The 43,031-nt window shown below is 67.7% G+C and carries 38 protein-coding genes and 1 tRNA gene; 19 read left to right on the plus strand and 20 right to left on the minus strand.

Annotated elements, in window-relative coordinates:
* Positions 1-281: 281 nt before the first annotated feature.
* Genes mscL through ACFE6Z_RS00140 form a run of 3 tightly spaced genes read right to left on the minus strand, consistent with a single transcriptional unit; the run spans position 282 to position 1,686 of the window.
* A complete protein-coding gene (gene mscL, locus ACFE6Z_RS00130; RefSeq protein WP_375383673.1) occupies positions 282-695 on the minus strand; it encodes a large conductance mechanosensitive channel protein MscL in 414 nt (137 codons plus the stop codon).
* A gap of 33 nt (positions 696-728) precedes the next feature.
* Positions 729-1,076, minus strand: a complete 348-nt coding sequence (locus ACFE6Z_RS00135; RefSeq protein WP_375383674.1) for an FmdB family zinc ribbon protein — start codon at positions 1,074-1,076, stop codon at positions 729-731.
* Positions 1,077-1,089: 13 nt separating this feature from the next.
* The gene (locus ACFE6Z_RS00140) at positions 1,090-1,686 is read right to left on the minus strand and encodes a 5-formyltetrahydrofolate cyclo-ligase (protein ID WP_375383675.1); all 597 of its coding nucleotides are present in this window, start codon (positions 1,684-1,686) and stop codon (positions 1,090-1,092) included.
* A gap of 101 nt (positions 1,687-1,787) precedes the next feature.
* Between ACFE6Z_RS00140 and galU the strand changes: the two genes are divergently transcribed.
* From galU to ACFE6Z_RS00160, 4 genes are all read left to right on the plus strand, one after another.
* Entirely contained in the window at positions 1,788-2,675 is an 888-nt protein-coding gene (gene galU, locus ACFE6Z_RS00145) for a UTP--glucose-1-phosphate uridylyltransferase GalU (RefSeq protein ID WP_375383676.1), read from the plus strand.
* 25 nt (positions 2,676-2,700) lie between these two features.
* Positions 2,701-3,330 carry a GNAT family N-acetyltransferase gene (locus ACFE6Z_RS00150; RefSeq protein ID WP_375383677.1) on the plus strand — a complete coding sequence of 210 codons (630 nt, stop codon included), beginning with the start codon at positions 2,701-2,703 and terminating at the stop codon, positions 3,328-3,330.
* Between the two features lie 92 nt (positions 3,331-3,422).
* A complete protein-coding gene (locus ACFE6Z_RS00155) occupies positions 3,423-4,301 on the plus strand; it encodes a large exoprotein (protein WP_375383678.1) in 879 nt (292 codons plus the stop codon).
* Between the two features lie 114 nt (positions 4,302-4,415).
* Positions 4,416-4,488 (plus strand) — tRNA-Ala (locus ACFE6Z_RS00160).
* 58 nt (positions 4,489-4,546) lie between these two features.
* Here the strand turns inward: ACFE6Z_RS00160 and ACFE6Z_RS00165 are convergent.
* Complete coding sequence (locus ACFE6Z_RS00165) at positions 4,547-6,139, minus strand: AMP-binding protein (protein WP_375383679.1); 1,593 nt, start codon at positions 6,137-6,139, stop codon at positions 4,547-4,549.
* 210 nt (positions 6,140-6,349) lie between these two features.
* Positions 6,350-7,186: a hypothetical protein gene (locus tag ACFE6Z_RS00170; RefSeq protein ID WP_375383680.1), complete on the minus strand. Its 837-nt coding sequence runs from the start codon at positions 7,184-7,186 to the stop codon at positions 6,350-6,352.
* A 259-nt stretch (positions 7,187-7,445) separates the two neighbouring features.
* Here ACFE6Z_RS00170 and ACFE6Z_RS00175 point away from each other — a divergent pair, with 259 nt between their 5' ends.
* The gene (locus ACFE6Z_RS00175; RefSeq protein WP_375383681.1) at positions 7,446-8,249 is read left to right on the plus strand and encodes a class I SAM-dependent methyltransferase; all 804 of its coding nucleotides are present in this window, start codon (positions 7,446-7,448) and stop codon (positions 8,247-8,249) included.
* A 69-nt stretch (positions 8,250-8,318) separates the two neighbouring features.
* Here ACFE6Z_RS00175 and ACFE6Z_RS00180 read toward each other — a convergent pair whose 3' ends face one another.
* A complete protein-coding gene (locus tag ACFE6Z_RS00180) occupies positions 8,319-8,759 on the minus strand; it encodes a pyridoxamine 5'-phosphate oxidase family protein (RefSeq protein ID WP_375383682.1) in 441 nt (146 codons plus the stop codon).
* A gap of 77 nt (positions 8,760-8,836) precedes the next feature.
* Between ACFE6Z_RS00180 and ACFE6Z_RS00185 the strand changes: the two genes are divergently transcribed.
* Complete coding sequence (locus ACFE6Z_RS00185) at positions 8,837-9,313, plus strand: YbaK/EbsC family protein (RefSeq protein WP_375383683.1); 477 nt, start codon at positions 8,837-8,839, stop codon at positions 9,311-9,313.
* A 7-nt stretch (positions 9,314-9,320) separates the two neighbouring features.
* On the opposite strand, the gene ACFE6Z_RS00190 is transcribed toward ACFE6Z_RS00185, so the two are convergent.
* Genes ACFE6Z_RS00190 through ACFE6Z_RS00205 form a run of 4 tightly spaced genes read right to left on the minus strand, consistent with a single transcriptional unit; the run spans position 9,321 to position 14,518 of the window.
* Positions 9,321-11,216 carry a glycogen debranching N-terminal domain-containing protein gene (locus ACFE6Z_RS00190; protein ID WP_375383684.1) on the minus strand — a complete coding sequence of 632 codons (1,896 nt, stop codon included), beginning with the start codon at positions 11,214-11,216 and terminating at the stop codon, positions 9,321-9,323.
* A complete protein-coding gene (locus tag ACFE6Z_RS00195; RefSeq protein WP_375383685.1) occupies positions 11,213-12,124 on the minus strand; it encodes a carbohydrate ABC transporter permease in 912 nt (303 codons plus the stop codon). Before ACFE6Z_RS00195 ends, ACFE6Z_RS00190 begins: the two co-directional genes overlap by 4 nt.
* Entirely contained in the window at positions 12,121-13,257 is a 1,137-nt protein-coding gene (locus tag ACFE6Z_RS00200) for a carbohydrate ABC transporter permease (protein WP_375383686.1), read from the minus strand. Before ACFE6Z_RS00200 ends, ACFE6Z_RS00195 begins: the two co-directional genes overlap by 4 nt.
* 4 nt (positions 13,258-13,261) lie before the next feature.
* Positions 13,262-14,518: an extracellular solute-binding protein gene (locus tag ACFE6Z_RS00205; protein WP_375383687.1), complete on the minus strand. Its 1,257-nt coding sequence runs from the start codon at positions 14,516-14,518 to the stop codon at positions 13,262-13,264.
* Positions 14,519-14,717: 199 nt separating this feature from the next.
* On the opposite strand from ACFE6Z_RS00205, the gene ACFE6Z_RS00210 reads away from it, so the two are divergent.
* Entirely contained in the window at positions 14,718-15,746 is a 1,029-nt protein-coding gene (locus tag ACFE6Z_RS00210; protein WP_375383688.1) for a LacI family DNA-binding transcriptional regulator, read from the plus strand.
* On the opposite strand, the gene ACFE6Z_RS00215 is transcribed toward ACFE6Z_RS00210, so the two are convergent.
* The 3 genes from ACFE6Z_RS00215 to ACFE6Z_RS00225 form a co-directional block, all read right to left on the minus strand.
* Positions 15,743-16,216 (minus strand): histidine phosphatase family protein, encoded by a 474-nt coding sequence (locus ACFE6Z_RS00215; protein ID WP_375383689.1) that lies wholly within the window; start codon positions 16,214-16,216, stop codon positions 15,743-15,745. The two genes, ACFE6Z_RS00210 and ACFE6Z_RS00215, sit on opposite strands and share 4 nt — an antisense overlap.
* Before the next feature lie 106 nt (positions 16,217-16,322).
* Complete coding sequence (locus ACFE6Z_RS00220; protein ID WP_375383690.1) at positions 16,323-20,132, minus strand: discoidin domain-containing protein; 3,810 nt, start codon at positions 20,130-20,132, stop codon at positions 16,323-16,325.
* Between the two features lie 85 nt (positions 20,133-20,217).
* Positions 20,218-23,964 carry a LamG-like jellyroll fold domain-containing protein gene (locus ACFE6Z_RS00225; RefSeq protein ID WP_375383691.1) on the minus strand — a complete coding sequence of 1,249 codons (3,747 nt, stop codon included), beginning with the start codon at positions 23,962-23,964 and terminating at the stop codon, positions 20,218-20,220.
* A gap of 321 nt (positions 23,965-24,285) precedes the next feature.
* On the opposite strand from ACFE6Z_RS00225, the gene ACFE6Z_RS00230 reads away from it, so the two are divergent.
* The 6 genes from ACFE6Z_RS00230 to ACFE6Z_RS00255 all read left to right on the plus strand — a co-directional run bounded on the left by ACFE6Z_RS00230 (position 24,286) and on the right by ACFE6Z_RS00255 (position 30,615).
* Entirely contained in the window at positions 24,286-24,945 is a 660-nt protein-coding gene (locus ACFE6Z_RS00230) for a recombinase family protein (RefSeq protein WP_375383692.1), read from the plus strand.
* Between the two features lie 82 nt (positions 24,946-25,027).
* Positions 25,028-25,786 (plus strand): DeoR/GlpR family DNA-binding transcription regulator, encoded by a 759-nt coding sequence (locus tag ACFE6Z_RS00235; protein ID WP_375383693.1) that lies wholly within the window; start codon positions 25,028-25,030, stop codon positions 25,784-25,786.
* Between the two features lie 139 nt (positions 25,787-25,925).
* Positions 25,926-27,002: an ABC transporter substrate-binding protein gene (locus ACFE6Z_RS00240; RefSeq protein ID WP_375383694.1), complete on the plus strand. Its 1,077-nt coding sequence runs from the start codon at positions 25,926-25,928 to the stop codon at positions 27,000-27,002.
* Positions 27,003-27,095: 93 nt separating this feature from the next.
* Positions 27,096-28,655, plus strand: coding sequence for a sugar ABC transporter ATP-binding protein (locus ACFE6Z_RS00245; protein WP_375383695.1), 1,560 nt, complete (start codon positions 27,096-27,098; stop codon positions 28,653-28,655).
* Entirely contained in the window at positions 28,652-29,620 is a 969-nt protein-coding gene (locus tag ACFE6Z_RS00250; RefSeq protein WP_375383696.1) for an ABC transporter permease, read from the plus strand. The genes ACFE6Z_RS00245 and ACFE6Z_RS00250 overlap by 4 nt, the downstream gene beginning before the upstream one ends.
* A complete protein-coding gene (locus ACFE6Z_RS00255) occupies positions 29,617-30,615 on the plus strand; it encodes an ABC transporter permease (RefSeq protein WP_375383697.1) in 999 nt (332 codons plus the stop codon). Before ACFE6Z_RS00250 ends, ACFE6Z_RS00255 begins: the two co-directional genes overlap by 4 nt.
* A gap of 26 nt (positions 30,616-30,641) precedes the next feature.
* Here the strand turns inward: ACFE6Z_RS00255 and ACFE6Z_RS00260 are convergent, their stop codons facing one another.
* The 4 genes from ACFE6Z_RS00260 to ACFE6Z_RS00275 form a co-directional block, all read right to left on the minus strand.
* A complete protein-coding gene (locus ACFE6Z_RS00260; RefSeq protein WP_375383698.1) occupies positions 30,642-31,004 on the minus strand; it encodes a gamma-glutamylcyclotransferase family protein in 363 nt (120 codons plus the stop codon).
* Positions 31,005-31,033: 29 nt separating this feature from the next.
* Positions 31,034-32,305 (minus strand): DUF445 domain-containing protein, encoded by a 1,272-nt coding sequence (locus ACFE6Z_RS00265; protein ID WP_375383699.1) that lies wholly within the window; start codon positions 32,303-32,305, stop codon positions 31,034-31,036.
* A gap of 59 nt (positions 32,306-32,364) precedes the next feature.
* Complete coding sequence (locus ACFE6Z_RS00270) at positions 32,365-33,534, minus strand: acyl-CoA dehydrogenase family protein (RefSeq protein WP_375383700.1); 1,170 nt, start codon at positions 33,532-33,534, stop codon at positions 32,365-32,367.
* A 65-nt stretch (positions 33,535-33,599) separates the two neighbouring features.
* Complete coding sequence (locus tag ACFE6Z_RS00275) at positions 33,600-34,361, minus strand: alpha/beta fold hydrolase (protein ID WP_375383701.1); 762 nt, start codon at positions 34,359-34,361, stop codon at positions 33,600-33,602.
* 55 nt (positions 34,362-34,416) lie between these two features.
* Between ACFE6Z_RS00275 and ACFE6Z_RS00280 the strand changes: the two genes are divergently transcribed.
* Complete coding sequence (locus ACFE6Z_RS00280; RefSeq protein ID WP_375383702.1) at positions 34,417-34,821, plus strand: pilus assembly protein CpaE; 405 nt, start codon at positions 34,417-34,419, stop codon at positions 34,819-34,821.
* A 7-nt stretch (positions 34,822-34,828) separates the two neighbouring features.
* Here the strand turns inward: ACFE6Z_RS00280 and ACFE6Z_RS00285 are convergent, their stop codons facing one another.
* Both ACFE6Z_RS00285 and ACFE6Z_RS00290 read right to left on the minus strand, forming a co-directional pair.
* Entirely contained in the window at positions 34,829-35,767 is a 939-nt protein-coding gene (locus ACFE6Z_RS00285) for a 3,4-dioxygenase subunit beta (RefSeq protein ID WP_375383703.1), read from the minus strand.
* Positions 35,768-35,879: 112 nt separating this feature from the next.
* The gene (locus ACFE6Z_RS00290) at positions 35,880-37,097 is read right to left on the minus strand and encodes an MFS transporter (protein ID WP_375383704.1); all 1,218 of its coding nucleotides are present in this window, start codon (positions 37,095-37,097) and stop codon (positions 35,880-35,882) included.
* A 358-nt stretch (positions 37,098-37,455) separates the two neighbouring features.
* Between ACFE6Z_RS00290 and nrdH the strand changes: the two genes are divergently transcribed.
* The 5 genes from nrdH to budA are packed head-to-tail and all read left to right on the plus strand — an operon-like array spanning position 37,456 to position 42,077.
* Positions 37,456-37,692, plus strand: a complete 237-nt coding sequence (nrdH, locus tag ACFE6Z_RS00295; RefSeq protein ID WP_150450322.1) for a glutaredoxin-like protein NrdH — start codon at positions 37,456-37,458, stop codon at positions 37,690-37,692.
* A 4-nt stretch (positions 37,693-37,696) separates the two neighbouring features.
* Positions 37,697-38,173: a class Ib ribonucleoside-diphosphate reductase assembly flavoprotein NrdI gene (gene nrdI / locus ACFE6Z_RS00300; protein WP_375383705.1), complete on the plus strand. Its 477-nt coding sequence runs from the start codon at positions 37,697-37,699 to the stop codon at positions 38,171-38,173.
* Complete coding sequence (nrdE, locus tag ACFE6Z_RS00305) at positions 38,155-40,335, plus strand: class 1b ribonucleoside-diphosphate reductase subunit alpha (protein ID WP_375383706.1); 2,181 nt, start codon at positions 38,155-38,157, stop codon at positions 40,333-40,335. The genes nrdI and nrdE overlap by 19 nt, the downstream gene beginning before the upstream one ends.
* A gap of 28 nt (positions 40,336-40,363) precedes the next feature.
* The gene (gene nrdF / locus ACFE6Z_RS00310) at positions 40,364-41,341 is read left to right on the plus strand and encodes a class 1b ribonucleoside-diphosphate reductase subunit beta (RefSeq protein WP_375383707.1); all 978 of its coding nucleotides are present in this window, start codon (positions 40,364-40,366) and stop codon (positions 41,339-41,341) included.
* Positions 41,342-41,348: 7 nt separating this feature from the next.
* A complete protein-coding gene (budA, locus tag ACFE6Z_RS00315; RefSeq protein ID WP_375383708.1) occupies positions 41,349-42,077 on the plus strand; it encodes an acetolactate decarboxylase in 729 nt (242 codons plus the stop codon).
* Between the two features lie 143 nt (positions 42,078-42,220).
* Here budA and ACFE6Z_RS00320 read toward each other — a convergent pair whose 3' ends face one another.
* Positions 42,221-42,976 carry an EI24 domain-containing protein gene (locus tag ACFE6Z_RS00320; RefSeq protein ID WP_375383709.1) on the minus strand — a complete coding sequence of 252 codons (756 nt, stop codon included), beginning with the start codon at positions 42,974-42,976 and terminating at the stop codon, positions 42,221-42,223.
* Positions 42,977-43,031 lie beyond the last annotated feature (55 nt).

A 43,031-nucleotide genomic window follows, 5' to 3' on the forward strand; every position in this document is an offset into this window, starting at 1 on the left:
AGCGAGCGCCAGCGAGCGCGCGCCGCGGTGATCGAGTAGCGAGCGCCAGCGAGCGCGCGCCGCGGTGATCGAGTAGCGAGCGCCAGCGAGCGTATCGAGATCCCTCGGACCTGCGTGGTACGTCGGGGGTCTCGATACGGCGCTGGCGCGCCTACTCGACCTCCGCCGGGCGGGGCGGCGCGGCGCGCCTACTCGACCTCCGCCGGGGCGGCGCTGCGCGCCTACTCGACCTCCGCAGGGGCGGCGCTGGCGCGCCTACTCGACCTCCGCAGCGGGGCGGGCTACGCCTTCGGCTGCGCGGCCAGCAGGTCGCGGATCTGGATGAGCAGCTCCTGCTCGGTGGGTAGCGCGGATGCCTCCTCCGCCGCGATGCCCGCCTTGGCCGCTGCGCGCTCCTTCCACCTGTTCATCGGGAAGACGAACACGAAGTACACGATCGCGGCGACGGCGACGAAGTTGATGATCGCGGTGATGATCGCCCCGACCTCGAAGTTCGACACGCCTCCGGACAGGGTAGGCACGACCCAGACCCAGCTGGTGAGGTCGCCGAGCTGGAAGATGACGCCGATCAGCGGATTGATGAACCCCTTGACCAGCGCGCCGATGATGGCGGTGAAAGCGGCGCCGATGACGACGGCGACGGCGAGGTCGATGACGTTTCCGCGGAGGATGAACTCCTTGAAGCCTTTGATCACGTGCAATCCCTCACTTTCGCCGGCCGTGGCCGGTCATGAACCCGTCGGAGCGGGCGAGGACTTCACCTCGGATTTCGATGATGCCCCGGATGACCCCGAGTCGCCACCCGACCCGGACGACGAACCCCCCGAAGAGCTGGAATCGCTCGAAGAGCCGGAGCCCCCAGCATCCGCCCCCGCCTTCACGGGAGCACCCTTCTCCGGAGCGCGGGAGTCGTTGCGATAGAAGCCCGAGCCGTTGAAGGTGACGCCGATCGAGCCGTACTCCTTGCGTAGCGGCCCGCCGCAGACCGGGCACTCGGTGAGGGTCGGGTCTGCGAAGGACTGCACGGCGTCGAAGCGGTGGCCGCATTCGCGGCAGGCATAGGCGTAAGTGGGCATGGGCTCTTCCGGTTCAGCGCCGCGTGGGCGCGAGGACGATGGTGCGCGTCGGCGTGACGACGCCGGTGACGGGCTGATCGTGGACATCGCGGGGAACCTCGTCGACCACTTCGGTGTCGAAGACGACCGCGTACACCGGCGGGCAGCGCTGCATAGACCCGATGGTCTTGTCGAAGAATCCGCGGCCCCAGCCCAGTCGCATGCCGGAGCGGTCGACGGCCGCCGCGGGGATGACGAGCAGGTCGACGTCGTTCACGGCGATCGGGCCGAGCAGTTCGCCGACGGGTTCGGGCAGTCCGAACATCCCCTCGGTGATGTCGATGTCGGAAGTCGCGACGCTCCAGTCGAGGAGGCCGTCGGCGCGCGAGATCGGAAGGAGGACACGGATGCCGCGGCCCACCGCCGCAGCGACGAACTCACGTGTTCCGGGCTCGGTGGTGGTCGAGAGGAAGCACGACAGCGAGCGCACCCCGAGCCTGTCGACGAGGGCATCGAGCTGCTCGTGGATGCCGTTCGCGGCGGCCTGAAGCGCCGACGGCGACAGCAGATGACGGCGCTCGCGCAGTTCCGCGCGCATTGCGCGCTTGGCGTCGGCTATGGCGTCGTGCATGGTGTCGATTCTAGGCGTCGCTCGACGGCCGAGCCGTTGGTGGGGGATCGCCCCCGATGACAGGGATAATCCGAGTCGTCATCCCTCGTTAGAGTGAACGCATGCCTCCCCTGCATTTCAAAGCCGTCATCCCCGCAGCCGGTCTCGGAACGCGATTCCTGCCTGCCACCAAGTCCGTTCCGAAAGAGATGCTGCCGGTCGTCGACAAGCCGGCCATCCAGTACGTCGTGGAAGAGGCCGTCCAGGCCGGAATCACCGACGTCCTGATCATCATCGGGCGCAACAAGAACAACCTGTCGAACCACTTCGACTCGGTGCCCGAGCTCGAGAGCAACCTGATGCGCAAGGGCGATCAGGAGAAGCTCGCGAAGGTGCAGCATTCGTCGGACATGGCCGACATCCACTTCGTCCGTCAGGGCGAGCCGAAGGGTCTCGGTCACGCCGTGCTGCGCGCGAAGGCGCACGTCGGCGACCACCCGTTCGTCGTCATGCTCGGCGATGATCTCATCGACGAGCGCGACGCGCTGCTGCCCACGATGCTCGCCGAGCACGAGCGCACCGGCGCGGCGATCGTCGCGCTCATGGAGGTCGACCCGGAGCACATCCACCTCTACGGTGTGGCGGTGGCCGAGGCGACCGATGACCCCGAGCTCGTCAAGGTCACGGGCATGGTCGAGAAGCCGAAGCAGGAGGACGCGCCGTCGAACCTCGCCATCATCGGTCGCTACGTGCTGCCGCCGTCGATCTTCGACATCCTCGAGCACACCCAGCCCGGCAAGGGTGGCGAGATCCAGCTCACCGACGCGCTCCAGGAGCTCGCGGCCGATCCTGACGGCCCCGGCGTGTACGGCGTCGTGTTCAAGGGTCGTCGCTACGACACCGGCGATAAGGTGGACTACATCAAGGCCATCGTGCGGCTCGCGGCGGATCGTGAAGATCTCGGCCCGCAGCTGCGACCCTGGTTCAAGGAGTTCGCGGCGAATCTCTGACGCCGCCCGTTCGAAGGGGTGTGCGATGGACCTCACAGCACCCCGGCTGCACGGACCGATCGGCCTGCGCCTGGTGCGCCCGCGCGACGCGCGGGTGCTGCAGAACGAGTTGCTCTCGAATCGCTCATGGCTGCGGCCGTGGGAGGCGACGAGCCCAGACGGCCCGGTGTCGTTCGACATGCGCCTGGGCATCCGGCGCCTGCTGCAGCAGTACCGTGACGGTTCGGGCGTGCCGTTAGTCATGGAGTACGAGGGTGAGGTCACCGGGCAACTGAACGTCTGGGGCATCTCGCGTGGATCGCTCGCATCGGCGACCATCGGCTACTGGGTGAGCGAGCGCTTCGCCGGGCGGGGGATCACCCCCACCGCCGTCGCGATGGCGACCGACATCACGTTCGAAGAGCTCCGGATCCATCGCATGGAGATCTGCATCCGCCCCGAGAACGTGGCGAGCCTGCGCGTCGTCGAGAAGCTCGGCTTCCGCTACGAGGGCCTCCGCAAGCGCTACATCCACATCAACGGCGACTGGCGCGACCACTACGCGTTCGCGCTCGTCCGCGAGGAGGTTCCGCAAGGGGTGCTGCAGCGCTGGCTGGAGGGACGCGCCCCGCAGGATGCTGCGACCATCCCGCCCGCCGACCGCTTGCACGCCTGACGGGCGGGCGTTGCGTCTCGGCGCGAAATCGCTCGGGGCGACACGCGACGGGATGCCTGGGGCCGAGGGCAACGTCGCATACCGTGGTGCGCATGGGCGGGCAGGTATTGGGCGGGGGAGTGGTGGCGCTGGTCGCCGTGCTCTTGTGGCTCGTCTACCTGCTGCCGTCGTGGCACAGCCGGCATCAGTACGACGCCGCCGAGCGCAACGCCGTGCGCCTCAACCAGGCGCTGCGGGTGCTCGCCGAGACGAGCGAGACCCCGACTGAGGTGCGGCTCGAGCTCAACGCCCGGACGGCCCTCGCCCAGCAGCGCCTCGCCCGCCGCACGCAGAACGAACGCGGCCTGGCCGATCTCGAGCTCGCTCGGCAGGAGCTCGCCGCCGCTCGTGCCCTCCCCGCCGCGCGTCAGGCGCGTGCGCGTCGGCGCGCGCGCCTGATCACCACGATCGTGGGCCTTGCCGCCCTCGCCGGCGCCGTATGGGGCGGCTGGCAGGTCGTGACGACCGGCTCGCAGGTCGTGCTGTGGTCGGCTGTCGCGCTCGCGGTGGTCTGCGGCATCCTGCTGAATCGGATGTCGCGGGTCAACGCCCGCGCGATCGCTCGCGAGACCGAGACCGAGACCGAGGTCGCGCCGCGGCGCGCCGTCACCGTGCAAGACCTCGCGCTCGGAGTCGAGCGCGACGTGGCCTGGACTCCGCGCGAGCTTCCGCGCCCGCTCACCGCGTCAGCGGGCTCGCGGGCAGCCGCAGTGCTCGACCAGGCCGCCGCGCGCGAAGCGCTGCGCCTCGCTGCCCAAGAGGAACGTATGCGCGAGCGGGAGGCCGAGCTCCAGCCGGCCTCGATCGACCGTGCGCGCCAGGCGCGCGAAGAGGCGGAGTCGGAGCGGTTCCGCCAGATGGGGCACGTCGACGACGCCGAGATCGAGGCGCACGTCCGTCAGCTGCTGCAGCGCCGGGCCGCCAGCGCCTGAGCCCTGCGCCGGAGGGCGACGGGGCTCGCCGACAGTGCGGCCCCGTGCGCGATGTCGGGCCGCCCGGCGGGGCCGATCCGGCCGGGAATCGCGTGATAACCTATCGGAGGTTCAGGGCCTGTGGCGCAGCTGGTAGCGCACCTCGTTCGCATCGAGGGGGTCAGGGGTTCGAGTCCCCTCAGGTCCACTGAACGTGAAAAGCCCCCGGTTTCCCGGGGGCTTTCACGTTCGCGGCGGCGCGGCGGCTAGGCCGTGACGACCTCGCGCGCCCGCAGGTCTTTGCGGAGGATCTTGCCCGACGTCGACTTCGGGATCGCGTCGATGAACTCCACCTGGCGGATCTTCTTGTGCGGTGCGACGTTCGCGGTGACGAACGCCATCACGTCGTCGGCGGTGAGGTCTGACCCCGGCGCCGCGACCACGAACGCCTTGGGGATCTCCTGCTTGTCGGCATCGTGCACACCGATGACCGCGGCATCCATGATCTGCGGATGCGAGAGCAGGAGCGCCTCGAGTTCGGCGGGAGCGATCTGGTACCCGTGGTATTTGATCAGCTCCTTGGCGCGGTCGACGATCGAGAAGTAGCCGCCCTCGTGGTAGACCGCGACGTCGCCCGTGTGCAGGAACCCGTCGGCGTCGAGGGTCTCGGCCGTGGCCGTGGGGTTGTTCAGGTAGCCGAGCATCACGTTCGGGCCCTTCACCCACAGCTCACCCGGAAGCGTCTTGCCGTCATCGCCGATCTCGGTGATCTCGGCCCCGGTCTCGGTGTCCACGAGCTTGCACACCTCGTTCGGCAGCGCCGCGCCGACCGAGCTGACCGGCTCATCGTGCCGCGCGAAGTTCATCGCGTGCGACACGGGGCTGAGCTCGCTCATCCCGTAGCCCTGCAGCATCCTGGCGTTGATCCGGCGCCCGGCGATCTCGGCGGTCTCGCCGTCGAGCGGCGCGGCGCCGGAGAAGACCGTGTGGACGCTCGAGATGTCGAACTGGTCGACGATCGGGTGCTTGGCCAGCGCCACCGCGATCGGCGGGGCGATGTAGAGGTAGGTGCACTCGTACTTCTGGATGATGGTGAGGAATTCCACCAGGTCGAACCGGGGCATCGTGACCAGGCGTGCCCGCTTGCGCAGCGCGAGGTTCAGCAGCACCGTCAGCCCGTAGATGTGGAAGAAGGGCAGCACCGCCAGTACCCGGTCGTCGGCGCCGAGGTTCATGTTGGGTACGCACTGCGCGACGTTCGCGACGAGGTTGCGGTGGCTGAGCATCACACCCTTGGGGATGCCGGTGGTTCCGCTGGAGTAGGGGAGCACCGCGACGTGCGTGGCGGGGTCGAAGCTGACGTCGGGAGCGGGGCTGCCCTCGGTGAGCAGACCGCGGAGGTTCTCGTGCCCCTCGGCGCCGTCCAAGACGATGAGGTGGTCATCGGCGATGCCGACCGCGGCAGCGGCCTGCTTCGCGCCGGGAAGGAGCGGGGTGACCGTGATGAGCCAGGTGGCTCCGGCATCCTTCAGCTGCTTCTCGATCTCGCCGGCCGTGTAGAGCGAGTTGATCGTGGTGACGGTGGCTCCGGCGCGCAGGATGCCGTGGAAGACCGTCGCGAACGCCGGGGTGTTCGGGCAGAGCAGTGCGACCACGGTGTCGGTGCCGACGCCGCGGGCGGCCAAGGCCCCGGCGAACGCGACCACCTGGGCGCGCAGCGCCGCGTAGGTCGTCTCGGCTCCGGTGGCCGGGTCGACCAGGGCCACGCGGCCCAGGTCTTCGTCGGACAGCGAGTCGAAGAGGTACTCGAAGACGCTGACCTCGGGGATCTCGACGTCGGGAAGGGGGCTGATGAACATGCGGTCTCCTTTGACTCGCCGATCCTGCATCCGAAACGGGTGCGGACCCTTTCATCCTGCCACCCGTGGGATGAGGTGTCACGTTGCGCGGTACCGCGTCTCGCCCTGCGGGATGGTGTGCCTCGTGTGCGGTGACAACTCCGGTGGATTTACGTGGATGCGCCCTCGCATTGCGCATTCCCGCGTTTCCACCAGATGTCACCGGAGTTGTCACCGCCGTTGCCATCCGCCTTCCACGATTCCGCGGATGGATGCCCGGATCATGTCGGGATTATCGAAAATGTCTGCCGCGACGGGACGGAGGGTGGCGTACCCGCGAGCTGCTGCGGCGAGGTCACGTCTGCGATCTTCCTGCTGGGCGTCCCATCCGCTGTGGAACGCGCGGCTGTCGCATTCGACGATCAGCCAGCCTTCGACGACGAAATCGACACGTCCGACCCCGTCGATCGAGACCCGCGTCTGGTACGACAATCCGAGCGATCGAAGGATCAACCGCACGAAAGTCTCTGGCCCCGATTCGGCGGTGCCGTCGACCAATGCACGCAGTGAAAGTCGTCGAGCCGGGACGTGCCGGAAGATCTCGTCGAGGTCGAACTCGTCGATCAGACCCAGGTGCAGAGCGCTGTCGAGTGTCGCCACCGCCGCCCGCGGTGTCTGACAGATGGTCGCTTGCAGGAGCGCGTCGAAGAGCTCGACGCGCAGCGCTCCGGGGTGTGTCTGCCTGCGCAGTGGCCGCCAGTGCGTCACGATCGCACGCTCCGACTTTCGTAGGCGCGTCGCGTGCGGAGCGACGTGCACGTGTAAAGCGGTGTGCGCCAGTACGAAGATGCTCGTGGCCGCCAGCGCGGAAACACACCCGAGGAGACCACCGATGCTCGCCGCGACTCGGGCATCCTCCCACGCCTCCGGGAGCACGTAGACGCCCCTGTGCGCGCGGATCAAGGTTCCGCCCTCGAGCGCCGCAGCTATTGCGCGCTGTGTCATTCCTGCGGCGCGGAGCTCTGCGCGATTCCAGGACCGTGAGTCGTCGTGAAGCTCGTCGAACATGCCGTCAGTCTCGATAACGCCGCGCGGCCGCGGTGTCCGCAGGCGACAAGGTGTGGGGAGTCGTCGGGCGCGAGCGGTTGGGGAGGGGTAGGGGGCGAGGCCGGTCCAATCCGCGGTGACAACTCCGGTCGGATTGCCGCGCGGACGGCGTGTTTGGCTCCATCCGGGTTGGCGTGCCTGTTTCTGCCGGAGTTGTGAACGCATCCCCAGTGAGACCGGGCCCGCGGAGCGCGCCCGGTGGCGGGAATACGCTCGGGGCATGGCATCCGACGACTACACCCACGGCCACCACGAGAGCGTCCTGCGCTCGCACGAGTGGCGCACCGCGCAGAACTCCGCCGCCTACCTGATCCCCGCGCTCCGCCCCGGCCTCACGGTGCTCGACGTCGGCGCCGGGCCCGGCACCATCTCGGCCGATCTCGCCGAGCTCGTCGCTCCGGGGCATGTCACGGGTCTGGATGCCGCGCCCGAGATCGTCGCGAAAGCCCAGGCGCTCGCGACCGAGCGGGGGCTGGCCAACCTGTCGTTCGAGGTCGGCGACGCCTATGACCTCGGGATGCCGGACGACAGCGTGGACGTCGTCCACGCGCACCAGGTGCTCCAGCACCTCACCCGGCCGGTGGATGCGTTGCGCGAGTTCCGGCGGGTCGTGCGGCCGGGCGGCGTCGTCGCCGCACGCGACGTCGACTACCGCGGGGTGATCTGGTATCCGCTGATCCCCGCGCTCCAGGAGTGGCTCGAGGTGTACCTCCGGGTGCACGGGGGAGTGAGCGGCGAGCCGGCCGCCGGTCGGCGACTGAAGTCGTGGGCGCTGAACGCCGGGTTCACCGACGTCGCCTCGAGCGCCTCGCTCTGGCTGTTCGAGACGCCCGAGGACAGGGCGTGGTGGGGCGGTTCGTGGGCGACCCGGGTCGTGTCATCGGCCTTCGCCGATCACGCTGTCTCGGGCGGGTTCGCCGACCGCGCGGCGCTCGAGCGGATCGCGGACGGATGGCGCGAATGGGCCGCCGCCCCGGACGGCTGGCTGCTCATGCCCCACGCCGAGGTGCTGGCCCGCGGCTGACGCGCGCCGGCGCGTCGGCCCCGGGCTGACCCGCATCACCCGACCGCCGAGAAAACGTCAGCCAGGTCGCTACCAGGCCTTGATCGCCTCGGGCGTGAACACGATCGCCGCCGAGAACGTCTCGGTGATCTTCTCGAGCGGCATGCCGTAGTCGGCGATCGCCGCCTCGTACTTCTCGACGAAGTCGTCGCGGAAACCCGCGAGCCATTCGGACGCCGGCCGCTCAGAGATCTCGGCGTGCCCGTTCAGGATCACGACGTCGCCGCCGAACGTACCGCCCGCCTGGAGGTGAACCAGCACCGGCGAGCCGGCCCGGATGTGCCTGACCTTCTGCGTGCCGGGCTCGCTGAAGACGACGACCCGCTCGCCGTGCCACATGAACCACACCGGCACCGCGTGCGGCCGACCCTGCGCGTCGATCGTCGTGATCCATGCGATGAGGTCTCGCTCCAGCATCCGCAATGCCTTCTCGTGCGCCGGAAGCGCGATGTCGAAGATCGTGCCGGTCATGTCGTCCGCCTCTCGTCAGCCCTGCCCCGCCTGCGACGCTACGACCACCCTCCGACACCCGCTCTAGGGTGGAGGGCATGACGGCAGAACTCCCCGCCCGCAGCCGCCTCGTCGCCGATCGGCTGGCCGAGGCCGGGATCGCCGGAAAGATAAAGATGCTCCCGGATGCGGCGTCCACCGCCGCCCTCGCGGCCGAGGCCCTCGGAGTCGACGTCGGCGCGATCGCGAACAGCCTCGTCTTCTGGTCGGACGACGAGCCGCTCCTGGTGATGACCAGCGGCGCGCATCGCGTCGACACCGCCGCGCTGGCCGCCCGGCTCGGCCGCGGGAAGATCGGCCGCGCGACCCCGGAGCAGGTGCGCGCCGCCACGGGCCAGGCGATCGGCGGCGTCGCACCGACCGGCCACCCCGCACCCCTGACGACCGTCGTCGACGAGGCGCTCGCCGCCTACTCCGAGCTGTGGGCTGCGGGCGGCACCCCGCACACGCTGTTCCCGCTGACGTTCGACGAGCTCGTGCGGCTCACCGGCGGGGCCGTGCACAAGGTCGACTGACGCGGGATCAGCCGAGGATCTCGGCGCAGACGACCGCCGCGGCGGCCGACCAGGCCTGCGGGCGGCAGGCGGCCGGGTAGGGGATCGGAACGCGGGTCCGCCCCGCCGGATCGCCGGCGTGCAGTTCGGGCAACCGATACCCGAAGCCCTCGGCGGCCGCGAGCATGTCTTCCACGACTGCGCGCGCCTGGTCGTCGAGGCCGGCGCGGGCCATCCCGCGCGCGGCGATCGCGGTGTCGTGGATCCAGACGCTGCCGCCGTGGTACGACAGCGGCCAGTATCCGGCCGCACCCGACGACATGGTGCGGATGCCGAACCCCGTCGACATGCTCGGCCCGAGCAACAACTCGGTGACGGCCCGTTCGTCGGCGGGGTCGAGGATGCCGGTGCCCAGGAGGTGCCCGATGTTGCTCGTCAGGGTGTCGACCGCGCGCTTGTCGCGGTCCAGCGCCACTGCCGGGTAGCGACCTTCGGGCGTCTCGACCCAGAACGAGGCGGCGAAGCGCTCCTTCAGCGCTCGCGCCCACGCGCGCAGGTCGCCCGATCTGTCGCCCGGGGCGAGGGCATCGAGCAGGTCGGCCGCCCCGACGGCGGCTTCGTGGGCGTAGCCCTGGACTTCGCACAGCGCGATCGGGCCCTCGGCGAGGCGCCCGTCGCGCCACTGGATCGAGTCTCCGGAATCCTTCCAGCCCTGGTTCGCCAGCCCGTGGCCCGTGCGGTCGATGTAATCCAGGAACCCGTCGCCGTCGTGGTCGGCGACGTCGATCATCCACTCCAGCGCGCGGCCGAGTGCGGGCAGGAGCGCGCGAACCTCGTCCTCCGGCATCCCGGCACGCCACGCGTCCACGAGCAGGCAGATCCACAGGGCGGTCGCATCCACGCTGCCGTAATAGGCCGGCGGGAGCACGAGGCCCTCCTGCGGCAGCACGAGCGTCGATGACCGCAGCTCATGCAGGATCTTGCCCGGCTCCTGGGCGGAGGCCGGGTCATCCTCCGTGCCCTGAAGTCGTGCCAGCACGCGCAGAGTGGATGCCGCCCGCTCACGGTCGACGCTCAGCGCGAGGCGCGCGGCCCACAGCGAGTCGCGGCCGAACAGGGTGAAAAACCACGGGGCGCCGGCCGCGTAGAACTCGTCGCCGGGGTGGTCCGGAAGACTGAGCCGCAGCGCATCCAGATCGCCGAGGGCCGTGTCGAGCCAGCGGGCGAGGCGCGGATCCGCAACCCCGATGCTCTCGGCGCTCGCGGCCGGCGTGCCGACGCCGGCGACCGCCAGCGTGTCGTCGTGCAGATCGATCCGCCACGTGGCGCTGAAGTCATCGCCGGGTTCGAGCGAGATCGGCCAGCTCAGGCATATGCCGCCTGCGGCATCCGTCCGGACGACGGCCCCGGGGGCGGTGACCACGAATGACGCCGAGCCAGACCGCGCGGCGGCCGAAGCATCCGCTCCGAGATCCGTCGAGAACTCCTGTGCGCGCGCGAAACCCGACTTCACATCATGGAGCGAGGCGAATTCAGGAGCGAGGTGCACGTCGATCCCGGTACGGATGCTGTGCTGCACCCTCGACGAGACTGTCAACGTCTCTTCGAGGGCACCGTCGAGCACGCGACGATCGCGCAGCACCCGAACGCGCGGATCGGGCAGCGGATCGTCGAGGCCTCGCAGCAGCCCGCCGAACACGACGCGCGACGAGCCGTGCGGCGTCACCGAGATCCACTCGACCGGCGAATCCGCGCACGTCAGCTCGAGCGAGCTCACGTGACGGACATCGCCGTGATACACCCCGTCGATCGCGGAATCGCCGATGTCGCCCCCACGACCCGACCAGATCTGCGTGGGGGCCCGGAGGACGATCACCGCGTCGTTCAAGAGCGGCTGTCGGGGAGTGGGGTGGATCGAGGTCATTCTTTGACGGCTCCTTCGTTGGCGTTCATGATGCGCCGCTGGAAGATGAAGAACATGACCGCCACCGGGATGGTCATGATGGCGGCGGCGGCCAGCTTGATCGGGTACTGACTGCCCTGACTCAGCTGTCCGCTCGCGAGCGAGGCCACACCCTTGGTGAGGGTGGTCAGGGCGGGAGACTGGGTGGACACGATGAAGTGACTCAGCTCATTCCACGACCCCTGGAACGACAGGATGATGATCGTGATCAGCGCCGGGCGGGCCATCGGCAGCACGACCGACCAGAACACCCGGAACGGGCCCGCGCCGTCGATGCGGGCCTGCTCCTCGACCGAGACCGGGATCGACTCGAAGAAGTTCTTCATGATGAAGACCCCTGCGGCATCGACGAGCAGCGGCAGGATCATGCCCATGTACGAGTCGTAGATGCCGAGCTGGTTGATCACCAGGAACTTGGGGATCAGCAGCACGACGCCGGGCACGGCCATCACCGCGACGACGGCAGCGAACACGACGCCTCGCCCGCGGAAGTTCAGTCGCGCGAGCGCGTAGCCGGCCAGCGAGCAGAAGAACACGCGCCCAAGCGTCACGAAGACGGTCACGATGGCCGAGTTGACGAACCACAGCGGGAAGTCGGAGCGGGTGAAGAGCCGCTCGTAGGCTGCCACGGTGAACACGTTCGGGATGAGCGAGATCGGATCGGCGGCGGCTTCGGCGTCGGTCTTGAACGAGGTCGCGACCTGCACGAGGAACGGGTAGATGTAGATCAGCGCGAGCACGATCAGCACCAGATAGAGCACGAGCTGCCCGACCCTCGTGCGCGTGCTGTAGTTCTTGCGACGGCGGCGGGGCGGGGCTTCGGATGCCTCGGCCACCACGGACTGCTCCTGCAGCGTCGTACCGCTCATCGCGCCGTCTCCTTCGGTCGGGGGCCTGCGGGCGTGGCGGGCTTGGGGGGTCGCACTTCGTACTGACGGATTCGCCGCCTCGATACCGGGCGGTCGCGCAGCACCCAGCGCTGGAAGATCGTGAAGAACACGATGATGAGGAACAGGATGAAGGCGATCGCGGCGCCCTGCCCCCACTCCTGCGAGATGAACGCCGACTGATACGTGAGGTACGCGGGGGTCAGCGTCGTCTTGCCCGGTCCGCCCTGAGTACCGGTGTAGATCTGATCGAAGACCTGCCAGCAGCCGATCAGCCCGAGGGTGAGCACGGTGAACAGCGTCGGCCGCAGCTGGGGGAGCGTGACCCGCCAGAATCGCTTCCAGCCGTTCGCGCCGTCCATCATCGCGGCCTCGTCGATGTCATGGCCGAGGTTCTGGAGCGCGGCGATGAACAGCAGCATGAACGTGCCGCTCGTGGTGAAGACCGCCATCAGCACGAACGCGCACATGGCGACCGACGGGCCGGCGAGCCAGTCCCACCACGACACCGAGAGGAACCCGTTCTGCGTGAGCGCATCGGGGCCGGTCGTGACGCCGACGGTGGCGAACGCGTTGTGGACGATGCCGCTCGGGTCGTTGAACCAGTTCGGCCCGTTGATCCCGACCCACGAGAGGATCTGGTTGATCACGCCGGTCGCCGAGAACAGGAAGAGCCACAACACGGTGATGGCCACTGAGCTCGTCACCGACGGGAAGTAGAACGCGGTGCGGAAGAACCCGCGACCGCGGAGGATCGCGCGATTGACCAGCACAGCCAGGAAGAGCGAGAGGGCGGTCTGCAGCGGCACGACGAGCACGACGTACCAGGCGTTGTTGCGCAGCGAGATGCCGAAGTTGCGCTCGGGGAGCCCGCCGCCGGTCGTGACGGCGGCGTAGTTGTCGAGCCCCACGAAGCCGACGTTCGACGAGAACGGGCTGCCCCGCCCCGTCCAGTCGGAGAAGCTCACCCAGAGGGCCATGAAGACCGGGATGAGCAGGAACACGCCGAGGATGATCAGCACGGGAGCCGTGAAGATCCAGCCTGCGGCGGCCTCGCCGCGCCGGATCCCCCGCGAGGGAGACCCGGAGCGGCGAGGCGTTGCCACAGCGGCCATCGCCTCAGCCGACGATCGGCTGGAGGTTGGACTGGACCGAGTCCAGGATCGCCTTCGGGTCTCCGGTCTTGAGCGACTCGAGCTGCGAGTTGAAGTCGGTGATCACGTCTGCCGCACCGGCCTCGTTCGGCGGGAACTGGGCGTAGGTGGCACCGTCCAGGAACGCGGTCAGAGTGGGGTTCGCACTCTTCCACGCGTCAGCGGCCGACTGGATCGACGGCATCGGACCGAAGGCCTTCGAGAACGCGAGCTGCTGATCGGTGGAGGTCAGGTACTCCACGAGATCGAGTGCGGCCTTCTGGTTGGGGCTGTCGGCGGCCATTCCCCAGCAGTTCGTGAACTGCAGCGTGCCCTGTCCGCCCGATCCCTCCGGCAGCTGGGCGACGGCGTACTTGACGTCCGGATAGTCGCTCGACATGGCGCCGGTGATCCAGTTGCCCTCGATCACCATCGCAGCCTTCTGCGTGCCGAACGCCTCTCCGCCCCAGCCGGCGCCCACGTCGGACGCGAAGGCGAACGAGCCGTCATTCAGATGCGTTTTGACGTACGTGAGGGCATCGACGTTCTCCTGGCTGTCTGCCACGGCCTTCCCGTCGACGACGAGGCCGCCGCCCGCCTGGGCCATGAACGTGCCGAGGCGCTGGTACTCCGCGCCGAACGCCAGACCGACGTGGCCGTTCGCGGTGAGCTTGGTCGCCACCGCCGCGAGGTCGTCCCACGTGGTCGGGATGTCAGCATCCGTCAGCCCTGCCGCCGTCCACATGTCGGTGTTGATCACGAGACCGAGGGTCGAGAAATCCTTCGGCGCGCAGTAGAACTGGTCGCCGACGGTGAAGTTCTCGACGAGCGACGGGTAGAAGTCGTCCTTGTTCCCGAGCTGGTCGCCGTAGGCCTTGAGCGACCCGTTGCCGGCGTAACCTGCGATCTGGTCGGTCGACAGGTAGAAGAGGTCGGGTGGGGATCCTGCCGCGAAGCCCTGCGACAACTGCTGCGAGAGGTCGTTGGCGACCTGCACGGTCGCCTCGACGCCGGAAGTGGCCGACCAGGCGGCGACGGCGTCTTGGACGGCTTTGGTCTCGGCGTCGCCGGACGAGCCGATCAGGATGTTGAGCGCATCGCTGGACGACGTGAGATCGCCGCCGCCGCTTGCGCTTTCCGCGGGCTGGTCGAAGCTCGAGCCCCCGCAGGCGGTGAGGGTGAGCGCTCCGGTGACGAGGAGGGCCCCCGCCGCGAGTAGCGCTCGTGTGGTGTGCCGTGTCATGTGTCTCTTCTCCTTCGATGAGGCAATAGGGCGCGGGCTTCTTGATCGTTCCAATTGTGAATGACTTGGATCGTTCAAAACCTGCGTGAGCACCACGGTAAGGAAAGCCCCGGATTGTGTCAAGGGTTTGCCGCGACCCATATGATTCGTTTTGGAACGATCAGATCGCCGGCCGTACTCGCTCGGGGGAGGACACGAAATGCCGAAAGCGCCCACCGTCGACGATGTCGCGCGGGTCGCCGGAGTCTCGCGCCAGACGGTGTCGAACGTCGTGAACTCACCGGCGATCGTGCGCGAGGCGACCCGTGAGCGCGTCGAGCGCGCCATCGCAGAGCTGGGCTACCGCCCGCATGCCGCCGCTCGGCAGTTGCGCACCCGCCGCAGCTCCACGATCGGGGTGCACCTCGACCCGTATGCCGGCGGAATCTCGGGCGTGGTGCTCGATCGTTTCGTGCACGCGCTCACCGAGCGGGCAACCGACCGCGGCATGCGCCTGCTCGTCTTCGCCGCTCGAACGCCCGGACAGGAGATCGAGCGCATGGCCGACCTGCTCGACGGCGGCGAGGTCGACGCGGTCGTGATCACCGGCACCTTCCACGGCGATCCGCGCACCGGCTGGCTCTCGGCGCGCGGAGTGCCGTTCGTGGCGTTCGGGCGTCCGTGGGGGGTCGACGACGTCGCCGATCCGGCGCACCTGTGGGTCGATGTCGATGGCGCGGCGGGAACCCGCGCAGCCACGACGCACGCGCTGCAGACGGCAGGGCGCGATGTGGCGTTCCTCGGTTGGCCGGAAGGATCGGGCACGGGAGATGACCGTGAGCGCGGGTGGCGTGAGGCGATGGCGGATGCCGGAGCCACCGGCATCCGCATCTCGGCGGAGAACAACGTGGGCGCTGCGCGCGCCGCTGTCGGTGATGCGCTCTCGGCGGCCCCGGCCGTCTCGGCGATCGTCGCCGCGAGCGACGCCCTGGCGATCGGCGCGCAACTGGCCGCCGGCGCCGTCGGTTACGCCGATCTCCCGGTATACGGCTTCGACAACACGCCGGCGGCCGAAGCACTGGGAATCAGCAGCGTCGAGCAGCTCCCGGAGCGGGTCGCGGCCGGCGTGCTCGAGCTCTTGATGGGCCCGACGGGAAACGTGGTCGCCCCTCGAGAGGCCGCCGCCGGCACCGCCCACGTGCTGGTCGAGCCGCAGCTCATCGTGCGCGGGCACTCCGGCGCGGGCTAGCGCGGGGTATCGAAGGTCCACGATGCCGGGGCGATCGCGCCCGCGACGTCCCAGTCGTCCTCGTCCCACTCGAACACTGCGACGGCGCACGTCGGCATCTGCGCGATGCCGTCGTCGGACAGCTGTGCCGCGAGCGTCGTCATGCCCGGGTCGTGGGCGACGACGAGCACCGCACCCGCTCCGGTGGCCGCCGCTTTCGCCCAGAGGGTCGGGGCCGGGGCGCCGTAGAGCTCTTCGTCGAGCGACACCGCGACGCCCAGCTCGGCGCCGAACGCCTCGGCGGTGGTCCGGGCGCGCAGCGCGGTGCTGGCGATGATCACGTCGGGGCGGAAACCGGAGTCAGCGAGGACGCGCGCCATAACCGGAGCATCCCGCATCCCGCGGTCGTTCAGCGGTCGGTCGTGGTCAGCCAGCGCGGCATCGCCCCAGTCGGACTTGGCGTGGCGGACGAGCACCAGACGAATCGTCATACCCGGGACGCTACTGCACGCGACCCGCGACGACTGCGCGACGCACGAACCGCAGCCCCGACCGAGATGGTCGGGGCTGCGATCGTTCGTGTCGTTCGTCCTCGGTTTAGAAGAGGATCAACAGTGCTCCGGTAGGGCTCTTGGCGGGTGCGACGGTGGCGGTGCCGGGGAACTCGGCCGACACCGGGTAGTAGCCGGCCTTGAGGTTGGGGAGCGTGACGCTGCCCTTGCCGCGGGCATCCACGGTCACCGGGTAGGTCTTGTTTCCCACCTTCACCGTCACCGGCCCCGCGACCGGCCCATCGGAGGAGACCGTCACGTTCACCGTGACCCGGAACCAGGAGATGCCCAACAGCGGATTGGAGACCTTCACCGTGGCCGGGAACAGCACCACGACTCCTGCCGATGCGGCCGTTCCCGGCAACCGGTTCGCGGCCGTCGCGGTCACCTTCACCGAGAGCGACTTGCCCCCATCGGCTTTGACGGTCGTGTACTTCGCCGACGTCGCACCAGCGATCGCTGCTCCATCGCGCAGCCACTGGTAGGTGAACGTCGCCCCCGAGGCATCCCACTTACCCGGATCCGCCGTCAACTGCTTACCCACCAACGCAACACCCGACACCACCGGCGGCGCCACATTGGCCACCGATCCGCCCGTGTTCGAGAAGGTGAACGACCAGGAACTGGTCGCGCCGTCGGCCAGCACGTAGCCGCTCAAGGCGCGAGCGGTGACCGTCACCGAACCCGTGCCCGGGTGGCTGCCGGCGGCGACGACCTGGTCACCGACCAGATATTCGACGCCCGCCGTGGTGGGAACCGTATAGGTGTCGGATGCCGCACCCGGACCATCGGCGAAGGTCACCGCGGCCGGAGTCACGGGCAGGAATCCGCCCTGGATGACGGTGATGCGATCGAGCGAGATCGTCCCGGCATCCAGTCGCACGTCGAGGCTCGGGAACCAGCCGGCCAACGTCGTGGGCGGGATGGCGACACTCACCGGCGCCGTGCTGATGCGGCGCCACGCGCCATCCTGTTCCACCCAGGAGCTGAGTGATCCGTCGGTGACGACGGTCGCGAGGCGTTGACCGGGCTGCAAGGTGACCGGATGCGATCCGCCACCCTCGGCGTCGCCCTTGCCCTGACCATCGACGACGACGTTCACGCCGCTCTCACTCCGCGAGTGGTTGTACCAGCTCATCGCGAAGTCCTCGTTCGATCCGGCAGCACCGAGGAACAGGCTGTTCTCGCCCGGTCGGCCGTCGATGAACGACTTCGGCTCGACGATCAGCGCGAAGCTCGAGGTCGCAGGCACCGGAATCTGCACGTGCGCACGGGCACGAGCGGTCGCTGTGACATCCAGTGTTCCGGTCGTGGTGTTCACCGTGAGCGCCGGGGCCGGCTCGCCGAGCCCTGCCGACGTCTGGTATTCGCCGAGCCGGTCGGTGGAGAAGGTGTCATCCCAGACCACGTGACCGAACGATGTCGGGTCGAACACCCACCGTGCGATACCCACGGTCGAGGCGCCGAGACCGGGAGTCGTCGAGTCGACGACGTAGCGCAGCGGCGAGTCGTCTCCGCCACCCGCGCCCGCGGGAACGGTGACGCGCCAGGTCGACGTATAGGTGCCAGGCCCGGCACCGGCGGGAATCGGGGCCGAGACCCGCTCGACCTTCCATCCGGCCGGAGCGTAGAGCTGGTCACCGGCGGGGGAGGTGCCACCGGCACCGACCACGACGGTCGTCACGACATCAGAGGTTCCGCCCGGCGTGACCGCGACCGAACCGTCGGCCCGCGTCTGGATCGACGTTGTCAGGTTGGCATCCAGCGCACGCCACGAACCGAACGCCGTGACACCGATGCCACCCGCGCCGTCCTTCTTCTGTCCGACCATGCGGATGGCGGTGGTCACGACCGGCTTGTCGAGCACGATGCGATTCACCGTGCCGCCGACGAGCGCGCCCGGCGATCGCGTCTGCCCGGGCAGGCTCACCCAGTCGCCTGCCGCGGTCAGGTATTCCACGTCGTACGAGGACGGCACTTGCACTCCGCCGCCATCGTCGTAGAAGGTCGTGCGCACGTCGCTGACGGGCGTGGCCACACCGAAGTCCACCTTCAGCCAGTCGCTCGAGTTCGGCGTGCGATAGGTGGTCCAGCGCGTCTTCGGGATGTCGAGCTGGTAGTCCTGTCCGTCGGTGGCTTCGGATGCCGGGTCGCCACCGTTGGAGTACGACGCGCTGGCCTTCGGGAAGCCGACAGCGGTCGGGTTGGCCGCGTCATCCACCTGGCCGGGGAGCGACGCGAGCACAGCGGGGCCCACCGGCACCGTGATGTCGCCGAGCGCCGCCTGATTGTGGGTCAGCACCCCGTCGACATAGACCGAGAGGCCGGCGCCGGCGTTGTAGTGCGAGCCATCGCGGTCCCACAGCACGGTGAGGTTGCGGCCGTGGTAGGGCACGTTCTCAGCGGCGAAGTGGTCCCAGCTGGGGTCGACCTGCGGAGCGATGCGCACCGTGCCGTCGTCCTCACCCTTGATGCCGATGAGGCTTCCCAGCACGATGTCGTTGAACGTGGAGTGGTTGTAGTCGTCGCTGCTGCCGACGCCGTCATAGATCCAGCGGTCCTCATCGGGGTGGTGTGCCTCGGCGACGTACGGCTTGCCGTTCTTGCGCTGCGTGAGAGCGTAGTCGTGGACGAGACCGGTGAAATCAGCGGCGTTGAGGTAGGGCTGTGCCGGGTAGTCGGCCAGCAGGTTACCGGCGGCCGTCAGGGTCTGGCTCGTGGCATAGGGCCACGAGGGTCCGTCCCAGCGGCAGCATCCGTTCAGCGCGTCGTGCATGAACCAGGGGCTGCGGCGCTCGACCGTGGTCGGGCCGAAGGGCGCTTTGAAACCCTGCGGATCCAGAAGCTGGGCCCACGCGTCGTCGTTCTCGGCGGGCGCCATGTGGAAGTACCACGGGATGAAACCGATCTCTTCCCGATCGGCGATCTTCGTGTTGGACGGGTTGCCGTCGCGCATGACGTGCTTGTAGAACTGCGCGTCCGCATCCCAGAGGTGCGCCTCTTGCGCGGCCTTGAGCCCTGTGGCTTTCGCGGCGTAGTCGTCGGCCTTCGCGTTGTCGCCGAGCAGGCGCGCCAACTCGGAGATCGCGTTCGCGTCACCGTACTGGTAGGCGTTCAGCGTCGGGCGATACCCCGCACCACCGTGGTACGGGTCATCGCTCTGGTACGAGCTCGCGGTGAACTCCATCGCATCCCACACCGGCGTCTGCCAGTAGAGGCCGAGCGCGGCGTTGTACTGCGGGGCCCATGCTTGCCACTGCTTCTCGAGCTGGGGGAGGAGTGCTTCCGCGCCGCTCAGATCGCCGTCGATCTTCGCCTTCGCGAGCACGGCATCGGCGGCCCAGAACGAGTACTGGTGAGCCCAGTCGGTGGTGTCGGAGCCCAGTCCGTCGGTGGACGGCTTGGCGCTGGAGCCCGCCCCGGTGAGCCAGTAGTCCACGTAGTCGTCGAGGTAGCGCTGATCGCGCAGCCACCGGCCCTCGTAGATGTGGTGTCCCGCCGCAGCGGAGATGGCGCCACCGGGAGCCGCATAGCCCGGCGTCCCGAGGAACTCGGTCACGACCCAGCCGTCAGCGGGCCCCGTGTACTTCAGCGCCTCCTTGTAGGTGCGCCAGCGGTAGTAGAACGTCGACTCGATGTCTTTGTCCGGCAGGTCGACGAACGGGATGTTCGCCTCGTACCACGCCGGATCAGGGAGCCCCGCGACCTTCGCGTCGTGGTCGAGGAACGACGTGCCGGCGCCGACCGCCGGATACAGCGGCGGAGCGGATGGCGATGGTGCCGCCGATGCAGTGGCGGCTCCGAGGGGTGTGATCAGTGACGCCAGCAGCACCGCCGGGGTCACAATTGCGAGCAAGGCACTTGATCGTTTCACGATGGCTTCGATTCTTTCGTCGGGTTGTAAAAACTGTCGGGCAAGGAGATGTCGTACGTCGGCGGGTTTAGAAGAGGATCAACAGTGCTCCGGTAGGGCTCTTGGCGGGTGCGACGGTGGCGGTGCCGGGGAACTCGGCCGACACCGGGTAGTAGCCGGCCTTGAGGTTGGGGAGCGTGACGCTGCCCTTGCCGCGGGCATCCACGGTCACCGGGTAGGTCTTGTTTCCCACCTTCACCGTCACCGGCCCCGCGACCGGCCCATCGGAGGAGACCGTCACGTTCACCGTGACCCGGAACCAGGAGATGCCCAACAGCGGATTGGAGACCTTCACCGTGGCCGGGAACAGCACCACGACTCCTGCCGATGCGGCCGTTCCCGGCAACCGGTTCGCGGCCGTCGCGGTCACCTTCACCGAGAGCGACTTGCCCCCATCGGCTTTGACGGTCGTGTACTTCGCCGACGTCGCACCAGCGATCGCTGCTCCATCGCGCAGCCACTGGTAGGTGAACGTCGCCCCCGAGGCATCCCACTTACCCGGATCCGCCGTCAACTGCTTACCCACCAACGCAACACCCGACACCACCGGCGGCGCCACACTCGCCACCGGCGTCTGCTGGGTGGGCGGCGTCACGAGGGCGGTGACCTCAGCATCGGTCAGCGCCTTGTCGAAGAGGTGCACGTCGTCGATCGCACCGTTGAGGAAGTCGACGGGGTTGCCGCCCCATTGGCCTCGACCGAGCGCGATCGTTCCGTCCGAGAGCGTGCCACCGCGCGTCGACTCGGTCGCCGCGAGCACGCCGTCGACGTACAGCTTGAGCTTTCCGGCCGCCGCATCGCGCACACCGACCAGGTGGTGCCAGCTGCCGAGTTCGGGGGTGGTCACCGCCACCGCACGCGGTCCGTCGGGGAAGCTGAACGCGAAGCCCTTGAGCGTGTCGCCGTACTGGAGGAAGAACGGGCTCTGGCCCGTGAGGCCGTCGGCACTGGCGATGGTGGCGTATCCGCCCCCTGAGGGCAGCGCATCCATCCGCACCCACGCAGCCACCGAGAAGTTTCCGGTGGTGTCGAGCTCCGGGACGGATGCTGTGGCCGCCTGTCGATCTCCGTTCAGCTTCAGCGATGAGCCGTCGGCGCGCGGAGTCCACGCGGCGCCGTCACCCAGTGTCAGCGTGTGAGCGTTGCCGGACGTATCGGCGCTCTGGGCGCCCGATCCTTCGTTGAGCGGCCAGAATCCGATGCCGTTGGGGCCTCCGGTCGCCGGCGGCAGCTGCCGGGGATCGGAACCGACTTCGAGCACCTTCTTGTTGATGGCGGCGACCTTCGCGCCGTCCATCTTCAATACGCGGCGATCGTAGGTCCAGATGCCGTTGACTTCGCCCTCGACATCGGTGATCTGGGTGTAGACCGAGCCGGAGAGGTACTCCTCGGCGGGGCGCACCAGAGCCGCGGTGTTCTTGACGTATGCGGCGGTCAGCTCAGCGGAGGTCGCGACCTCGCCGTACGGGTTCACCGATCCGCCCGGCCACACGTGACCCGGAACCGAGAGCGAGAATCCGCCGTGCTCGCCGTCGATCGACGCGCGGGTGGCGTCGGGATGCGGCAGTGCCGGACCCGTGTAGAGGTGCCAGTCGATCACGTCGCCCCTACCGGAGTCGCCCTTCGAGTCGCAGCAGTTCACGCCGCTGGCGGCGTTGACCAGCCGGCTGGGGTCGGCGGCCTTCACCTCGTCGGCGATCTGGCCGGAAGCGGTCTTGTCCCACTCGCCCCACCCCTCGTTGAACGGGATCCACCCGATGATCGAGGTGGTCGAATCGAGCTGGTCGATGAGGCTGAGCAGCTCGTCGTGGTACGCGGCGCGGGTGGCGTCGTCCTTGTTGCCGCCGTTGTTGGCCGGCATGTCCTGCCAGACCAGCATGCCGATCTGGTCGGCGTGGTAGTACCAGCGGGCCGGCTCCACCTTGATGTGCTTGCGGATGGTGTTGAATCCGAGGTCTTTGGTCGTCTGGATGTCCCAGGCGAGCGCCGCGTCGGTCGGCGCCGTATAGACGCCGTCGGGCCAGTAGCCCTGGTCGAGGGTGGAGAGCAGGAACGTGCGCTGGCCGTTCAGGAAGATCTTCTGCACGCCGTCGACCTCTTTGACCTCGATCGAGCGCATGCCCGAGTAGCTCAACGCGACGTCGGTCGACGCGCCGTCCGTCAACGTGACCTGCAATCCGTACAGGTACGGGTCGGCGGGCGACCACAGGTGGGCGTTCGGAATCGGGATGCTGAGCGGGGCGTTGGCAGCGCCGGTGGCCCTGCCCACCTCGGCGCCGGAAGCATCACGTGCCACCGCGGTGACGGTCGCGCCGGCGGATGCCGTGGCTGAGACCGCCTCGAGGGTCAGCGCAGAGTTGGGCAGGTCAGGGGTCAGCTCGAGCTGATCGATGCGCGCGGGCGCGACCGGCTCCATCCAGACCGTCTGCCAGATGCCGGATGCCGGTGTGTAGAAGATGCCGGCGGGATTCGGGTCCTGCTTTCCTCGAGGCTGGTTGCCCGTGGTGTCGGTGACCCGCACGATCAGCTCGTTGGGGCCAGCCACCAGCGCGTCGGTGACATCGGCGCTGAATTCCTCGTAGCCGCCGATGTGGTGAGCGACCTCGGTGCCGTTGACGTACACGGTGGCGTCGTAATCGACCGCGCCGAAGTTGAGTTGCAGGCGCTGCCCGTTGCCGACGTTCCATGCGGCTGGCACCTCGAAGGTGCGGCGGTACACGAAGTGGTCTTCGTGGCGCTTCAGGCCCGAAAGCAGCGACTCGATCGGGTACGGCACGACGACTTCTTCCGACAGGTCCGTGCCGAACGGGGTCGGGCTCTGGGCGGTGGCCGCCTCGAACTGCCACGTGCCGTTCAGGTTCTGCCAGTCCGTGCGCACCAACTGGGGGCGCGGGTACTCGGGCAGCGGGTTGTTCGGGTCGACGTCCTTCGCCCACGGCGTGGACAGCACGTAGGTCGACGCATTGTCGACGGGGATATCGAACGCGGGGACCGGCTGACCGCCGGCCGTGAGCGATCCAGCGCCATCGTAGCGCAGTCGCACCGCCACGTTCGCACCGATCGGACCACTCGGTGTGACGATGACGCTCTGCGCATCCGGTCCGGGGGCCACCGAGCCGACCGGCAGTCCTCCCTGATCCACCGAGAGCTGCAGGTGATCGGCCAGATTCGCCGTGCCTGCGACCTCACCGGGGAATGCGAGAGCGACGCTGTCGCCCGCCGTGTTCACCGAGGCCCGTGCGGGGTAGAGGGCCAGGTCTGCCGGGGGAGTCAGCGCGCTCATCGGCACGATGGACTTGTCGATTCCGGGACCGGACCAGCTCAGCTTCATGTACGCACCGCCGGTGGCCTGGAAGTTGTCCAGGCGGAAGTCGACCTTCTGGCCGGCCTGGAGCGTGACGACGCTCGATGTCTGCTCGAGGTCCCACTTGTTCTGCCAGAAATCGATGATCTGCTGCCCGGCGACCCACAGGCGGAACCCATTGTCACCGACGCCGTAGAACGTGTAGTCACCGGTGGTCGGCGCGGTGAGCGAACCGGTCCAGCGCACCGCGGCGTTATCGCCACGCCCGACGCGCTCCTGGTACACCGGAATCAGGTTCGAGTAGTTGATCGCGCCGTCGAGCACCGTGGCCTTCAGCTCGCCGAAGGGATAGTCGGCTCCGTCGCCCAGCAGGAAATACTCTCCCTTGAGACCGTTCGCCGCGGCCGGTGCGGCCGCAGCCGGCAGTGCCGGAGCCACCAGCGCCGCGGCCAGCAGAGCGCCCGCTGTCACCACCGCTCCCCAACCACGAAACCATCGTCCGCGCCCCTGGTTACGGTCGTCGCGCTTCATCGCGTACTCTCCCTCGAGTCTGGGCCGCGGCTACCGCGCCTCGGCAGGCACAAGGTAGCAGTCTCAAAACCCTGTTCGCAACTGCTGTCAAAAACGCGCAAACTGGGTCGAGACGGCGTCAGAACGATGACGAATCGCCGCAGCATCCCGCCCGCGACGGGAGAAAACCGCGCACCGAGTACGATTGCGACATCAATTCGGACATGGTTCCGGACAGAATCTCAGACCAGAGCCGCGTTAGTCGTGAGCGGGGGTGATCGCATGGCCGACGTCGGATACGTGTGGGTGGGGCCCCTCGAGCACAGCTCCGAGTACCAGCGCGATCTGCTCAAGCACGCCGGTGTCACGCGCATCTATGCCGATATCAGTTCCAATTCGGCTACACAGGCCAGGCCAGGGCTGACTGCCGCGCTCGATGAGATCAGCGCCGACGACACGCTGGTGATCTGGCGACTCGATCGCCTCGCCGCCACACTGCCCCAGGTCCTGTCGCTGCTCGAACTGCTGGGCAACCGGGGCGTCGGCGTGCGCTCTCTCGTCGAGAAGGTGGAAACGTCGGGGGAAGACGGCAGGGCGGTGCTGGCGGTGGTGCATGCGTTCACCGAACTCGAGCGCACCCTGACCCGCGAACGAACGATGGTCGGGGTCTACGCCGCGAGGGCGCGCGGACGCGTCGGAGGGCGACCGCGTGCGCTCTCGGCGACAAACATCGAGCGCGTCGCGATGCTCCGCGATCAGGGAGCGTCCGTGCGTGAGATCGCCGAGCAGCTCGGCACGTCCCGCGCCACGATCTATCGGGCGATCGAGGAGCAGAACCAGATCGACGCCGAGTCGGAGGCAGAGAAGAAGCCGATTCGCGCCATTCGATTCGTCGCTCCGGCGCCCGACGGACCTGGCCCTCAACCGCTCGACGAGGGGTGAGGGGCGCCCCTTCCTGCACCGACCGAGAACGTTTTCGATCAAAATCGATCGGAACCGTACGAGTTGCTCTTAGGATTGCCGAGTGATTGCAGCGCAGCGACGCAACCTGATCCTCGACTACGTCCGCTCAGAGGGCGCAGTGTCGATCAACGACCTCGCCGAGCGCCTGCACACCTCGTCGGTCACGATTCGGCGCGACCTCAGCCATCTCGACGAGGCGGGACTGCTCACCCGCACCCACGGTGGTGCGATCGCCGACCCGGCCACCAGTGAACGCAGCTACTCCGAGAAGACGGGCCAGGCGATGGCCGAGAAGCGGGCGATCGGGCGGTACGCGGCCGACCTCGTCCACGACGGGGATGTCATCGTGATCGGCCCGGGTACCACCACCGAAGCGTTCGCTCGCAATCTGGTCGATCGAATCGGACTCACCATCATCACCAACTCGCTTCCCGTGGCCGAAACCTTCGTATCCACGCCGCAGAACCAGCTGATCATGACCGGCGGCACCCTGCGCGGATCGATCCGCGCCCTGGTGGGCGAAGCCACCAACCGCACGCTCCGCGGCATCCACGCCGACAAGACCTTCCTGTCCGGAAACGGACTCGTCGCCGATTTCGGACTCTCCACGCCGAGCATGCTCGTCGCCGATGCAGACTCTGCGATGGCCGCCGCTGCGCACGAGACGATCGTGCTGGCCGATTACACCAAATTCGGCCTCCGATCAGCGATTCAGACCCTGGCGACTGAGGCCATCGGTCAGATCGTCACCGATTCTCTGGCGAGCGCCGACGAAATCTCGTCCCTGCGCCGCGCAGGCGTCAGCGTCGCCGTCGCATAAACCTCGTCTGGACTTTTGGACACGTTTTAGCAACAATGCTCACGTAGCGGTTTCAGGAGTGACCGAAATTGCTACGTTCTGAACGCAGGCGTTCCAGAACGTCCCGCATCCACATCAACAAGGAAGTTGGAGCATTGCAATGAGTTCCACCACGAAGTCCCGCTACCTACTCGGAGCGGCAGCAGCAATCGCGGTCCTGACCCTGGGCCTGGCCGGCTGCACGAACACCGGCACCACCGCGGCATCCTCCGCTCCTGCCGCTGACACGCAGCAGACCGCCCAGGCCTCCGACGGCCCCACCTGCTCGCTCGCCGACTACAAGGGCGAAGCGATCGATCTGAAGGATGCCACGGTCGGCTTCTCGCAGTCGGAGAAGGAAGACAACCCCTTCCGCATCGCCGAGACCCAGTCGATCAAGGACGAGGCGCAGAAGGTCGGCGTCAAGAAGCTCATCACCACGAACGCGCAGTCGACGCTGTCCAAGCAGATCTCCGACATCCAGGACCTCATCGCACAGGGCGCGCAGATCCTGATCGTCGCGCCGCTGAACTCCGACGGACTCGAGCCCGCGCTCGAAGCCGCTCGTGAGAAGAACATCCCCGTCATCACCATCGACCGCAAGCTCAACGCAGGAGCCTGCAGCGACTATGTGTCCTTCCTCGGCTCCAACTTCGTCGAGCAGGGCAAGCGCGCCGCCGATCAGCTGATCGCGGGCACCGGCGGCAAGGGCAACGTCGCAATCCTGCTCGGCTCTTCGGGTAACGGTGTCACCACCGACCGCACCTCGGGCTTCGTCGACCAGATCGCTGCAGAAGCGCCCGACATCAAGATCGTCGCGCAGCAGACCGGTGAGTTCGCTCGCGACAAGGGCCAGGCCGTCACCGAGCAGCTGCTGCAGTCCAACCCCGAGATCACGGCGATCTACGCCGAGAACGACGAGATGGGCCTCGGCGCGCAGGCTGCGATCATCGCGGCGGGCAAGGTGCCCGGCAAGGACATCCAGATCTACTCGATCGACGGCACGAAGAACGCTGTCGAGCAGCTGGCTGCCGGCGCCTACAACGGTGTCATCGAGTCGAACCCTCGCTTCGGACCCCTCGCCTTCAAGACGATCGCGTCCTTCCTCGGCGGCGACGCCGTGGGGCAGGCCATCGTGATCGAAGACGGCGAGTACACCGCGGACAATGCGGCCGAGAAGGTCAACTCCGCATACTGAGTCGTGACAAGTGGGCCGGCGACGATCCCGTCGCCGGCACACTGCCGACTCCGACTCAGCGAAGAATCACAAGAAGGACAGAAGAACGTGACGATGGAGCACACTTCCGACAACACCGTTCCCGTGCTCGAGGCGCGGGGGGTGTCGAAACGGTTCGCGGGAGTCACAGCGCTCGACTCGGTCGACTTCACGGTGCGGCCCGGCGAGAGCATCGCGCTCATGGGCGAGAACGGTGCCGGCAAATCAACACTGATCAAAGTGCTGACCGGTGTGTACCAACCGGATGACGGTGAACTCGTCCTGAACGGCACGCCGACCGCATTCGCACGTCCGCTGGATGCGCAGAAGGCCGGCGTGAGCACGATCTATCAAGAGGTCAACCTGGTGCCGCTGATGTCGGTGGCGCAGAACATCTACCTCGGTCGTGAGCCCCGCACGGCGATCGGCCTCATCAATTTCCGTCGCATGTACCAGGATGCGCGGGCGCTCCTGCAGGAGTACGGCATCCAGGTGGATGTGCGACGACCGCTGCGAAGCCTCGCTCTCGGCGTGCAGCAGATGGTCGCGCTCGCCCGCGCCGTCAGCATCAACGCGAGCGTCGTCATCATGGACGAGCCCACCTCCTCGCTCGAGGCACGTGAGGTCGAGACGCTGTTCCGGGTGATCGGGATGCTGCGCAAGCGCGGAATCGCCATCATCTACGTCTCACACCGCATGGACGAGATTTACCGCGTCTGCGACAAGGTCACGGTGCTCCGCGACGGCAAGGTCGTGCACGTCGGTGATCTGCACGAACTGCCGCGTTTCGAGCTCATCGCGAAGATGCTCGGTCGGTCGGTCGAGATGGTCGAGCGCGGCGGAATGACCGCGTTCCACGCGCTCAGCACGAGTGATGCGCCCCCCGTGCTGGTGGGCAAGGACCTCAGTCGGAAGCACCAGATCGACGGCATCGACATCACGATCCGGCCGGGCGAAGTGGTGGGGCTCGGCGGACTGCTCGGCTCCGGTCGCTCCGAGACGCTCAAAGCTCTCTCCGGGGTCATGCAGCTCGATCGCGGGTCGGTCACGATCGACGGCAAGACGGTGCGCAGCGGGTCGGTGCCGGCCGCCATCCGGGCAGGGATCGTCATGCTGCCCGAAGACCGCAAGAGCGAGGGGATCGTTCCGAACCTCTCGGTGCGCGACAACATCGTGCTGGCAGCACTGCCGAAGCTCTCCCGAGCCGGATTCACGTCGCGGCGCAAGCAGGACGCGGTCGTGGATGTCTTCATCCGGCGGCTGCACATCAAAGTCTCCAATCCCGATCAGATCGTGTCCGAGCTCTCGGGCGGCAATCAGCAGAAGGTCATGATCGCCCGCTGGCTGGCGATGACGCCGAAGGTGCTGCTGCTGGACGAGCCCACGCGAGGTATCGACGTCGGAGCCAAGGCCGAAGTTCAGGCGCTCATCGACGAACTCGCCCACGAGGGGCTTGCCATCGTGCTCGTCTCCTCCGAGGTCGAAGAGGTCGTCGAAGGCTCGGGGCGCGTGATCGTGCTCCGCGACGGATCAATCGAAACCGAGCTGACCGGAGAAGACGTCGACGAGGGCTCGCTGCTGGCCGCGCTCGCCGGCGAGAAGACAGACCGATCGATCACGAAGGCAGAAGCATGACTCAGGCAACGGTGACGCTCGCCAGACCCAGTCGGGCGGCGATGCTCGGCATCCTCCAGACATACGGCGTGTACATCGCCATCGTCCTTCTGCTCGTGTACAACCTGATCTTCACCCCGAACTTCTTCGCGCTCGACAACTTCCGCACGCAGTTCGTGCAGGTGGTGCCGGTGCTCATCGTGGCGCTGGGTATGGCACTGGTGATCGGCACGGAAGGCATCGACCTCTCGGTGGGCGCCGTCATGGCCTTGGCCGCGGCCTTCATTCCGCTCTACATCGGCTATGGACTCCTGCCGGCGGTGATCATCGCCGTGGCGGCCGGAGCGTTCATCGGCCTGATCAACGGATCGATGGTGGCCCTGATCGGGGTGCAGCCCATCGTGGCGACCCTCTCTGTCATGGTCGCCGGTCGCGGCATCGCATTGCTGATCGCCAACGAGCAGCTGAAGTCAGTGACCGACCCCGCCGTTCTGGCGATCGGCCGCGAATCGCTCTTCGGCATCCCCTACAGCGTGATCATCGCTGCCGTCCTGGTGGCGGCGGTGGCACTGCTGGTGAACAAGACGACCTTCGGCAAACAGCTGATCGCGATCGGCGGCAGCCGACGGGCTGCCGAACTGTCCGGGCTCCCAGTGAAGCGAATCCTGCTGCTCACCTACGTGATCTGCGCGGCCCTGGCCGCAGTGGCCGGAGTGATCGGCACCGCGCGCCTGGGCGCATCGGTTCCCTCCACGCTCGGCAACCTGATCGAACTCTCCGCCATCACCGCCGTCGTGGTCGGTGGAACCCCGCTGAGCGGCGGCCAGGTGAAGGTCATCGGCACGGTTGCCGGCGCCGTGCTGCTGCAGTTCATCGGCGCGACCCTGATCAAGCACAACATTCCGGATGCGTATTCGCAGATCGTCCAGGCGGTCATCATCCTGCTCGCCGTGTACATCCAGCGCGGAAAGGTCTTCGTCCGATGACAACCACGATCGAACCCGAGGCCGGTCCCGCGACGTCGACCCAGCTGAATCGCGAGCGGATCGCCGGGCTCACGCAGACCTATGGCGCCGCGCTGGTGCTGGTCATCCTGCTCGTGGTCGGCAGCATCGCGTTTCCGACCTTCGCCACGCCGACGAACTTCGCCAACATCGCCACCCAGTCCTCGTTCCTGATGATCGTGGCCGCGGGCATGACGTTCGTCATCCTCACCGGCGGCATCGACCTCTCGGTGGGGTCGGTCTTCGCTCTGGGTGGAGTGCTCGCCGCGTACGGCTCGACCTGGGGGCCCCTCGGCGCCATCGCCCTGCCGCTGATCGTGTGCGGCGCGATCGGCGCTCTGCAGGGCACACTCGTGGCCTATGTCAACATGCCGCCGTTCATCGTGACCCTGGCCGGGCTCCTGGGCGTGCGCGGGCTCGTTCTCGCCATCACCGAGGGCGGCTCGAACACTCCGCTCATCACCGACGAGGTCGTGATCGGCATCGGGCAGGACGGTGTCTTCGGGCTCAAGTGGCCGGTGTTCATCGCGCTCGCGGTGATCGTGATCGGCACGCTGCTGCTCGCGCGCACCACCGGCGGTCAGTCCGTGCTCGCCGTCGGCGGCTCAGAGAGCGCGGCGACCCTGATGGGCCTGCCCGTCGCGCGGGTCAAGTTCAGCGTCTACGTGATCAGCGGACTGTGCGCGGGGCTCGCCGGTGCGCTCAACGCCGCCTATTCGTCGTCGGGAGTGCCCACGGTCGGCGTCGGCCTCGAGCTCAACGCGATCTCAGCCGTGGTGATCGGCGGAACGCTGCTGGTCGGCGGTCGCGGCAACCTGATCGGAACCGTCGCGGGCGTGCTGCTGCTGAGCGTCATCCAGAACCTCATCAACCAGGTCGGCTCGTTGAGCTCGTCGGTCCAGTCAGTGGTCTCGGGAGCATTCCTCGCGGTGGTCGTGATCATCCAGACGGTGCTCTCGCGCACCCAGCGGCTGTAGCGGACGAGCCCGCGGCCCCACCGCCCTTACGGACGCGCGGGCCCCGCGGTGACATACGCGAACGCGTGCGTGCCGCTGGCGAGCACGACGGTGACGCGGCGATAGTGCGCCACCTCGTACTCGTCTGCGGCCTCCAGTTCGTCTTCGGTGAGCCGGAGCACCCTCCCCGTCACCTTGTCGCGGGGATCGCCGGTCTCGCGGACGATCGGATGCGCCGCCAGGCCCGAGACCTCGACGACGCGGGGATCGCCGACGCCCACGTAGTCGACGGTGTACCCGGGCAGGACGTCGTCGTCGCACGGCACGAGGTGCCCGAAGGTGTCGAGCTGGACGGCGGGATCCTGGAGCGTCCCATAGCTGAAGACCAGCTGATCGGCGAGGGTGGCCACGGCTTCAGGGTAGCGGCGTAGTTGTTGGATCACCCCAGGAACGCGTGGGCGATGCTGAAGATCGCGAGCCCCGCGAGCGCGCCGACGATCGTGCCGTTCAGGCGGATGTACTGCAGGTCGCGGCCGACCATCAGCTCGATCTTCTCGGTCGTCTCGGCCGGGTCCCACCGCTCGACGGTGTCGGTCACGATCGACGCGATGTCGTGGCGGTAACGGTCGACGAGGAACACGGCGGCCTGCGTCACCCAGCCGTCGACGCGGCGCTGAAGCGCAGCATCCGTCGCCAGTCGTCCGCCGATCTCGGCGAGCGCAGTGGTCGCGCGGGTGCGCAGGCTGCTCTGCGGATCGGCGAGCGAGTCGAGCAGGCCGTTCTTGGTCGTATTCCACGCCGTAGCCGCCAGCTCGCGCACGCGCGGGCTGTCGAAGATCGCGATCTTCGCGTCTTCGAGGCGCCCGATCGTCGCCGGATCGTGCTCGAGCCCGTCGGCGAGCCGGGCGAGGTAGGCATCGATCGCGTGGCGGGCGGGATGCTGCGGGTCGGCGCGCACCGCGACGACGAACTTCACGGCTTCGTTGTAGATCGTGTCATCGACGAGCCGATGCGCGATGGACGGCACCCATGACGGCAGCCGGCGCGAGACGAGTCCTGCGAACGCGTCGTGGTTGTTCGCGAGCCAGACCGAGATGTTGTCTGCGGCGAGGTCGACCGCGGCGTGATGAGCGCCCGAATCGACGATCTTGCCCAGCCACGACCCCACGGGCGGACCCCATTCGGGAAGGATGAGGTGCTCGCGGGCGAGGTCTTCGATCACGTCGCGCACGTCGTCGTCACTGAGGGCGCGCAGCACGCCGGCGGCCATGGTCGACGCCTCGGCCGCGACCCGCGACGCGTGGGCCGGCTCGCGCAGCCACTCGCCGAGCCGGGCTGAGATCGCGGTGGCCTCGAGCTTGGTCTGCACGACGTCGGCCGACAGGAAGTTCGTCTCGATGAACTCGCCCAGCGTGCGGCCGATCTCGTCCTTGCGGTTCGGGATGATCGCGGTGTGCGGGATCGGCAGACCGAGCGGACGCCGGAACAGCGCCGTCACCGCGAACCAGTCGGCGAGCGCTCCGACCATGCCGCCTTCGGCGAACGCGCGGACGTACGCGAGCCAGGGGTACTGCCCCTGCAGGGCGAAGGAGATGACGAAGAGCACCGCCATGACGACCAGCCCGCCGAGCGCGACGCCCTTCATCACCCGGAGGCCGCGCCGCCGTTCCTGATCGGCTGCGCTCAGCAGAGCCGTGGGAGTGTGCACCATCCGGTCATCCTCGCACGCGGGTCTGCGGGCAGGTTCAGGGTTGCGGATGCCGGGTTGGGTCAGGGTTGGAGTGGGCCGAGCCACGCCGACGCGACGGTCGAGTGCGCCGACTCGGGGTCGGACGGGTGGAACATGCCGGCCAGCACGTCGCGGTAGAGGCGCCCGATCTCGCTCGAAGTGAAGTACGACGAGCCGCCGGAGACGAGCACGGCTTGGTCGACGACCTCTTTCGCCATCGTCACCGCGCGGTGCTTGATGCCCGACAGCAGCGAGAACCAGCGCGCGCCGTGGTCGGCGCGCGTGTCGACGTCGGTGGCGAGCGACTGGAGCTGCGGGGGGAGCGCGTCGTACGCGAGCGCCATGTCGGCGATCCGCCAGCGGATGTCGGGGTCTTGGCCGTACGCCTTGCCGGTGCGCTTGGACGTGCGCGTCCCCGCCGTCTGGACGGCCAGGTCGAGCGCACGCCGGGCGATGCCCGTGTAGACCGACGCGAGCAGGATCTCGAAGACGCTGAAGATTCCGAACACGATCGGGTCGGGGTTCGGGCCGGGGGCGATCCGGCGCACCACCCGATCGGCGGGGGCGACCGCGCCGTGCAACTCCGTCGTGCGGCTCTGGGTGCCGCGCATGCCCACGGTGTCCCAATCGTCGCGGGCGACGACGGTGTCGCCCGCGCCGGTGCGGGGGACGAAGGCGTAGACCATCCTCGGCGCGTCCTCCGAGGTGGTGTCCAGGCCGTGCAGACCCAGCTGCGTCCAGACCGGAGCGAGCGAGGTGAAGATCTTCGTGCCGGTGAACGCGTACGAACCGTCGGGCCGGGGCGCAGCATCCGTGTCGCTCCCGAACAGCACGAGGTCGTTGCCTGCCTCGCTGATGCCGAAGGCGAACACCTCGCCGGCTGCGGCGCCGGTCTGCACGAATGCGAGGTCGTCGATGCCGCGATCCTGCAGCACCTTGGCGACGCCGGTCCAGACCAGGTGCATGTTGATCGCGAGCGCGGTGGCCGGGGCGGCGCCGGCGAGGCGCTGCTGCAGGACGGATGCCTCGGCCAGGCCCAGGCCCGCACCGCCACGGTCTTCGGGCACCAGGATCGCGAGGTAGTCCGCCGCTCTCAGCTCGTCCAGGTCGGCGTCGGGGAAGGTGTTGTCGCGGTCGTGCTCGGCCGCACGCGAGCGGATGCGCTCGAGCAGGTCATCGGGCAGGTACGCGGTCGGGTCGAAGTCGGTCACCCTCCCATTCTCGCGCCCGGCGCGGGCGCTCGGCCGGGTTCTGCGCCGTCCTTCCCGATGTTCGGTCAGCCCCCAACGACGCGGAGGAACTCGGCGACCGTCGCCTCGGGCTGGTCGCGGTGCGGCGAGTGGCCGGCCCCGGCGATGTACGAATAGCGGATCGCCGCGTTGGCCGCCTGGAGGGCAGCGAGGCGCTCGCCCCAGTAGATGCTGTAGACCGCGGGATCAGACCCGAGGATGTGCGTGGGCACTGTGAGGGCCGCGGCGGAGGCGGTCACATCCCACGCCTGGTTCTGCGCACTGGACTGCTCCACCGCCCACCGGCTCACCTGGTGGGCGGCGACCGCCTTCAGCTCGATGTCGTGCTCGTGCCAGCCGGGGTGCGCGGCCCGTACCGCGGCCTCGCTCGGGTCGGCGAACGTCTCCTCCTGGCTCGCCCGAACGATCACGAGGTCTTGATCGGTCGGCTTGATCGCCGGATCCACGAGTACGAGGCGCGCGGTCCACGACGGATGATCGGCCGCGGCGAGCACCGCGGCGGCTCCACCGAGCGAGTGGCCCACCACCAGGTCCCATGCGCCGCCACCGCCCGGGAGCGTGGCCGCGACGTCGGCCGCATACGCGGCGAGCGAGTAGTCGAGAGCCCGCGGGGCGACGCCGTGGCCGCGCAGGTCGACGGCTGAGGCGTGCCAGCCGGCATCCGCCAGCGCCGTCCCGAACCGCCACATGAGCGGGCCGTTCGAGCCCAGTCCGTGGATGAGGAGCGCGCGGCGCGTAGCGGACGGATCGCCCCACGACAGGCGGGGGAGCGTGAGGGGTGCGGGCATGCCTTCAGCCTACGAGTGGCCCCGGGGGCCCAGCATCCGGGTGATGATGGTTGGCATGATCTCGACGGAATCGGCACTCGCACTGCGCACAGCGGGCCTCGTGTGGCACCCGCGCTCCGGAGACCGGTTCCAGCTGAACGAACCCGAATTCGACGCGGACGTCTTCACGGTGAGCGAGATGACGATCGAGCCGCGGGATTATTCGACCGGCACGATCCTCTCGTTCAACGGCACCACCGAGTGGGCGCTGGATTCGGTCGCGCTCGAGGACGCGCTGTGGCTCCCGCACGAGAGCCAGCTGCGCGAGCTGCTGCGATCGACCTTCCGGTCGCTGCGGCGCCTGGCCGACACCTTCCAGGTCGAGGTGGAGGTGCGGGGCGAGACGTTGGTCTTCGAGCATCCCGAACCCGCCGACGCGTACGCGCTCGCCGTGCAGGAACTGCTGCGCCGGATCGCCTGACCGACCCTCACACGCCGATCGTGAGGGCCGCCGTGTAACCGGAGGCGACGGAGCCCGACATCGTCGCGATCTGGTGGATGCCGCCGTCATCACCGAACACGTTGTCGCTCTGCAGCGAGATCTGCGAGAGGTTCCGCACGCTCTGCTCGTAGCCGCTGGTCGCATAGACCGTGTCGTCGACCTCGGCGGGCAGGGCGATCTGCGACGTCTTGACGATGGGGCCGGATGCGACGGCGGTCGCGACATCGTCGTACACCTCGAAGTGGATGTGCGGCCAGCGCCCCGAATAGCACGCGGGGTAGATCGATGTGAACGTCACCGTGCCGCTGGCGTCGGTGGCCTGGACGCCGCGGAGGTAGTTCTCGTTCTCGAGCCCCTGGCCGTAGAGCGAATAGTCGCCGTTCTGGTCGCAGTGCCAGAGGTAGACACCCTTGCCGGCGAGGGCGGCGCCGGTCGCGGCATCACGCACCGTCAGGGCGATCGTGAGCGGGACGCCGGCCGCCACGGTCGTCGACGATCCGAAGCTCGCCCGGATGTCGCTGCGCACGATGCCCGAGTCGTCGAGGACGTTCACGCCGTTCGAGCCGTCGGCCGGGTAGGGGCCGCCGGTCTCATCGGGCACGGCGGGGAGGGGTTCGGATGCTGCGGCCGCCGTCGTCGGAGTGGCCGAGGGCGACGGAGTCGGCGTGGGCGTGGGCGCGCTGGGTGTCGCGCTGGGCGTGGTCTCGGCCGTCGCGGTGGCACCGCAGGCGGCCAGAAGCGAGGTGAGGGCGATACCGCCGAAGATGCCCAGCGCGCGGCGGCGGTTCACGAGCGTCTGGACGTCATAGACGAGACCGCGGTGGTCTTCGTCGATCGGCGAGCCGTGCGCATCGAGCCAGCGGGCGTCGGCGGTCGTGCGCGCAGAGGTGTCGCGCGGCGTCGTGGTCTGTGGTTCGCGTGTCATGGAGCCAGCTGACCAATGCCGGCTATGCGGCGGCTATCCGGCGACCATGCGGCGGCCATCCGGTGGCTATTCAGTGACGGTGCAAGTGATCGTGCCGCGCCTGCCCGCTCGGTCAGGAGGTCAGGGTGCCGATCGGGGCCGTGTCGGGGATCGGGCTGGCGTCGCGGTGACGCAGATCGGGGAACCCGCGCACGAACAGCACGGCGACCGCGACGCCGACGAACGCGAATCCGGTCGCGGCCCAGTAGGCGCCCTGCGGCCCTACGCCGTCGATGAGGAACCCTGCGATGGCCGAACCGGCGGCGGCGCCGATGAGCTGGCCCGTCCCGATCCAGCCGAAGGCCTCGGCGGTCTCGCTGAACTTGACGCTCGCCGAGGTCATCGCGAAGATCACCGCGAGCGCCGGTGCGATGCCGATACCCGCGACGACGAGCGTGCCGCCGACCCACCAGACGTTCAGCGAGAGCATCGTGAACGACAGGCCCACCGTCACGACGGCCAGGCGCCGGGCCATCGCCCATCGCCCGATCGGGATGTGCCCGAACGTCAGTCCGCCGGCGAGACTGCCGATCGAGAACACGGCGAGCACGATGCCGGCTTCCAGTCCGCCGTGGCCGAACGTCGCCACGACGCCTGCCTCCACGGCCGCGCATGCCCCGATCAGGAGAAATCCGATCACGGTCGCCAGCAGCACGGGCGCCTTCGTCAGCACTTTGCCGATGCTCCGGCGGCTCCGGGGGATGCGGACGCGCCCGACTTCGGGCGACAGGATGAACCACGATCCGCCGCCGATCAGGATCACCACGATCAGCAGGAGCGCCTGCACGGTGCCGACCTGCGTGGCCACCAGGGTGATCACGACGGGCGCGACGATCCAGATGATCTCCTGCAGCGACGCGTCGAGCGAGAACAGCGGCGTGAGCTGGCGCGAATTCACCATCTTCGGGTAGATGGTGCGGACCGCGGACTGCACCGGCGGTGTCGAAAGTCCCGCCACGACCCCCAGTGCCATGTAGCCCGGCACCCCCATCGGCACGAGCGCGATCGTCGTGATCGACAGCGCGCAGATCACGAGCGTGATCGTGAGCACGCGGCGCATGCCCCAGACACCCATCCAACGGCTGGTCACGGGGCCCGCGATCGCCTGCCCGATCGATGTCGCGGCGAGCACCAGGCCGGCTGCTCCGTACGAGCCGGTGACGTTCTCCACGAAGAGCAGGAGCGCGAGGCTCGTCATGCCGTTCGGAAAGCGCGCGGTCAGCTGGGCGGCAATGATGCGGGCGACTCCGGGAGTGCGCAGCAGATCCCGATACCCCGCCGATGCCGCCACCTCTCCACGCTATCGGCATGGAGGCGACACCGCGACACGCCGGACGCGCACGGAACGGCAGTTTCCACAGGCGCTGCGTGTCGGTGGGTCGCTCTAGCGTGTGAGCCTGTGGAGGGATGCTGTCAGAGCATCCGTAATCCCGGTGATTCAGGGATTTTCCAGGTTCGAACCGATCGCCCCGCCTGTGGATGAAACGGTGGACAACCTGTGTTGTATCTGGGGAGAGCGGTGCAAAATGACATCGATGTAACTACTAGCCCTTGTGGTGCTTTCCAATGTCGGTACCCATATGTAGTATTGCTATCCCGGCAGGGGGTTCGCCGGGAACATGAGGATTCGAGGGGACAGAAGGGTCGATATGGCTACCATCACCGTTTATACAAAGCCTTCTTGCGTGCAGTGCACCGCGACGTACCGGGCGCTGGATTCCAAGGGCATCGAGTACGAGATCCACGATCTGTCGCAGGACGCGGACGCGCTCGAGCAGGTCAAGGCGCTCGGCTACCTGCAGGCGCCGGTCGTCATCACGGATGAAGACCACTGGTCGGGCTTTCGCCCCGACAAGATCGACGAGCTCGCCGCGCGACTGGCCTGATCCCATGGCGACCGTGGTGACTGAGCGTCACGCGGTTGCCGAGGGGGAGACCGCGACGCCGCTGATCGTCTACTTCTCGAGCGTGTCAGGCAACACCGCACGCTTCGTCGAGAAGCTTCAGCGCCAGGTGGACTCGCCGGCGCTGCGGATCCCGCTTCATGCGGGGGATGCTCCGCTCCGCGTGGATCAGCCGTTCGTGCTCGTCACCCCGACCTACGGCGGGGGACAGGGCAGGGGCGAGGAGCACGGGGCCGTTCCCAAGCAGGTCATCCGCTTCCTCAACGACGAGGGCAACCGCACCCTGCTGCGGGGAGTCATCTCCGCAGGCAATACCAATTTCGGCGAGGCGTTCTGCCTCGCCGGCGAGATCATCAGCCGCAAGTGCCACGTGCCGCACCTGTACCGGCTCGAGCTGTTCGGCACGCCAGAAGACGTGGATCGCGTCAGCGAAGGATTGGAACGATGGTGGAAGCTGCAGTGAAAGAGACCGCAACAGTGCGTGCGGGCACAGAGGACTTCGCGCACGAGGCTCGGTTCGAGGGCATGGATTACCACGCCCTCAACGCGATGCTCAACCTGTACGACGCGAACGGCAAGATCCAGTTCGATGCCGACAAGCGAGCGGCGCGGGAGTACTTCCTGCAGCACGTGAACCAGAACACCGTGTTCTTCCACTCGCTCAAGGAGCGCCTCGACTACCTGGTCGAGAAGCAGTACTACGAAGGCGCGGTCCTGGAGAAGTACTCGTTCGAGTTCATCCAGCGCCTCAACGACCTCGCGTACTCGAAGAAGTTCCGCTTCGAGACGTTCCTCGGGGCGTTCAAGTACTACACGAGCTACACGCTGAAGACCTTCGACGGCAAGCGCTACCTCGAGCGCTTCGAGGACCGCGTCGTCATGACGGCCCTGGGCCTCGCCGACGGCGACGAGAAGCTCGCCACCGACCTGGTGGAGGAGATCATCTCCGGTCGCTTCCAGCCGGCGACCCCGACGTTCCTCAACTCGGGCAAGGCGCAGCGCGGCGAGCTCGTCTCGTGCTTCCTGCTGCGCATCGAAGACAACATGGAGTCGATCTCGCGCGGCATCAACTCGTCGCTGCAGCTGAGCAAGCGCGGCGGCGGGGTGGCTCTCCTCCTCTCGAACATCCGCGAGGCCGGCGCGCCGATCAAGCAGATCGAGAACCAATCCAGCGGCATCATCCCGGTGATGAAGCTGCTCGAAGACAGCTTCAGCTACGCCAACCAGCTCGGTGCGCGTCAGGGTGCCGGCGCGGTGTACCTCAACGCCCACCATCCCGACATCATGCGGTTCCTCGACACGAAGCGCGAGAACGCCGACGAGAAGATCCGCATCAAGACGCTGTCGCTGGGCGTCGTCGTACCCGACATCACGTTCGAACTCGCCAAGAACGGCGAAGACATGTACCTCTTCTCGCCCTACGACGTCGAGAAGGTCTACGGAGTGCCGTTCGGCGACATCTCGGTGACCGAGAAGTACCGCGAGATGGTCGATGACGCGCGCATCAAGAAGACCAAGATCAACGCCCGCGAGTTCTTCCAGACGCTCGCCGAGATCCAGTTCGAGTCGGGCTACCCGTACATCATGTTCGAAGACACGGTGAACAAGGCCAACCCGATCAAGGGCCGGATCAACATGTCCAACCTCTGCAGCGAGATCCTGCAGGTGAACACGCCGACCACGTACAACGAAGACCTCTCGTACAACCAGGTCGGCAAAGACATCTCGTGCAACCTCGGCTCGATGAACATCGCGCTGTCGATGGATGCCGATGACCTGGGTCAGACCGTCGAGACGGCGATCCGCGCACTCAGCGCGGTGAGCGAGCAGAGCCACATCGCATCGGTGCGCTCGATCGAAGACGGCAACGACCGGTCGCACGCGATCGGCCTCGGTCAGATGAACCTCCACGGCTACCTCGCCCGCGAGCACGTGTTCTACGGGTCGGAAGAGGGCCTGGACTTCACGAACATCTACTTCTACACGGTGCTGTACCACGCGCTGCGCGCGTCGAACAACCTCGCGATCGAGAAGGGCGAGGCCTTCGACGGGTTCGAGGACTCCACCTACGCCAGCGGCACGTTCTTCGACAAGTACATCGAGCGCGCCTGGGTCCCCGAGACCGACAAGGTCGCCGAGCTCTTCGCCGGCAAGCACATTCCGACCCAGGCCGACTGGTCGGCGCTGCGCGACAGCATCCAGAAGCACGGCATCTACAACCAGAACCTGCAGGCCGTCCCGCCCACCGGCTCGATCTCGTACATCAACAACTCGACGAGCTCGATCCACCCGATCGCCTCGAAGATCGAGATCCGCAAGGAAGGCAAGCTCGGGCGCGTCTATTACCCTGCCGCGTTCATGAGCAACGACAACCTGGAGTACTACCAGGACGCGTACGAGATCGGCTACGAGAAAGTCATCGACACGTACGCCGCGGCCACGCAGCACGTCGACCAGGGCCTGTCGCTGACGCTGTTCTTCAAAGACACCGCCACCACACGTGACATCAACAAGGCCCAGATCTACGCGTGGCGCAAGGGCATCAAGACGATCTACTACATCCGCCTGCGGCAGATGGCCCTCGAGGGCACCGACATGGCTGAGTGCGTCAGCTGCATGTTGTGATCGACAACAAATTATACCGAGGAATCTGATGACCCCCGAGAAGCTCAAGCTGCTTTCCAGCGTGCAGGCGATCAACTGGAACCGCATCGAAGACGATAAAGACGTCGACGTGTGGAACCGGCTCGTCAACAATTTCTGGCTGCCCGAGAAGATCCCGCTGTCCAACGACATCCAGTCGTGGAACACGCTGACCCCCGACGAGCAGCTGCTGACGATGCGCGTGTTCACCGGGCTGACGCTCCTGGACACGATCCAGGGCACGGTCGGCGCGGTGTCGCTGATCCCGGATGCGATCACGCCGCACGAAGAGGCCGTCTATACGAACATCGCGTTCATGGAGTCGGTGCACGCCAAGAGCTACTCCTCGATCTTCTCGACGCTCGCCTCGACGAAGGAGATCGACGAGGCGTTCCGCTGGTCGGTGGAGAACCCGAACCTTCAGAAGAAGGCCCAGATCGTCATGGAGTACTACCAGGGCGACAACCCGCTGAAGCGCAAGGTCGCCTCGACCTTGCTCGAGAGCTTCCTGTTCTACTCGGGCTTCTACCTGCCCATGTACTGGTCGTCGCACGCGAAGCTGACGAACACGGCCGACCTGATCCGCCTCATCATCCGCGACGAGGCCGTGCACGGGTACTACATCGGGTACAAGTTCCAGAAGGGCCTCGAGAAGGTCACCGAGGCCGAACGCGACGAGATCAAGGACTACACGTTCTCGCTGCTCTACGAGCTCTACGACAACGAGGTGCAGTACACGCAAGACCTCTACGACGGCGTGGGCCTGACCGAAGACGTCAAGAAGTTCCTGCACTACAACGCCAACAAGGCCCTGATGAACCTCGGCTACGAGGCGATGTTCCCCGAGACTTTGACGAACGTGAACCCGGCGATCCTGTCGGCGCTCTCGCCCAACGCCGACGAGAACCACGACTTCTTCAGCGGCTCCGGCTCGTCGTACGTGATCGGCAAGGCCGAGGCGACCGCCGACGAAGACTGGGACTTCTGACCTGACTGTGGGCAACCTGACCGCCGATGCGGTGACCCAGTTCGCGGTGCTCGACGCGCTGCTGGCCGGCGCGTACGAGTCGGGCATCACGGTCGCGGAGGTGCGGGAACGCGGAGACTTCGGGATCGGGTGCTGTGAGCACCTCGGCGGCGAAGTCATCATCGTCGACGGCCAGGTGTTCGAGTGCACGCTCGACGGGCCGCCCGCGCGCATGCTCGACGACGACATCCTGCCGTTCGTCGACGTGTGCCCGTCGCACGATGTCGCTCCCCTCGACATCGTCGACGCGAACCTGGCGGCGCTGACCGCGACGATCGGATCACAGCTGGTCAGCCGCAACCTGTTCCACGCGGTGCGGGTGGACGGCGTGTGCGCGGCCCTCCGCGTCCGGGTGACGCGGAGGCAGCAGCATCCGTACCGTCCGCTCGCCGACGTCACACGCGATCAGGTCGAAACCGAGCTGACCGGCATCCGGGGATCACTCGTCGGGTTCTGGGCGCCGGCGATCTACCAGGGCATCACCGTCGCGGGGCTGCACCTGCACTTCCTCGCCGATGACCGCAGCGTCGGCGGCCACGTCTTGGACGTCACTGTCGCGGCGGCCCAGCTGAGCGTGGTGGCCTATCCGCGGTTCCACCTTCATCTGCCGACCGATCCGCAGTTCCTGCGCACCGAGCTCACGCACGACGAGGATCACCGGATCGTCGTGGCAGAGGGCGGCGTCGGCGCGCGCTGAGGGCACGGTCGCGCCAGCAGCTGTGTGGCTCCTGCTGCGGTCATAACTGCGGTCATATCTCCGGTCGAATCGGAGATCCCGTCGACGAGACCGGCGGATATCCGCACCGTCGCTGGGCGGCTCGAGTGAAACGACCGGAGTTGTCACCGGTGTTGAGCAGGGGCTACCCGCTCGGGTTCGCCGAGCACACTGCGGGCGAGGAGCGACGAGCCCGCGACGGCGGCCGGCATCACGATGACGGCGCCGAGCGGCACGAGGAAGCAGAGCTGCGTCGCGACGCCGAACCCGAGCGCGCGCGCGCGGCGCGCACGCAGCAGCGCTCGACGTGATCGGGCATCCAGCCCGCGGGCGGTGAGGGCACGTGACGAGAGCTCGTCGGCGATCAGCCAGCCGGCGAGGGCGGTGCCGATGACCGCGCCGAGGACGCTGCCGACGACGGGGATGAACCCGATAAGGGCCGCCGCGATTGCGACCAGCACCCCACGCCCGATGAGGCTCAGCCCGTCGCCGACCGAACGCCAGAACCCGTAGCGGCCGTCTGGTACCGCGCCGCCGAGGTCTCGTTCGACCGCCCGCCAGATCCGGTCGTAGAACGGCTCGCCCACGATGAGGGTAAGGGCGGTGAAGGTCACGGCCGCCACCACGATCGCAGCGCCCAGCACCGCGGTGCCGACCGCGACCCGCAGCAGCGTCGACCAGAATCCGGGCCAGCCGTCGGCGAACGGTGTCAGCGAATCGGCGATGGCGGGAGTCTCGATGCCGAGGGCGATCAGTCCGGCCAGCATCACGAGGCTCACGATCGCGGCGGGCAGGAGCCCCCGCGCCATCACCCCGGGCCGACGGCGCCACCAGCCGAAGCCACTCAGCAGCATCCCGATCCCGTGCCCGAACTCTCGCATCGTTTCTCAGCGTACGACGGGCGTGTGCGGTGTCGATCTCGATACGGCGCTGGCG

Origin of the sequence: uncultured Microbacterium sp., from assembly GCF_964244775.1 — a bacterium.
Classification (GTDB): domain Bacteria; phylum Actinomycetota; class Actinomycetes; order Actinomycetales; family Microbacteriaceae; genus Microbacterium.

Excerpts from the sequence above, each read along its gene's own strand:
- ACFE6Z_RS00135 (WP_375383674.1), bottom strand. The coding sequence starts at position 1,076 with ATGCCCACTTACGCCTATGCCTGCCGCGAATGCGGCCACCGCTTCGAC.
- ACFE6Z_RS00140 (WP_375383675.1), bottom strand. The coding sequence starts at position 1,686 with ATGCACGACGCCATAGCCGACGCCAAGCGCGCAATGCGCGCGGAACTG.
- galU (WP_375383676.1), top strand. The coding sequence starts at position 1,788 with ATGCCTCCCCTGCATTTCAAAGCCGTCATCCCCGCAGCCGGTCTCGGA.
- ACFE6Z_RS00150 (WP_375383677.1), top strand. The coding sequence starts at position 2,701 with ATGGACCTCACAGCACCCCGGCTGCACGGACCGATCGGCCTGCGCCTG.
- ACFE6Z_RS00155 (WP_375383678.1), top strand. The coding sequence starts at position 3,423 with ATGGGCGGGCAGGTATTGGGCGGGGGAGTGGTGGCGCTGGTCGCCGTG.
- ACFE6Z_RS00165 (WP_375383679.1), bottom strand. The coding sequence starts at position 6,139 with ATGTTCATCAGCCCCCTTCCCGACGTCGAGATCCCCGAGGTCAGCGTC.
- ACFE6Z_RS00170 (WP_375383680.1), bottom strand. The coding sequence starts at position 7,186 with ATGTTCGACGAGCTTCACGACGACTCACGGTCCTGGAATCGCGCAGAG.
- ACFE6Z_RS00175 (WP_375383681.1), top strand. The coding sequence starts at position 7,446 with ATGGCATCCGACGACTACACCCACGGCCACCACGAGAGCGTCCTGCGC.
- ACFE6Z_RS00180 (WP_375383682.1), bottom strand. The coding sequence starts at position 8,759 with ATGACCGGCACGATCTTCGACATCGCGCTTCCGGCGCACGAGAAGGCA.
- ACFE6Z_RS00185 (WP_375383683.1), top strand. The coding sequence starts at position 8,837 with ATGACGGCAGAACTCCCCGCCCGCAGCCGCCTCGTCGCCGATCGGCTG.
- ACFE6Z_RS00190 (WP_375383684.1), bottom strand. The coding sequence starts at position 11,216 with ATGACCTCGATCCACCCCACTCCCCGACAGCCGCTCTTGAACGACGCG.
- ACFE6Z_RS00195 (WP_375383685.1), bottom strand. The coding sequence starts at position 12,124 with ATGAGCGGTACGACGCTGCAGGAGCAGTCCGTGGTGGCCGAGGCATCC.
- ACFE6Z_RS00200 (WP_375383686.1), bottom strand. The coding sequence starts at position 13,257 with ATGGCCGCTGTGGCAACGCCTCGCCGCTCCGGGTCTCCCTCGCGGGGG.
- ACFE6Z_RS00205 (WP_375383687.1), bottom strand. The coding sequence starts at position 14,518 with ATGACACGGCACACCACACGAGCGCTACTCGCGGCGGGGGCCCTCCTC.
- ACFE6Z_RS00210 (WP_375383688.1), top strand. The coding sequence starts at position 14,718 with ATGCCGAAAGCGCCCACCGTCGACGATGTCGCGCGGGTCGCCGGAGTC.
- ACFE6Z_RS00215 (WP_375383689.1), bottom strand. The coding sequence starts at position 16,216 with ATGACGATTCGTCTGGTGCTCGTCCGCCACGCCAAGTCCGACTGGGGC.
- ACFE6Z_RS00230 (WP_375383692.1), top strand. The coding sequence starts at position 24,286 with ATGGCCGACGTCGGATACGTGTGGGTGGGGCCCCTCGAGCACAGCTCC.
- ACFE6Z_RS00240 (WP_375383694.1), top strand. The coding sequence starts at position 25,926 with ATGAGTTCCACCACGAAGTCCCGCTACCTACTCGGAGCGGCAGCAGCA.
- ACFE6Z_RS00245 (WP_375383695.1), top strand. The coding sequence starts at position 27,096 with ATGGAGCACACTTCCGACAACACCGTTCCCGTGCTCGAGGCGCGGGGG.
- ACFE6Z_RS00250 (WP_375383696.1), top strand. The coding sequence starts at position 28,652 with ATGACTCAGGCAACGGTGACGCTCGCCAGACCCAGTCGGGCGGCGATG.
- ACFE6Z_RS00255 (WP_375383697.1), top strand. The coding sequence starts at position 29,617 with ATGACAACCACGATCGAACCCGAGGCCGGTCCCGCGACGTCGACCCAG.
- ACFE6Z_RS00265 (WP_375383699.1), bottom strand. The coding sequence starts at position 32,305 with ATGGTGCACACTCCCACGGCTCTGCTGAGCGCAGCCGATCAGGAACGG.
- ACFE6Z_RS00275 (WP_375383701.1), bottom strand. The coding sequence starts at position 34,361 with ATGCCCGCACCCCTCACGCTCCCCCGCCTGTCGTGGGGCGATCCGTCC.
- ACFE6Z_RS00280 (WP_375383702.1), top strand. The coding sequence starts at position 34,417 with ATGATCTCGACGGAATCGGCACTCGCACTGCGCACAGCGGGCCTCGTG.
- ACFE6Z_RS00285 (WP_375383703.1), bottom strand. The coding sequence starts at position 35,767 with ATGACACGCGAACCACAGACCACGACGCCGCGCGACACCTCTGCGCGC.
- nrdH (WP_150450322.1), top strand. The coding sequence starts at position 37,456 with ATGGCTACCATCACCGTTTATACAAAGCCTTCTTGCGTGCAGTGCACC.
- nrdI (WP_375383705.1), top strand. The coding sequence starts at position 37,697 with ATGGCGACCGTGGTGACTGAGCGTCACGCGGTTGCCGAGGGGGAGACC.
- nrdE (WP_375383706.1), top strand. The coding sequence starts at position 38,155 with ATGGTGGAAGCTGCAGTGAAAGAGACCGCAACAGTGCGTGCGGGCACA.
- nrdF (WP_375383707.1), top strand. The coding sequence starts at position 40,364 with ATGACCCCCGAGAAGCTCAAGCTGCTTTCCAGCGTGCAGGCGATCAAC.
- ACFE6Z_RS00320 (WP_375383709.1), bottom strand. The coding sequence starts at position 42,976 with ATGCGAGAGTTCGGGCACGGGATCGGGATGCTGCTGAGTGGCTTCGGC.